Consider the following 57,671-nt stretch of genomic DNA (forward strand, 5'->3'; position numbering starts at 1 on the left):
GGCGGCGCGCGGCATCGTGTCGACCTCGGCCTCGTCCGGCCGTTGCACCAGCGTCAGGCCACCGGCCGCGCGGATGGCGGCCATGCCTTCGGCGCCGTCCATGTTGGCGCCGGTCAGCAGCACGCCCGCGACGGCGGGGCCGTAGGCGTCGGCAGCGGACTGCATGAGCACGTCGATAGACGGGCGTGAGTAGCTCACAGGCGAGTCGCCGCTGAACGAGAAGCTGCGGTCGGCCTCGATGAGCAGGTGGTAGTCGGCGCTGGCCACGTAGACGGCGCCGGGCTGCACGGACTCCTTGTCGCGCGGCTCGCGCACGGGGCGGCCCAGGTGGTGGGTCAGCACAGCCGCGAGTTGACTCTCGTGACGCGGCAGCAAGTGCAGCACGATGACCAGGGGCATCGCGTACCCCGCCGGCAGCGGCGCCAGCAGCGCCAGCAGCGCAGCCACGCCGCCGGCAGAGGCGCCGATGACGACGAGCTCGATGCGGCGAGATTTCATGTCGTGCTGCTCCTGGTTCTCAGGCCGAGCGCGGGGCCGCTCCCAAGCCGGCCCGTCACGGCGATGTGCTTGAGGCTCAATGCCGCAAGCATCGCCGTCCCTACGGGGGACCGGCCAAGGTAATCCTTGGACGAGGGGCTCATCGTTTCCTGAAAAGGCGATGGCGCAATGCGACAGGCTCGAAGGCCTCGCCGTGGATGGAAAAGTCCAGGCTCTCCTTGCTGCCCAGGCCCAGGAAGCCGCGGTGGCACAGCGACTGCGCGAACAGCCCGATGGCGCGGTCCTGCAGCTTGCGGTTGAAATAGATGAGCACGTTGCGGCAGCAGATCAGGTGGGTCTCGGAGAAGACATGGTCGGTCGCCAGGCTGTGGTCGGCGAAGGTGACACGCTTGACCAGTTCGCGGTCGAAGCGTGCCGCATCGTAGGCCGCCGTGTAGTACTGCGAGAAACCCGCCGTGCCGCCGGCCGCCTGGTAGTTGCGCGTGTACTGCTGCAGCTCGCTGAGCGGAAAGATGCCCTGGCGTGCCCGCTCCAGCGCGGCGGGGTTGATGTCGGTGGCGTAGATCGTGGTGCGATCCAGTAGCCCCTCCTCGTGCAGCATGATGGCCAGCGAGTAGACCTCCTCGCCGCTGGCACAGCCCGCCACCCAGACCTTCAGCGACGGGTAGGTGTGCAGCACCGGCACGACCTGCTGACGCAGCGCGAGGAAGAAGTCAGGCTCGCGGAACATCTCGGTGAACGGGATGGTCAGCATCTCCAGCAGCTGCGCGAAGGCCTGCGGATCGCGCAGCACCAGACCCTGCAGTGCCGAGACCGAGTCGCAGCCCAGGTTCTGCATCGCCAGCAGCACGCGGCGCTTCTGCGATGCGCCGGAGTACTCGCGGAAGTCGTGGTTGTAGCGCGTGTAGATGGCCTCCATCAGCAGGCGCACCTCCAGGTCGAACACGGTCTGGGGCATCAGCGGCCGACCTCGTATTCGGGCCGAGCGCCGGGCCGCTCCCAAGCCGGCCCGTCATGGCGATGTGCTTGCGGCTCAACGCCGCAAGCATCGCCGTCCCCTCGGGGGACCGGCCAAGGTACGCCTTGGACGAGAGGCTTCATAGAGTGGGCAACCAGACGCGCAGCAGCGAGATCAGGCGGTCGGTCTCGATGGGCTTGGCCAGGTAGTCGTTGGCGCCCGCCTTGCGACATTGCTCCTGGTCGTCGCGCATGGCCTTGGCGGTGATGGCGATGACGGGCAGCTTGTGCCAGCGCGCATCGGCGCGGATGCGGCGCGTGGCCTCCAGACCGTCCATCACCGGCATCATCACGTCCATCAGCACGAGGTCGATGTCGCCGTTGGCGGCATCCAGCTTCTCCAGCGCCTCGGCGCCGTTGCGGGCCGGCTCCACGGTCAGGCCGCGCTGCTCCAGCACGCTGGTCAGCGCGAAGATGTTGCGCATGTCGTCGTCGACCAGTAGCACCTTGCGGCCTTCGAACACCTGCTCGCGGTTGCGCGCGGTGCGCAGCATGTCGCGGCGCTCGCCGCTCATGCGCGATTCGACGCGGTGCAGGAACAGCGTGACCTCATCCAGCAGCCGCTCGGGCGAGCGGGCGCCCTTGATGATGATGGAGCGCGAGTAGCGGTTCAGCTGCGCTTCCTCGTCGCGGCTGAGGTTGCGGCCGGTGTACACGATGACCGGTGGTGGCGTGTGCTCGGCGCCGCGCGCGGCCATGCGGGCCAGCAGCTCGTTGCCGTCCATGTCGGGCAGCTTGAGGTCGATGATCATGCAGTCGAAGTGCTGCTCGTCCAGCAGGCGCAGCGCCTCCTCGCCGCGCTCCACGGCCACCACCTCGATGTCGTCGTCGCCGATCAGGTGGGCGATGCTCTCGCGCTGGCGCTGGTCGTCCTCCACCAGCAGCAGTCGGCGGACCGTGTCGGTGCCGTGGCGCTCCAGCTTATGGAAGATGCCCACCAGCTCCTCGCGCGTGGTGGGCTTGATGGCGGTGCCGACGGCGCCCATGGGCAGCGCAATGTCGCGGAAGTCCTCGCCGGCCACGATGTGCACGGGGATGTGGCGGGTGCGCGGGTCTTCCTTCAGCCGCTGCAGCACGGCCAGGCCCGAGCCGTCGGGCAGGCGCACGTCCAGCAGGATGGCCTGCGGCAGGTGCGTGGTGGCGAGGTGCAGCGCGTCCTGCGCATTGTCGGTGACGAGGCAGCGGTACTGCATCTCGTGCGCCAGGTGGTACAGGATCTCGGCGAACGTGCGGTCGTCCTCCACCACCAGCGCCAGGCGGCGCGGCGGCGCGTCCAGCGTCAGCTCGGCGCGGTCGTCATCGAAGGCAGGCGCGGCGCTGAGTCGCTCCGGCACGGGCACCGGGGCGAGCCGGGCCACCGGCGGCAGCGCGCGCACGGCGGTGTCCGGCGCCGGGAGGGGCTGCTGGGCCGGCGCCTCGGTGGGCAGCAGCAGCGTGAACTGGCTGCCCTGGCCCTCCACGCTGCTGAGCTGGATGTCGCCGCCCAGCAGGCGCGCCAGTTCGCGCGAGATCGACAGGCCCAGGCCGGTGCCGCCGTAGCGGCGATTCAGCGCGCCGTCGCCCTGGTGGAAAGCCTCGAACACGCGCTGCTGCTGCGCGGGCGGGATGCCGATGCCGGTGTCGTTGGCGATGAAGGCGAGGCCGTCGGCGCGCGGCTCGATGATCAGCGTGACCGACCCCTTCTCGGTGAACTTGACTGCGTTGGACAGCAGGTTGCGCAGCACCTGCTCCAGGCGCTGGCCGTCGGTGACGAGGCTGTCGGGCAGGCCCGGTGCGAGCTGGACGTTGAACGCCAGGCTCTTGTCCTGGGCCAGCGGCTGGAAGGTGCGGCGCATGGCGTCGGCCAGCGCCTGCAGCGAGACCGGGCGCAGCGTGATGTCCAGCTTACCGGCCTCGACCTTGGCGAGGTCCAGGATGTCGTTGATCAGCGTCAGCAGGTCCTGGCCGGCACTGTGGATGGTGCTGGCAAACTTCAGCTGTTCCGCGGTCAGGTTGCCGGGTTTGTTGTCCACCAGCAGTTTGGACAGGATCAGCGAGCTGTTCAGCGGCGTGCGCAGCTCGTGGCTCATGTTGGCCAGGAACTCGGACTTGTAGCGGCTGGCGCGCTGCAGGTCCATGGCCTTCTCGCGCAGGTCGGCCTGGGCCTGCGTCAGCGCGGCGTTGCGGCGCGTCAGCGTTTCTGACTGCTCGCCCAGCTGCACGTTGGTCTGTTCCAGCTCGGCGCGCTGCTCCTCCAGGTGCAGCTGCGACTCGCTGAGCACGCGCGACTGCTCGGCCAGCTCCTCGTTGGCGGTGCGCAGTTCCTCCTGCTGCACCTGCATCTCCTCGTTGAGCTGGCGCGTCTCTTCCAGCGAGCGCTGCAGGCGCTCGCGGTAGCGCGCCGCGGCCAGCACCACGCCCAGGGCCTCACCCAGCTGCGGCAGCAGCGTGCGCGTGCGTGCATCGGGCGGCTGTGTGAAGCCCAGCTCCAGCATGCCGTTGACGCGGCCCTCGTGCAGCGCGGGCACCAGCATCACCTCGGCGGGGTGCGTATCGCCCAGGCTGGTGGCCACCTTCAGGTAGTCATGCTCCAGCCCCGGCAGCGACATCAGCCGCGCATCGCGCCAGGCCTGCGCGACCAGGCCGTTCTCCGGGTCCAGCAGCGCTACGTTGCCATTGCCAAGCCCGTGGGCAGCGATGCGCTGCAGCCGGCCGTCCTCGCCGCGCGTGAAGGCGGCCGACACCACGGCGCCGACTCGGCCGGCCAGGAAGTCCAGCGTGCGCTGGCCGATGGTGGACTGAGCGTGTTCTCCGGCCAGCTCGGCGGCGAGATCCATCTGAGTGCCGCGCAGCCAGGCACGCTCCTCGTTCTCCAGCGCAGACTGCTGTGTGCCGGCCAGCGCCACGTCATAGGACTGCGAGAGGTTGCGGATGTCGCGGCGCCCGCCCCAGGCGATGAGGCTGTTCAACACCAGCAGGACCGTGATGTAAGCGGCCACGGCCGTCCAGGTGCCGGTGCGGCCCTCCTCGTTGCGCTCGCGCAGCAGGCGTGCCTCGGCCTCCATGAACATCCGCAGCTCACGGCGGATCTCGTCGAACAGCTGCTTGCCGCGCTGGGTACGGATGTACTCCTCCACCGGTTCGCCACGGCGCCGCATCGCGATGCCCTCGTCCGCAAAATCATCCCAGCGCTTGGCCAGCGCGCCGATGCGCCGCAGGCGGTCCACCTGCGCGGGGTTGTCCTTCACCAGATCCTGGCTGTTCTCCAGCTCGGCACTGAAGTTGGCGCGGCCGATGGCGTAGGGCGCCAGAAATGACTCCTGCCCGCTGAGCAGGAAGCCGCGCATGCCGGTTTCCTTGTCGGCCGCCATGGTCGTCAGTTCCTGCGCCTTGGAGATGACGCGCTGCGTGTGGTCCACCCAGCTCAGCAGACTCAACAGGTAGGTCAGCAGGCCGACGAAGAGGACCACGCTGAGCACGCCCATCATCAGCGGCAGCGCCAGATTGCGGGTCAGGATGCGTTGGAAGAGGGCAGCGTTGGTGGAGCCGGTGTCGTTCACGGGGGCGTCCCTGTTGTTATGAGGCCGGGCGCTGGCGGCGCGCAGGCAAGTTCATCCGTCCAGCAGCACGTGCTGTTCGGCAAAATTTACCGGTAATTCAGTTCAGCGGCGGAAAAAACCGCCGCAGCCGCTCCAGCGTCAGCGGCTTGCACAGCACATGGTCGACGCCAGCGGCGAGAGCCTGGTTGTGCTCGTCATCGCCGCTGCGGCCGGTCACGGCGATCAGCACGAGGTCGGACCCGTGCGCCGCGCGCAGGCGCTTGCTCAGCTCGCAGCCGTCGAAGTCAGGCAGGCCCAGGTCCAGCAGTGCGCAGACGGGCTGGTACTCGTTGACGGCCTGGATCGCGTCCTGCGCCGTGGTGGCCACGCGCACGCTGTAGCCGTCGAACTTCAGCAACTCGCTCAAGGTCTCGCACGTGTCCACGTCGTCGTCGACGAGCACGACACGAAAGTCCTCTGTGGTGGTTGCCATGGTTTCTCCTCTAGCCGTGCTTGCCGCCCCATGCGGTGCAAGACGTTCCCGATGCGGTTTCGACACTGCTTGTAACCGAGTCAGCAAGCACCGTGCCAACGACGGCATTCGTCCTACAGCGCGGTGCGGCGTGCGCGGATGGGCGCCGACCGCGTGGTTGCGCATATTCCTTTCAGCGGCGAGACGCCGTTTTCTGGAGGCTCCACATGAACGCGCAAATCGACCGACAACTGGCCCACCATGCCCCGCCGCTGTGGATGACGCTGGTGGCCGCCGGTGTCGTCGCGGCGCTGCTGCTGGGCGGGTTCGTCGTGATCCTGAACGATCACATCCGCCACAGTGCCGAGGTGCGCCGCACGTTCGGACAGCCGGCGCCGCATGCTGCGTCCGCGCGTCAAGCGACCGCGGCGGTTGCCGTCGCAGCCGGGCAGGTCGTGGCGGCGCCGCAACTGCGCTGAATCTTGGCGGTCTCAAGTCTGAAGTGCAACATAAGCGGAGCGGGTAAGGTCACCCGATGCCCCGCCCCAGCTACCAACAACTGCAACCCGAAGAGCGCGTGACGCTCGCCGCACTCAGCCTTCAAAACAAAAGCCTGCGCGACATCGCGCAAGTGCTCGCGCGCAGTGCCTCCACCCTCAGCCGCGAGCTTCGGCGCAACGTCGGCCCGCAGGGCTACGCCGCAGACTGTGCCAAGCCTCAGGCCGCGCAGCGCCGCATTGAGCAGCGCCCCTGGCCCAAGCTGCATCCCCTGAAGTCGCTGTGGCTCGTCGTCCAGGCGGGCCTGCGCCGCCAGTGGTCGCCCCAGCAGATCAGCGACACACTGCGCCGCATGTTCCCGGACCAGCCCGACATGCACGTCAGCCACGAGACGATCTACACGGCAATCTACGCCCAGCCTGCGGGCGAGTTGCGTCGCGAACTCGTCAAGTGCCTGCGCCAGGCCAAGAACACGCGCCGGCCTCGCAGCGCCGGCGACGACCGCCGAGGCCAGATCCCGGACATGGTCAGCATCCACGTGCGCCCGCCCGAGATGAACGAGCGCACGCTGCCTGGGCACTGGGAGGGCGACCTCATCAAGGGCGCGATGAACCGCTCGGCTGTGGGAGTGCTGGTGGAGCGCACGACGGGCTTGCTGCTGCTGGCCAAGATGCCGGATGCCTCGGCGGCGAGCGCGCTGGCGGCGTTCACTGACAAGCTCAGCCACATCGCAGAGCCGGTGCGCCGCTCGATGACCTACGACCAGGGGCGCGAGATGGTGCGCCACGCCGAGCTGACGCGCAGGACCGGCGTGAAGGTGTACTTCTGCGACCCCCACAGCCCTTGGCAGCGGGCCGCCTGCGAGAACACGAACGGGCTGATCCGCCAGTACCTGCCCAAGGGCGCGGACTTGTCGGTGCACAGCCAAGAACAGCTCGACTTCATCGCCGACGAGATCAACAACCGACCTCGCAACCGCTTGGGTTGGGACAGCCCGCTCCAGCGCTTCCGGGCTATCATGCAGGCGCTGCAAGAATCTCCTTCCTCACCACTTCACTGACCGCTACGCCTGTATTGCAGTTGGGATTTGAAACCGCCCTTCATCACAACGTCAAACAGCAAAGCCCGGTGCGGAAAGGCACCGGGCTTTGTTCATGCTGGCACGGGCCGCCGCGCAAGCGGCCCGGGTCATCCTTACTGGAAGTAGCGTGCCTTGGCGCTGGCCTGGCAGCTGTCCTTGGCGTTGCCGCTCAGCGAGTCGCAGCGCTCGTTGGCTGCCTTGTAGTCGGCCTTCAGCTTGGCTTCCATCTGGTCGTTCTGGGCTTCGGCCACCTTCTTGTTGGCCTTCAGGTCGGCCTTGGCCTTGTCGTGCGCGGCCTTGGCGTCAGCCACGCAGACATCCTTCTCGTTGCCCGACTTGGCATCGCAGGCTTCCTTGGCGATCTTGTACTTGGCCTCGTAACGCGCTTCCAGGTAGTCGTTGCGGTCCTTGGCTTTGCCGGTGTATTGGTACTCCAGGTGCGCCAGTGCCACCTTCTCGTGGCCCTTCGCGCGCTCCTGGCAAACGTCCTTGGCGTTGCCCGACATCTTGTCGCAGCTGTCGTGCTCGGCCTTGAACATCGCTTTGACCTCGTCCTTCGCAGTCGAGTAGACGGGCTGGCTCAGGTTGGCCGAGGCGGCACCAGCCAGACCGGCCAGCAGCAGGGCACACAGCAGACGGGGGGCGTTGGATCGGGTCATGGGTCTCTCCTTGGGGTTGTTTGACTGGTGGTGACGCTTGTGCGTCGTTCCGAAGGGAAGCTTAGAAGCGCAACGCCGCGCGGCTTGTCGGCGCCACGCTGCCGCCGGCGTCGGACAACGCCGCAGTGCTCAGGCCGATGCCAGCAGGCGCAATGCCGCCGTCAGCGTCTGCCGGCAGCGCCAGTAATCGGCCCACGGGTCGGTACCGCCGGTGAATGAAAGGTAGTCGCGCGCGGTCTTCACGGTCCAGTGCCCGCCGCCTTTCAGGTCGTCCAGCTGTGCCCACGTGATCGGCATGGACACGCCCATGCCCGGCCGTGCACGTGCCGAGAACGCGGCCACCGTCGTCTGGCCGTGGCCGTTGCGCAGGTAGTCGATGAAGATCTTGCAGACGCGGTTGGCCGGCCCGCTCTTGGCGACGGAGCGCTGCGGCAGCTGCTTGGCAATGTGCCTGACCACCGCGTGCGCGAAGGCCTTGCAGGCGTCCGCCTCGCGCCGCGGCGACAGCGGCACGAAGATGTGCAGCCCCTTGCCGCCGCTGGTCTTCAGCCAGCTCTGCAGGCCCAGCTCGTCTAGCAGCGCGTGCCCAGCTGCGCAGCCTGCTGCAGCTGCGGCCAGGTGACGCCGTCGCCGGGGTCGAAGACGAGGCGGTCGGCTTGTCCATGTGGCGCACGGTGGAGTTCCAAGTGTGGAACTCGACGACGTTCATCTGCGCCCACCAGCCCCTCGGGCTTGGCGATGCACAGCAGCGCCTCGTGCCCGGGCCACAGGCCCGCGTCCAGCTCGGCAACGCCGGGCATTTGCGCTTCCGAATGCTTCTGGAAGAACAGCTGCCCGGCAATGCCGCGCGGCGCGCGTACCAGCGATACCGGGCGCTGCTTCAGGTGCGGCAGCAGCCGGTTGGCCACTCTCTGGTAGTAATGCACCAGGTCGATCTTGCGCAGCCCGGTGGAGGCGTCAATGACGCGGTCGGGGTGGATGATGGCGGTGCCGGTCTTGCGCGCGGACGGCGTCGGCGTCGGCGCAGTAGGAGGTGCGGCTTGCTCGCGCGTGATGGCCCGCGCCGACTTGTCGTTGCGAACCCCGCGACATCTCGCGTGGCGGATGTGCACGTCAGGCGTCTACTCGCCGAGGCCACCTCTGGATGACGAGCGGGAGTGCGCTCTGAGACCGGCAAGACTGGCGCGTGGTGCGTCCCGCAGGCTCAGGTGTCGCGGAAAAATCGCGCTTGGCGTTGCAGCGCGTCAGTGGGCTTCATGTCGGCAGCCCGACCCCACGGGCACGCAAAGTTGCGGGCCGAGCGCAGTGCCGCTCCCAACCCGGCCCGGCTGAGGCGATGTGCTCGGGGCTCAGTGCCGCGAGCATCGCACTCCCTTCGGGGGCTCGACTGGGTGCGCCGGCGTTCAGCGCGGCGCGACCAGGCGAGGGGTCAATGGTCACATCCAGGGGAAGCCGTAGTAGTCGTACACCTTGCGGCCGTACTCGTCGGTGTACGTCGGCGTTTCGTCCTGTTCGGCATAGCGCGGCGCCTTGTCGAGCTGCGCCTTGTCGATGTTGACCACGTAGCCGTCCTTGTCGGTGTCGTACTTCAGCATGGTCCAGGGCAGCGGATAGCGGTCCGTGCCCATGCCCAGGAAGCCGCCGAACTCCAGCGCGGCATAGCGGACCTGGCCACTGCGCTTGTCGATGACGAGGTCGTCGATCGAGCCCAGCTTGTCGCCGTTCAGATTGTAGACATTGGTGCCTTCGACCTTGGAAGAGGAAATGGTGGGGTAGGACATGAAGATCTCCGTCAAGTTGAGCGGTGCACCGCATCGGGAAGAAGGCCGATGGCCGGGGGGGGGGGGCACCGGGCCTTCAATGTGCGCTGCGGGCGCCGCAGGGTGGGTCGGGGTGTGCGCTCTCTGCCTGTAGGTGCGAGCCGACGCAGTCGGGTCATTCCATTCGAAAGGCGCATTCGCCCACTGGCGCATTCGCGGGCGCGCAGATTCGATTCGGAAACGAGTCATTTGTGATTGAATCGCGTCATTCCAATTGACCCTGACCGGAGAACACGAATGGCGAAATCATTGCAAGGCCTGTTGAAGCAGATCGAGAGCTTGCAGAAACAGGCTGATGCATTGCGCGAGCGCGAGAAGAGCGAAGTCATTGCGCGCATTCGCGAGGCGATCACGCATTACGGCATCACGTCGGACGAGCTGTTCGGCGCCGGTGGCGAGCGCGTGACCCGCAAGCGCGCCGCGGCCACCGCAGGCAGCAAGACCCGCAAGGCTGCGGCGAAGAAGCCGGCGAGCGTCGCCAAGTACACCGATGGCGCGGGCCGCACGTGGTCCGGCGTGGGCAAGCGCCCCAACTGGTTCAAGGACGCCCTGGCCGCAGGCAAGCAGGCCGAGGATCTGCTGGTTTCTCGCTGAGGCGATGCCGAACCCGACCGCTGCGATGTGCAGCGATTGAGACGGCCACGGCGCATGACGTTGACGTCACTGCCCGCCGCCATCTGAAGCTCACGCGCCGAGCAGCTGGCGCAGCCTCTCGCGCTCGGTGGTGATGACTTCGGCGCTGGCGCGAGCGGCTTCACGTGCTGCGGCATGGTCGGACTCAGGCAGCATCACCAGCTGGCCTTGCTCTGTCAACGCCGCCGGCCGCGCCGCCGCTGCGTCGCCACCGCTGTGGCGCAGCACGCCCCAGACCAGGAAGCCCGGCCGCGTCGTCACCCCGCTGAGCACGTCGCCGTTGGGCTGCGTGCGCAGGATGGGGCCGGCCCAGGCGTTGTGGCTGTGCATGATCTCGGCGGTGCTGCCGTCCGCGTAACTCAACGCCACGTAGCCGTGACGCTTGGCGGCGTCGCTGAAGTTCCCGTACTGCGACGCGCCATTGGCCCCGGTGAAGAGGCCGGCGCGAGGCGCGCCGTTGGCGTGAAACAGTCCGGCGAAGCTCATGCCGCTGGCATAGGTCAGCGTGCCGCTGACCGGTACGCCGTTCTTCATCACCCCCACGAAGACCTTGCCGTCGACCCACTCGGCGCGGCTTGCTGCCGGGTTGTCAAAGTCCTCGACGATGCGTTTGCGCTTGCTGTTCTCGAATGTGCTTTCGTGCACCCCCACCGGCACGCCCGTCTTGTAGCGACCCCGGCTGAACTCCCGCGAGCCTTCGCTGCCGATGATGAGGCGTTCGGCCGGGCCGTCGAGTTCACCGGCCGCGTACCGCCCGCTGTCGACGCTGCCGCTCTTGTAGGTGTAGCGGCCGGTGCCGCTGAAGCGGTCGCCGTCAAAGCCGCCCTCGTAGGCGTCACCGTTGGCGTATTGCAGGCGGATGGGCCCGCTCGCGCGGCCGGCTGCCCATTGGGCCTGCAGCGTGCCGCCGTCGGCGTAGACCAGCGTGCCGGTGCCCTGCGGCAGGCCGTTCAGCGTCTGGCCGTCGTAGTGGTGGCCGCCGGCCACGCGCAGCGTCTCGCTGCAGCCGTCCTGGCAGCTGGCGCGTGTGCTGCCGCTGAAGGCGCGGGCCGTGGCCTTCTGCTGCTCGCGCGCCAGTCGGTCGGCGTAGTCGGCGGGGTTGGTGCCGAACGTGCGGCTCGCCCAGTAGGCATCGTGGCCGGCATCGAGGGCCGCGGAAACCAGCCCGGCGTGGTCCTGCGCGCGCCGCTGCAGGCCGCGCTGGGCGATCAGCGTCTCCATGCGCTTGAGCTTGGCCTGGAACGCCTGCTCGCGGGCCTCCATGCGCGCACCGGCCTCGCGCTGTGCCTCCATGCCGCTGCTGTCGGCCCAACTCGTGCCGCTGCCGAAGTTCATCACCGGCGCAGCCTTCGGCCGGCTGCTGGCGTCGCGGATGCGCGCGCTGTGCTCGTCGGCCTGCTGGCGGGCGCGCTGGCCGGCCATCTGCTGCAGCTTGAGCCTGTCCGGCGCGTGATAGGCGTCGCCGTACTGGGCCTGGGCGGTCGATGCGAGCAGCAGCGCGAGGAGGGCTGCGACGTGGCGTCGGGGTTGCTTGGTGTTCATCGGGGGTGTCCTCTTGGCAGATGGGTACACCCAATAACGCAGCAAACGCCGCGGCCGAGGTTCAGCCGTTACATCTGGCGGCGCCTTCAGCGCCCGTTCACCCCACCAACGATGGCGCGCAGCAGCTCGGCATCCAGCACCTCGCCGGTCGCGCGGTCGAAGATCGCGAAGCCCTCGGGCTTGTTGAACACGCCGTTGTCCCAGTACACCGGCACCAGGCCGCGCTGTTGCGCCGAGCGGGTGACGTAAGCGTTCCAGTAGACGCGGTAGCGCGCGGCGCCGGGCACCGACGGGCGCGACACGGCGCCGTACTCGCCCAGGATGACCGGCACGCCGCGGTCGACGAAACGGGCCTTCATCTTGTCGAACTGCTGGTCGGCATGGGACTCGCCGCCCCATGGCGCCGTGGCCTTGGTGTCGGTCGCGAGGCGCCCCCACTGCCACACCTTGCCCTCGTTGTTCAGCGTGAACTCGTAGGGGTCGTAGTAGTGCACCTCCATCATCAGCCGCCCGGGCGTCGGGTCCTGCGGCAGCACCGCGAAGTCCACCGTGTGGTCTATGTTGGTGTTGAAGCCCTGCACGACGAGATGGCGGCGCGGGTTGTGACCGCCGGTGGCGCGCACCGTCGTCACGAAGGTCTGGTTGAAGCTGTTCTGTGCGCGCACGTACTCGGCGGTGGGCTTGCCGTAATCACCTTCCACCATGACCTCGTTGGTGCCGGCGAACAGCAGTCCTTCGTCGTGGTCCTTGAAATGCTCGGCGATCTGCGTCCAGTACAGCGCGAGGTGGCGGTTCACCTCGTTCTGATGCTTCGCCGTGGGCTGCATCCAGCCGCCGTCCCAGTGGATGTTGATCATGACGATGAGTCCGGCCTCACGCGCCCAGCCGACCACCTCGCTCACGCGCGCCATCCACTCGGGCTTGATTCGGCCTTGGGTGTCGGTGTACTGGCGCCAGGCCACCGGAATGCGGATGCACTTGAAGCCGGCGGCCTTGACGGCCTGGATGAGCGGCTTGGTCGTGCGTGCATTGCCCCAGGCGGTCTCGCCACCGATGGCCTCCAGCGAGTTGCCGAGGTTCCAGCCGGGCGCCATCTCGCGGGCGAGGTCGGGGCTGCTGACCTCCCGCCAGGGCGCGGCCTGCGTGGCGAGCGAGGCGAGGGCCAGCAGCAGCGCGGCAATCGCCTTCATGCGCCCACCCGCTGCAGGCCCAGCAGCACGACGTCATGGCTGCGCAGCTTCAGCGTGACGGTCGCCGTGCCGCCCGCGCCCACGCGGACTTCGCGCTGCACTTCCGGCTTGTCGGCGGTCAGGCCCTGCAGCGTGGCGAGTTGGTCTGCCGCGAGGCTCTTGGGCGAGCCCATCTTCAGGTAGGCCGTGTGAGCGTCGTTGACCTCGTAGCCGGTGCGGTGCTGCGTCAGCTGGTAGCGGCCCGGCGGCAGGCCGCGAAGTTCGACGGTGGTCGTGCCCAAATCCCGGCTCGGCTGCGGCTTGCCGAAGAAGGTGCGGTTGCTGGTCTTCTGGTCGGGCAGGCGCCAGTCCCACACCAGGGCCTGCACTTGCCCGTCGTTCGCCGCAGCCCAGCTGAACTCGTCGCTGCTGGGAACCTCCTTGCCGCCCAGCCGGGCCAGCGCGGCGAGGTACTTGTAGGCGAACCAGACCGGCTTGCGTACGCCCTCGCGGGTCATCATGCCGAAGCCGCCGTGGAAAGGCGCGTCCGGCGGGCCGGGTTCCTCGAACAGGTCGCTGTAGACCCAGTAGCTCATGTGCTGGGCCAGGCCCTGCGTCTGCTTCAGCTTGGTCAGCACGTAGGGCGCGCTGATGTACGAGTCGTGCACCAGGTCGCGCGGGTTGTAGCTGCTGCTCCACTCGGTGAAGAACAGCGGCAGGCCAGGCAAGTGCGAGGCCTCGATCTCCTTGCGCACGCGCCGCACGTCGCCCACGATGGCGTCGGGCGACTTGGACAGCATGCGGTCCTGCTTACCGAACTCGTCCAGGTAGCCTTCATCGACGCCATAGGTGTGCGTCGTGATGAAATCCACCGGCGTGTTCGTGGCCTTTGCGTGGGCCAAGAACTCCGGCACCCAGGCCGCGCCGGCGGTGGCCGGGCCGCCCACGGGCAGTTGCGGGTCTATGGCCTTGATGGCCTTGGCGGTGCGCGTGTAGAGGTCGAAGTAGGCCTGCTTGTCGGCCTTCTCCCAGAACCCGTCCAGGTTGGGTTCGTTCCAGACCTCGAAGTACCAGCTGCGCACTTCCTTCTCGCCATAGCGCTGCAGCAGGTGGCGTGTGAAGGCGTCGATCAGCGCGACCCAGCCTTTCGGCTCGGGGTGCGAGGTGTTGCCGGCCCAGTAGAAGATCTTCAGGTCGGACGTCTTCAGCGCCAGCGGCGTGAAGCCCAGCTCGATGAAGGGCTTGATGCGCCGGGCCAGCATCGCGTCGTAGAGCTTGTCGATGTTGGTGAAGTCGAACACCAGCTGGCCGGCGGCGTCGCGCGTCACCGTCTTGAACACGTCGTGGAAGATGGCGTGGAAGCGCAGGTAGCGAAAGCCCAGTTCATCGACGGTGGTCTTCAGCTGCGCCAGCGAGTCCTCGCGGAACAGCGTGCCGGGGAAGTCCGCGCCGACGCAGTGGTCGAAGAAGCGGTCTATCGGCTGCCTGGCCTGTGCGACGTCCAGCACGATGCGACGGGGCTTGCCGGGATCAGCAGAGGCGGCGTTGGCGACGAGCGGCATGGCGGCGGCTGCGGCGAGCAGTTGGCGGCGGGAGGTCATGCGGGGAGTCCTTTGTAGACAAAGTTGCGGGCGCGGACCTCGCCGTTGCCGGCGCTGAACAGCGCGGGGCGCAGGCTGACGAAGCCGCCGAACACGTTGTGATGCAGGCCGGAGACCTCCATCTGCCAGGAGTGCTGGGTCCAGGTCTTGCCGCCGTCGTGGCTGTAATGCCAGGTGACGACGTGCTCGCGGTTGACGAGGCGGATGTGGACGCGCTTCGTCGCCATGGTTTGGCGCATCCAGCCGTGCTCCTGGCCGTAGCCGTAGGTCAGCATCTGCGTGGTGCTGAAGCCGATGCCGACGTGACCGCGCTCCTCGTAGAACAGCGCCAGGCCGCCGTGGCTATTGGGATCGCTTCCGCTGATCTCTAGCTCCACCGTGATCTCGTAGCTGCGGTCGCCGCAGGCGCAGGTCAGCGGCGACGAGTCCTGCAACGCCTTGCCTTTGCCCTTGATGACCAGCGACTCGCCGTCGAAGCGCAGGCGCTTGGCCTCATCCGGCCCGGGCGCATGGAAGGCCCATTGCAGTCCCAGTTTGCCCGACGAGAAATCGTCGGACAGTGCGAAGCCCGCCTTGCTCGGCTTTCCACCGCGCGGCTTGGGCAGCGGCTTGTGCAGCGTGCCGCCCTTGGCGCACAGCCAGCCGTCCTTCGTCCATTCCACCGGCTCGAGCAAGGCCTGCCGACCCAGTGTGCGGAACCCGTTCTCGTAGCCGTGATAGACCATCCACCAATCCCCGGCAGGTCCCTCGACGACGGTGGCGTGGCCGCGCGACCACCAGGGTTCGTCGGCGCTTGTCGTGCGCACGATGGGGTTGTTGGGTGCGTCCTCCCACGGCCCGTGCACGGAGCGCGAGCGGGCCACGGTGACCATGTGGCTGGTGGGCGGACCGGCCGTGCCGCCGACGGCGCTGATCAGGTAGAACCACTCGCCGCGCCGGAACAGCTTGGGCCCCTCGGGCGCGAACATCTCGACGACCCAGTCATTGGGGTACTGCCAGGGCTTCCAGGCGTTGCTCTCCAGCGAGCCGTCGGTGGCCAGGCCATCGTCCTTCAGCCGCACGCGTCGGCCGCCGTTGACGAACAGGTAGCGCTTGCCGTCTTCGCCCACCACGTGGCCGGGGTCGATGCAGCCGGGCAGCTTCAGGTCGATGGGCGCGCTCCACGGGCCGCGGATGTCGTCGGCGTGGATGACGTAGGTGCCCGTGCCGTTGTTCTGCAGCACCGGGATGTAGAGGTAGAAGCGACCCCTGTGCTTGACCAGGTCCATGGCCCAGACGGTGCCGATGGGTTGGTGCAGCGCGGCGGTGATCGGTGCCCAGTTCACCAGATCCTGCGAGTGCCAGATGACGGCGCCTGGGTAGGACTGGAAGGATGAGAAGGTCATGTAGTAGTCGGCACCGTCCTTCAGGAGGGTGGGGTCGGCGTGATCGCCCGCGACGATGGGATTGAGGTAGGTCCCATCGCCGAGGTCCGCCTGGCGCTGGCCTTCGATGCCAGCGGCAAAGCGCGGTGCGGCCGCAGCGGGAGCGGCCGCCGCCACGCTGGCGCTCGCCAGCGCCAGCTGAAGGGCGTGGCGGCGCGAGACCGTCACACCTGGCCCCGTGTCGCTTCCAGCTGGCCGCGGATGTCCAGCATGCGGGCCTCAGTCAGCGGGAAGCGCAGGATGGCGATCAGCGCCAGCACCAGGCCGATGACGGGGATGCCCGACAGCAGGATGCGGATCCAGAAGATGGCTTCGGGCGTTTGGATGGCCTGCTTGGCATCGAAGCCGGTGAACTGCAGGATCCAGCCCGACGCGCCGACGCCCAGCGCGATACCGACCTTGGTGATCCACGACTGGCAGGCCGAGAATGAGCCCTCGCGGCGCTGGCCGGTCTGGGATTCGTCGTAGTCCACCACGTCGCCGATGGTGGCGCCGTACAGCGTCCAGAAGCCCGCGCCGGTGAAGGCGACGAAGCCGCAAGCAAACAGCTGCAGGTAGGGGCGCTCGGGGTCGTACAGCCACCAGTCGCCGATGAAGGCACCGATGGCCATCGTCAGCACCGTGGCCAGCGCTGCGCGCTTGCCGTGCTTGCGCGCGATCCAGGTGAAGAACGGGATGCCCGCGAAGCCGAACGCCATGCCGGCCAGGCCCATCGCGGTGTTCCATTTCGTGGCCAGCACGATGTCCCCCTTGCAGACGTAGTAGACGGTGGCGTAGTAGCCGAGCGCGCCCACCATCGCGGTGCCGATGCCGTAAGCCAGGGCCATGAGCAGCACGTGCCGGAAGGGTTTGCAGCGCAGCGTGCGCCACAGCGTGTCGGCGAACGGGATGTGCGTCTGCGTGCGCGACACCAGCTTCTCGTAGTAGCGCTCGCGCACCAGCAGAAAGATGGCGATGGACACCGCCACCATGATGGCGCCCAGGATGGCGCAGTAGGTCTGCGCACCGCGCAGGATGTCGGGTTTGCCGGTGTCTGGGTCGTTGAAGATGGCCAGCGTGGTGAACTGCGCGGCGAAGAACATCGCCAGCTCCGGGCCCTTCTGGATGGCGTTGCGGATGGCCATCACCGTGGTGCGCTCGTGGTAGTCCGGCGTCATCTCCGAGCCCAGCGAGACCCACGGCATGTTGAAGCAGCTCATCACCGGCACGTAGATCAGCATGCTGACCAGCATGAAGATGAAGTACTGCGTGTCGGTCCAGCCCTTGCCCACGGCGAACATCAGCGGCAGGCCGATGCCGGCGAGTATGCCGCCGACGAGGATGAACGGCCGGCGCCGGCCATAGCGCGTGCGCGTGTTGTCGCTGATCCAGCCAAAGATCGCGTCGCTGGCCGCGTCGATGAAGATCTTGACCATCTGCACTGTCGAGATCAGCCCGGGGGCGACGCCCAGGAAGATGTTGAAGACGTGGAAGGCCAGCGACGGATAGAGCCAGTGCCCCCACATGTCGAGGACGGAGCCGAGGCCGAAGCCGATCTTCTGCTTCATTGGCAGGCGGTCGGCGCGTGGCACAGCCTGTGCCATGTGGAGGGTGCTGGCGTTCACAGGATTCTTCGTTCTTTGATGATGTCGGAGTAATAGCGGGCGGACAGCTTCGGCGTGCGCAGCTGCGTCTTGAAGTCGCAGTGCACGATGCCGAAGCGGCGCTGGTAGCCGTCTTCCCATTCGAAGTTGTCGATGAAGGACCACAGAAAGTAGCCCTTCAGCGGCACACCGTCGGCGATCGCGCGGTGGGCCTCGCGCAGGTAGCTGCGCACGTAGTCGCGGCGGTGCAGGTCCAGCACCTCGCCGTTGACGACGGGCTCGTCGTCGTATCCGCAGCCGTTCTCGGTGATGTGGATGGCCGGGTGGCCATAGACCTCGTGGCACAGGCGGGGGCCCCAGTACAGGGCCTGCGGTACCAGGCGCAGCCAGGTGCTGTCCGCGCGCGGGTAGTTCACCGGGTGAGGCACGGCCTCGTAGCCGCCGTTCTTGCCGGCACGCACGAAGGTGCCGCTGTAGATGTTCAGGCCCAGGAAGTCGGTGGGCAGGCTGATGAGGTCGAAGTCGCCGGGCTGCACGTCGGGCGCATCGGCACCCACGCGCTTCAGAAAGCCGTCGGTGTACCTGCCGGCATGGATGGCGCCGAGGATCTGCGCGTTGCGTTCGATGAACCAGGCCTTGGCGGCGGCGATGTCCGCTGGCTTTTCGGTCACCGGCACGGCCACGGCGCAGTTGTCGGTCAGGCCCACCTGCGCGCCCGGGCCGCCGAACTTGCGCACCGCGCGCACGCCGTGGCCGTGGCACAGCAGCGCGTGGTGGTAGGTCTGGTTGACGACCTTGTCGCTTTCCTTGCGGCCCGGCGCTTTAGTGCCCGTGCCGTAGCCCAGCAGCGTGAAGCAGAGGATCTCGTTCAGCGTGATCCAGTGCTTCACGTCCTTGGCGAAGGCCTTCACAACGGTGTCAGCGTACTGCGCGAAAGCGTCCACGGTGACGCGTGAGGTCCAGCCGCCGCGGTCTTCGAGCGCCTGCGGCAGGTCCCAGTGGAACAGCGTCACCCACGGCTCGATGCCGTGCTTCTTCATGCTGGCGAAGACGCGGCGGTAGAAGTCCAGCCCCTTGGGGTTCAGCTCGCCGTCGCCCTGGGGGTAGATGCGCGGCCAGGCGATGGACAGGCGGTAGGTCTTGATGCCCAGCGAGGCCATCAATGCGAAGTCTTCGTCGAAGCGGTGGTAGTGGTCGCAGGCCACGTCCAGCGTGTCACCGCCGTGGACCTTGCCGGGAATGCGCGCGAAACGGTACCAGACGGATTCGCCCTTGCCGTCCTCGAAGGCCGCGCCCTCGATCTGCGCCGAGGCCGCGGCGACGCCGAACACGAAGTCGGCGTGGAAGGCGCTGGCGTATGTCAGCGTTGTCGTTGCGGCCGCAGCAGGGCGCTGCGGGGTTGCGGCAATCGCCGCCGTGGGGGCCAGGGCGGCGGCGGCGAACAGCTGGCGGCGGCGCGGGGAGCGGAGCGAAGTCATCGGAGGTTCCTCGTTGGACCGCATGGCGGGCGACGGGCCTGCTGCGGCGCGAGGAATATAGGTGGCATGGTTCCGCCGGGTTTCACGTCAGTTCAGAGGATCTTGCGAGCCTTGATGACCTGCGCGTAGTAGCGCGCCGACAGCTTGGGCGTGCGCGCCAGCGTCTCGTAGTCGCAGTGCACGATGCCGAAGCGGCGCTGGTAGCCGTCTTCCCACTCGTAGTTGTCGATGAAGCTCCACAGGAAGTAGCCTTTCAGCGGCACGCCGTCGCTGATGGCGCGGTGGGCTTCGCGCAGGTGGTTGCGCAGGAAGTCGCGGCGGTGCAGGTCCAGCACCTCGCCGCCGACGACCGGTTCGTCGTTGTAGCCGCAGCCGTTTTCGGTGATGTAGAGCGCCTGGTGGCCATAGCACTCGGCCGCGAAGCGCGTGGCCCAGTAGATGCACTGCGGCGCGATGTGCAGCCAGGGGCTGTCAGCCTTGGGGTAGTTGGCAGGCAGAGCCACGGGCTCCCAGCTGCCGGTCTTGCCGGCGCGCACATAGGTGCCGGTGTAGATGTTCAGACCGAGGTGGTCGGTGGGCAGGGCGATGAGGTCGAAGTCGCCGGGCTCGACCTGGGGTGCATCGGCACCCACGCGGGCCAGGTAGTCGGCGGGGTAGTGGCCGGCGTGCATGGCGCCCAGCACGTGGGCGTTCTTCTCCAGGAACCAGGCCCTGGCGGCTTCGATGTCCTCGGGCGTCTCGGTGACGGGGATGCAGACATCGAGGTTGTCGGTCAGGCCCACCACAGCACCCACGCTGCCAAATTCGCGTACCGCGCGCACGCCATGACCGTGGCACAGCAGCGCGTGGTGGAAGGTCTGGTTGACGACGGCCGCACTCTCCTTGCGGCCCGGCGCCTTGGTGCCGTAGCCATAGGCCAGCAGCGTGAAGCAGCGGATCTCGTTCATCGTGATCCAGTGCTTCACCTCGCCGGCGAAGGCCTTGACGATGGTGTCGGCATACCGCGCGAAGGCATCCACCGTGACGCGCGAGGTCCAGCCGCCGCGGTCTTCCAGGCTCTGCGGCAGGTCCCAGTGGAACATCGTCACCCACGGCTCGATGCCGTGCTTCTTCATGCTGGCAAACAGCCGGTGATAGAAGTCCAGGCCGGCCTGGTTCAGCTCGCCGTCGCCGTTGGGGAAGATGCGCGGCCACGCGATGGACAGGCGGTAGTGCTTGTAGCCCAGCGAGGCCATCAGCGCGAAGTCCTCGTCGAAGCGGTGGTAGTGATCGCAGGCCACGTCCAGCGTGTCGCCGTCGTGCACCTTGCCGGGCGTGCGGCTGAAACGGTCCCAGATGGATTCGCCCTTGCCGTCCACGAAGGCGGCGCCCTCGATCTGGGCGGACGCGGCGGCGACGCCGAACAGGAAGTCTTCGGGGAAGGGGCTGGAGTAGGTCAGTGCGGTCATGAAGAAGCGCGGCGCCGTCAGGGCGCCAGGAGGGGAATCAGGGAGGCCTCCAGGCTGCGGGCCCAGAGGTCGTAGCCGCGCGGGCTGAGGTGCAGGAAGTCCGGCAGGATGTCCTTGGACAGCGTGCCGTCCGCATTCGTCAGCGCGGAGCCGATGTCGAGGAACACGACCTGCCTGCCGTCAGCCAGCGCGGGCAGCAGCGCATTGATCCTGGCGTTGTGGCGTCGCGTCAGGTCGTCGGGTTTTTCGCCGCGCGGGAAGAGGGCCAGCAGCAGCACGGTGGCCTGCGGCTGGCGCTTGCGGATCTCGGCGAGGTTGGCTTGGATGCCGGCGACGGTCAGCGCGGGGTCTTCGAGCCGCTCGCCCGTGTTGTTGGTGCCGATCATCATGACGATGGCCTTCGGCGCCATGCCGTCGATCTCGCCGTGCTGCAGGCGCCACAGCAGGTTCTCGGTGCGGTCGCCGCCAAAGCCCAGCGCCACAGCGTTGTACTGGGCGAAATGCGTGGCCCACGCGGTCTTGCCCTCGTTCTCCCAGCCCTGCGTGATGGAGTCGCCGAGGAAAACGAGGTCCACGCGCCGGCCGGCGTCGCGGTGGGCGCGGATCTCTGCCAGCTTGGCCTCGTGGCGCGGCAGCCACCAGTCCACGGCCCAGGACTCCTGAAGCCGCTGCGGCGTGACGGACTGCTTGCGGTAGTCGGGGCAGACGGTCGTCGCCTTGCCATGCTTGTTGATGCGCAGCTTGGCGATTTGGATCTCGCCACTGCCCGTGCCTTCCAGCGTAAATGGCACATCGACGGCCGAGAAGTCGTCGCCGTCGCGCCAGAAGCACTTCAGCGCGAAGCTCATGCGCTGGCGCCCCTTGCCTACAGCCAAGCGGCCGGCAAACAGGTAGGGGATCTTGCGCTCGCAGTCCTTGCCGCAGCCGAGCTTGAACTTCATGCCGCCTTTGGCGAGATCGATGACGTTCAGATCGAACTCGACGGTGCCGTGAGGCAGGTAGCCGCGCAGGTCCAGCGGCTTGCCGCCCTGCCAGCGGGCCTGCGCGATCCACGAGTTGCTGAACTGCAGCGTCACCGCGCCGTCGTCACCGCGCTGCGCGGCGACACGGCTGTTCGGCACGTGCGGCTGGGCCGGCTTGGGCACAGTGGCGCGGTCGCCTGTCAGCCGGGCCTCGCCCTCAAAATCGGTCACGGCGATGTGCCAGCCTGTCGCAGGCTTGCCGTCATCGAGCGTCATTGCCTGCGTTGTCAGCGGCAGCGCGGCAAGCAGTGCGAGCAGGAGACGGTTCATGTCAGTGCAGGTCCTTGGCGCTGAGCGTGCGCGACTGGCCGGGCTGGAGCTTCAGCTCGATGACGCGCTGGCCGACGCGAACGCGCCCGCCGCCCGTGCCGGCCACCGAGCGCACCGTGGCGCGCGTCAGCTGGCCGTCGGCCCATGCCATGTCCACCTCGAAGCCGCCGCGCGCGCGCAGCCCCTTGACCGCGCCGTCACGCCACGCGGCAGGCAGCGCGGGCAGCAGCGTGAGGGCGTCGTCGTGCGACTGAAGCAGCATCTCGGCGATGGCGGCGGTCGCGCCGAAGTTGCCGTCGATCTGGAACGGCGGGTGCGTGTCCAGCAGGTTGGGGTAGGTGCCGCCCTGGTGCACCTCGCCGCCCTCGCGGGCCTTGCGCGCGCCGGGCTGGGCCAGCAGGCCGCGCACCAGCTGGTGCGCGTGGTCGCCGTCCTGCAGCCGGGCCCAGAACGCGATCTTCCAGGCCATGGACCACCCGGTGCTGACGTCGCCACGGGCCAGCAGCGTCTTGCGCGCGGCGGCGGCCAGTTCGGGCGTGCGCGCGGGCGAGATCTGGCGGCCGGGGAACAGCGCGTAAAGATGCGACACGTGGCGGTGCGTGTCCTTCGGCGTGTCCAGCACCGGGTCGGTCAGCTCGTCCAGCCATTCCAGCAGCTGGCCCCAGCTGCCGATGCGCGGGCCGGCCAGTCGGTCGCGGATGGACGTGGCCTGCACCTGCGCGGCCTTGTCACCCAGCACCGTCGCGGCCTGCGCGAGGTTGTCGAAGTGGTCCCACAGGATCTGCTGGTCGTAGGCCACGCCGTCCTGGATCGGGCCGTGCTCGGGTGACCAGCCGTTGGGCGCTACCCACCGGCCATCGGGCAAGGCCTGGAGCCGGTCTTCCCAGAACTGGCCCACCTCCCGCAGCACGGGCCAGGCCACGTCACGCAGGAAGTCCTTGTCCTGCGTGAACGCGTAATGCTCCCAGAAGTGGCGCGCGTACCAGGCGTTGCCGGTCATGTTCCACAGGTATCCCTGGTAGCCGAATGGGTTGGTTTCGGTGCGCAGCGCCCAGCCGCGCACGGGCTTGCCGGTCGTGGTCAGGAAGGTCTCCTGCGGCGGCTGTACGGAGTGGTCCCAGGGCGGCGTCTCGGGCGGCAACGCGGTCAGGTCCCGCTGCGCCAGCGCGGCGCGTTCGGACACGGCCTTGCGCCATTCGGGCACCAGGCGCTGCACGAAGCGGTGGAAGGGTCGCGCGGCCTCGGCGAGGTTCGTCACCTCGGCCGGCCAGTAGTTCATCTGCAGGTTGATGTTGGAGTGGTAGTCGCTGTTCCACGGCGGCTGCAAGTGGTCGTTCCACAGGCCTTGCAGGTTGGCGGGCAGCGAGTCGCGCGAGCTGCTGACCAGCAGGTAGCGGCCGTAGTGGAAGTACAGCGCCTCCAGCTCGGGGTCGCCGCCGCGTGCCGTGTATGCGGCCAATCGGGCGTCGGTCGTCAGCGCACGGCGCGCGGCCGGGCTCTCGCCGAGGTCCAGGCTGACGCGGCCCAGCAGCGCGTCGACGTCGGCGTGGTGCTCGGCGCGCAGCTGCTGCCAGGGCTTGGCCGCCGCGGCGGCCACCTGCGCCTGCACGCGGGGCAGCGGCGCCTGACCGTCGGCAAAGCTGGTGCCGGCACCGAGGATCAGCGTCAACGAAGTGCAGCCGCTGAAGCGCAGCGTGTGGTCCTCGATGGAGACGCTGCCGCCTTCATGCAGCACGCGCAGCTGGCTGGCGTAGGCCAGGCCGTTTGGCAGGGCGCCGACCGCGCTCAGCGTGGTGTTGGCCGCGCTGAGCGCCGCACCGTGCCGGTCGGTGAGCGCAATGCGGCCGTGGTAGCGGCCCACCGCGTTGGCGTGCAGGTGCCAGACCAGCACCTGCGCGGGGTGGCTGGCGAAGGTCTCGCGCGCAAAGCGCACGCCGTCCTGTGTGTAGCGCAGGCGGTGCTCGGCGCGGGCAATGTCCAGCTCGCGGCGGTAGGCGGTGGCCGGCGCGTCGGCGCCGTCCAGCGTCAGCACCACGTCGCCGAAGGGCTGGTAGGCGCCCATCGTCTTGGTGTCACCGGTCCACAGCGTGATGTCGTTGAACTGTAGTCTGTCGCGCGCGACCAGGCCGAACAGCATCGCCCCCAGGCGCCCGTTGCCGATGGGCAGCGCCTGCTGCTCCCAGCCCTGAGGCGTGTCGGGCGCGGGCCGGTCGTAGTGCAGCACCAGCTCGCGCGCGTGCAAAGGGAGCGCGAGGCACAGGGTCAGCAGCAGCAGGGCGCGGTGCAGCATGGCGTCAGCGAGGGCGGCCCATCTTGACCTTCAGCATGACAGGCTCGGTCGGCAGGTTCAGGCCGTAGTCGACCTGGTCGCCGTTCCACACGCGATCCATGACCCAGCGGCCCTGGGCGTCGAAACGGCCCTGTTCGGCGCGCAGCATCATGCCGTTCGTGCCGGCGGCAGGCTCCATGCGCACGCGCACGCGCTGGCCGATGACGATGAATTCGTCCGCCGAGATCTGCGCGATGGCGGCGCCGCCGTCGGGCTCCTCGGTGCCGGCCGCGGGCTTGGCGAATTCACCGCCCCACGCGGACTCACCGAAGCGGCCCATGCGGTAGGTCAGCTTGACGGTCCAGCCGGGGAAGTCGAGCTGCTGCGGCTGGCGGTCGTCACCCTCGCTCGTGCCCTGCACGCGGCCTTCGAAAGACCATTGCGCCCACAGCCGCTGGATGGGCGCGAACATGCGGTAGACCCGCTCGAAGGGCTCGACCAGCTTCTTGTCCGTGGCCAGCGTGCCCAGCGGATAGTTGGTGTAGTCGAAGTAGTCGGTGCCGAACGGCGACACGCCGATGGCGCCACGGCCCAGCATGGCGTAGATGAAGCGCGCATAGGCCGGCTTGGTGCCGAATTCGGGCACCCACAGCGCGTTGTCGGGGCGCTGGAAAAGCTTCAGGTTGGCGTTGACCTGCGCCGACTCCGGCCGGTAGATGTCGGGGCCCACGATGTCGATGGCGGGGGCGGCGGCCTTGTAGATGTCGATGACATCCCAGGTCGGGCCGCCGCTGGCGAAGTTCTTGTTCCAGGGCTTGGGCGGCTGTTCCAGCGGGTCGCGAAGCGCGTTGTTCACGTACATCGGCAGGTCGTACACCGCGCGGCCGGCTGCTGCGATCTCGCCGATGTAGCGGGCCACGGCCCAGGCGTGGAAATACTCGTCGGCATAGTCGCCGTAGACCTGGCGCCAGTTGCCAGTTGGTGCTGCCTTCGGATTCTGGCGCGCCAGCACGGTGGCGGGCACGGGCTGCTCAAACGCGGCCTGCGCGGCCTTGCCGAAGTCGCGCACCAGCCCGTAGGTGCCGACCTCGTTCTCCACCTGCACCATCAGCACGGTGCGCTCCGTCGAGTCGATCTTTTTCAGGTGGCCCATCAGCGCGACGAACGCGCGCCGGTCGGCCTTCATCGTCTCGGCGCCGAAGGGGCTGAGGCTGTAGTTGGGCTTGCCTTCCTGGTCCAAGTTGGCGGGAAAGCGTTTCGGGTCCAGCTTGACCCATTCCGGCGTGTACTGCGCGCTGGTGTTCTTCCACGTGGCGAACCACAGGATGACCAGGCGCTTCTTGTGCTGGCGGGCTTCCTTGACGAGGGTGTCGACGAAGCTGAAGTCGAACTTGCCTTCGACGGGCTCCACCTGCTCCCAGGCCACCGGCATCAGCACGGTGTTGGCGTGCAGGTCGTTGGCGGCGTCCCAGACGCCCTTCAGCGCCGCAGGGTAGTTGCTGGAGTTGTGCGCCTGCGCGCCGAGGATCAGGAAGGGCTTGCCGTCCACCAGCAAGGCGTGGCGTCCGTCCTTGGCGACCAGGCGGGGCAGTTCGGCAGCGCCGGCGGTGGCGAACAGGCAGGCCAGGGTCGCCGCGAGAAAGAGCTTCTTCATCGGATGTACGGAGTTGCGACGAGGGGCCGGCGGCCCCCGCTGGGGAGACCGCCGGAATTGCCGGAGGTTAGAACGAGTAGCTGGCCTGCACCGAGTAGCGGCGGCCGGTGTAGTTGACGGCGCGGGCCATCAGGCCGATGTTCTGCTGCATCAACTGGCGGGCCAGCGCGTTGTTCAGGTTCTGCGCTTCCAGGCTGACGCTGAACTTGTCGGTGATGCGGTAGTTGACGCCGGCATCGACCTGGCCGTAGTCGTCGCTCCAGGTCGGCAGCGCAAAGGCGACGCTGGTGCCGTCAGCCAGGCGGCCGTCACCGCCCCGGGTGCCGTTGACGTTGACGCCCTGCAGGTACTTGGAACGCCAGCTGTAGGCCACGCGCGCCGAGAACGAGCCGTAGTCGTACAGCAGCGCCAGGTTGTAGGCGTTCCTGGACAGGTTGGTCAGCGGCAGGTTGCCGAAGGTGCGACCGTCGGTGTCGCAACCATTGATGTTCAGGTTCAGGTTGTCGGCGTTGGTGCTGGTGCCGGCGCAGAACGGCGTCGTGACGGGGTTGTAGGGCTTGGTCTTGCTGTCGACGTAGGTGTAGTTGGCCTGCACGCCGAAGCCCGACATCCAGCCCGGCAGCATGTCGAGATAGCGTTGGAAGGCGATCTCGAAGCCGCGGGCGTGCCCCTTTGCGCCGTTCACCGGCGAGGTGACGGTGAAGTTCAGCGGGTTGTTCGCCGCGTCGCGCAGCACGGTCGTGGCCGACTGCTTCACGATGATGTCGTCCAGCTGTTTGTTGAACAGCGCCAGCGTCAGCGAGCCGTTGCGGGCGAAGTACCACTCGGCCGTCAGGTCGAACTGCGTGGACTTGACCGGCTTCAGCAGCGGGTTGCCGTTGGCCGTGCCGCTGAAGTTGACGGCGTCGACGATGACGGAGTCAGGGACGCCCGGTGTCGTGCTGGGCACGGTGCGCTTCGTGGTCGTCAGCTCCATCGACGTGTAGGCCTGCATGTCCGCGAAGTCGGGGCGGGACACGCCCTTGGCGACGGCGGCACGGAACTGCAGCTTGTCGCTGGCCTTGAAGCGCAGGTTCAGGCTGGGCAGCACGTTGACGTAGTCCTGCTCGGCGCTCATCGGCGCGGCGAAGCTGGCGATGACGGGCACTGGCACGCCGCTCACGGGTGCGCCGGCCGGGATGCCAGGGTTGTAGGTGAACACCGTGTAGCCGGCAGCCTTCATCTCCGTGCGCACGGCGCGCAGGCCGACGTTGCCGTCGATGGGGGCGCCTGAGTCGGTGAAGTCGAAGCGCAACTGCGCGTAGGCAGCCTGCGTGCGCTCGTGCTGCTCGTTGTCGCCCGCCGGGTTGGTGCCGAAGCTGGCCGGCGCCCAGGGCGTGCGGCCGCCGCAGGGCTGCGGGAGGCACAGCACTTCGTCGTGGTATTTGTGCAGCAGCTGGTAGCTGGTCGGGTAGTCCTTGGCCAGCGACACGTCGGGCACGTAGACCGCCGGCACGCTCTGGCCGCCGAAGAAGTTGTTGAACGTGTGCAGCCGGGTCGGGGCGTTGAAACGCGGGTCGCTGAGGTAGGCGACGTCGCTGATGTCCCAGCCGCGTTGCCAGGTCTGCGTGATGGCGGACCAGTTGTAGTCCGGCACCGTCTTGGTGGTCTTCGCATCGCGGTCGGTCAGGCGCACGCCGAAGCTCAGGTCCTGCAGCACGGCGTGGTCGAAGTTGAACTTGCCGTCCGCGCGCCAGGCCTTCTGCTCGGCCTTGCTGCGGTCCAGGTGTTCCATCGTGAACGCCCAGTAGTAGTTGGCCTTGTTTTGCAGCGAGGCCAGGTCGCTGGCGTCGAACACCACGCGCGGCGTGGAGCCGGTCAGGTCCAGCGTCTCCTTGGGCATCAGCAGGCCGGTGGCGACGGTGGAGTCGAAAGCGTTGGTGTCCGACTTGACCAGCTGCAGGTCGGTGCTGAAGCTCCAGCGGTCGCTGGCCTTCCAGGCCAGGTTCCAGCCCAGGTCCTTGGTCTTGGAGTTGCGCGTCATGTAGCGCGTGTCGGCGCCGAAGTTGACGCCGCCGTCGGCCGGTGCGGTCAGCGTGCCGCTGACGAAGACGTTGTTGCTGTTGTACTTCGCGTCGCTGCCCAGGACGAGGTTCCAGGGGTTGGTCTGCGCGAACAGCGCGTTCTCGTCCCACTGCATGCGGTACTTGGACTGGAAGTAGGTCAGCGAGCTGCTGAGGTCGTCCTTCTTCCACTGCAGTGCGCCGTACAGCCCGTTGCGGTTGCGTTCGAAGTTGGAGTCGCGCCATTGCGCGCCCTTGGGCGCCCAGTGCGTGCCGTCGATCTTGTAGTACGGCTCGACCTGCCACAGGTCGGTGCGGGTGGAGCTCTTGCTGTGCGCCAGGCTCACCAGCATGCCGACGTCGCCGAGTTCGGTTTTCCAGCGGTTGGACAGCAGGCCGGAGGCCGAGGGGCTGAACTTGCCCTGCAGTTCGTTGTACTTGCCGACGGCCGTGACGTGGCCCTTGAAGCCGGGGTTGTCGAACGGCATGGCGGTGCGCAGGTTCACCAGGCCGCCGATGGAGCCCTCGATCTGGGTGGCCGACGGGTTCTTGAACACGTCCACCGCGGCCAGCAGTTCGGGCGGCACGTCCTCGAAGTTCAGCGCCCGGCCGCCGTTGGCGGAGAAGGTGTCGCGGCCGTTGACTTCGGAGCGCACGTACGACAGGCCGCGGATGTTGACGCTGGAGCCTTCCACCGAGTAATGCTCGGGGTCGTTCTTGGCCATGGTGCGGTCGATGGTCACGCCGACGACGCGTTGCAGCACCTCGGTGACGGACTGGTCGGGCAGCTTGCCGATGTCGTCGGCGACGATGGAGTCGACGATCTCGTCGGCGTTCTGCTTGATCTTCTGCGCCGACTCCAGCGCCGCGCGGCGGCCGCTGACGACGACGGTCTCGACCTTCTGCACGGGCGCGGAGGCGGCGGCGGCCGGCGGGGCCGGGGTCTGCGCCATCGCCAGGCCACTGCATAGCAGGGCGGCCTGGGCGGCGGCAAGGGAAATGGCAGTTCTCTGGTGCTGGTTCACAGTTGTCTCCTCTCGATGTGCTCGTTGGCACGTGGGGCTGGTATTGCCGGGTTACTGCTACGGGTTCGGCGGGAACGGAAGCGGGGTCAACATCGCGCGCGCCGGCCGGGGCTGGCCGCGCCTGTGGTGGTTGTCATGTCAGCGTTGCCGGTGGGCGCGTGGTCAGGCGGTGCCGCGTGAGGCGGTCAGGCGCAGAAGCGGTTGACGAGGTTCTCCAGCACTTCCTGGCGGCCGGAGACGGGGGCGACGTCGGTGTTCTTCGCGAGCACCTCGTCGGCCAGATCGGTCAGCGAGCGCTGGCCGTTCAGGATGGCCTGGCCAGCCGGCGTGTCCCAGCCGGCATACCGCGCGTCCTGCGCGGCTTGCAGGCGGCCGTCGTTGATCATCTTCTCGGCGATCAGCAGCGCCTGCGCGCACACATCCATGCCGCCGATGTGGCCGTGGAACAGGTCGGCCGCGTCGATGGACTGGCGGCGCACCTTGGCGTCAAAGTTCAGGCCGCCGGAGCCCAGGCCGCCGGCCTTGAGCACCTCGTACAGCGCGACGGCCGTCTCGGGCACGTTGTTGGGGAACTGGTCGGTGTCCCAGCCCAGCTGCGGGTCGCCGCGGTTCATGTCCAGGCTGCCCAGGATGCCCAGAGCACCGGCGGTCGCGATCTCGTGCTCGAAGCTGTGCCCCGACAGCGTCGCGTGGTTGGCCTCGATGTTGACCTTGACCTCCTTCTCCAGGCCGTAGCGCACGAGGAAGCCGTAGACGGTGGCGGTGTCGAAGTCGTACTGGTGCTTGGACGGCTCGCGCGGCTTGGGCTCGATGAGGACGGCACCCTTGAAGCCGATCTTGTGCTTGTGCTCGACGACCATGTTGAGGAAGCGGCCCAGCTGGTCCAGTTCCTGACCCAGGCGGGTGTTCAGCAGCGTCTCGTAGCCTTCGCGGCCGCCCCACAGCACATAGTTCTCGCCGCCCAGCTTGAGCGTGGCCTCCAGCGCGTCGCGCACCTGCAGCGCCGCCATCTTGAAGATCTCGGGGTCGGGGTTGCTGGCCGCGCCCGACATGAAGCGACGGTGGCTGAATAGGTTGGCGGTGCCCCACAGCAACTTGAGGCCCGTGGCCTGCTGCTTCTCGCCGAGCACGTCAACGATGCGCTTGAAGTTGTCCTGGCTCTCACGCGGCGTCGAGCCCTCTGGGGCGACATCGCGGTCATGGAAGCAGTAGTAGGGCACGCCCAGCTTGGCGAAGAACTCGAATGCGGCGTCGGCCTTCAGCTGGGCCAGCTCCATCGGGCTGCCGCCCTGGAACCACGGTCGCTCGAAGGTGGCGCCGCCGAACGGGTCCAGGCCGGTCCAGACGAAGTTGTGCCAGTAGCAGACGGCGAAGCGCAGGTGCTCTTCCATGCGCCGGCCCAACACGATGCGGTCCTTGTCGTAGTGCTTGAAGGCCAGGTCGTTGGGGCTGTCGGCGCCCTCGAAGCGGATGGGCTGGATGTGTTCGAAATAGCTCATGTCAGGGTCAGGTCATGCGCCGCGCAGGCGGCGGTACAGGTCACGAAAGCGCGCCAGGCGTGGGGCCAGGCGGGCATGGCGATCAGGGTGGGGCGCGAAGTGCGCTGAGATGTCAGGGCGGGTGCAGACGGTGTCGACCGTGCCGCCGGTGGAGAGCCAGCCCAGCCGTGCAGCGCCCAACGCGCCGCCGGCTTCGCTGCCGGCATGCACGACCAGCTCCACGTCCAGCACATCGGCGATCAGCTGCGCCCAGTAGGGGCTGCGCGAGCCGCCGCCAACCAGGGACAGCTGCTGCACTTCGGTACCCGCGGCACGCAGCGCGTCCAGCCCGTCGGCGAGGCCGAAGGCCACGCCCTCGAGCACGGCGTAGGTGCAGTCGGCGCGCGTCGTGGCAGCCTTCAGGCCATGGAACACGCCGGGCGCGAACGGGTCGTTGTGCGGCGTGCGTTCGCCGGTGAGGTAGGGCAGGAAGAGGGGTGCGTTGACTGCGCTGTCATCCGGCGTCAGCTCGGCCAGCAGCGCTGCCTCGTCGCGGCCCACCAACGTGCAGAACCAACGCAGGCAGCTGGCCGCGGACAGCATCACGCTCATCTGGTGCCAGCGTGACGGGAGCGCGTGGCAGAAGGCGTGCACGGCCGAAGCAGGGTTGGGCGCAAAGCGATCGTTGACGACGAAGAGCACGCCGGACGTGCCCAGCGAGATGAAGCCGTCGCCCGGGGCCGTGGCCCCGATGCCGATGGCGCTGGCGGCGTTGTCGCCGGCACCGCCGGCCACGATGACGTCGGCGCCCAGGCCCCAAGTGGCGGCCAGCTCGGGCTTGAGCACGCCGCTGGGCTGGCTGGCTTCCACCAGACGAGGCATGTGGGCTCGCGTGAGGCCGGTGGCGGCCAGCAGTTCGTCGGACCAGTCGCGGCGCGCCACGTCCAGCCACAGCGTGCCGGCGGCGTCGGACGGGTCGGAGACCTTGTCGCCGGTCAGCTGCAGGCGCAGCCAGTCCTTGGGCAGCAGCACGCTGGCCGTGCGCGCGAAGATGTCAGGCTCGTGCTTCCGCACCCACAGCAGCTTGGGCGCGGTGAACCCAGGCATGGCCAGGTTGCCGGCGATGTCTTGCAGGGCGGGCGCTGCGGCCGTCAGCTCGGCGCACTCGGCATGGCTGCGGCCGTCGTTCCACAGGATGGCGGGGCGCAGCACGGCGTCGGACGCATCCAGCAGCACCGCGCCGTGCATCTGGCCGGACAGGCCGATGCCGCGCACGGCAGCGAACTCGGCCGGGTGTGCGCTGCGCAGCCGTGACGCCGCCTCGCCGGTGGCGCGCCACCAGTCGGTGGGGTTCTGCTCGGACCATTGCGGTTGGGGACTCTGCAGCGTCAGCGTGCTGCCGGCGGTGCCGACGATGCCCCCCGTGTCGTCGAGCAGCAGCAGCTTGACTTCGGAGGTGCCGAGATCGATACCCAGGAACATCAGACGGTCTCCTCGGCTTCTGCGATCGCCACGCCGCTGTCGCTGAGCGGCAGCGCCGGGCGGGTGAGCCGGTAGCGGGCCAGCGCCGCAGCGCCCACCGCGACGGCATTGGCGCCGAAGCGGGAGATGCGCACGGGCGGCGGCGGCATGTTGGCGGCGCCGGCGTAGTCCAGCAGCGTGTCCAGCGCGGGCTGCAGGAAGGGCTCGCCCAGTTCCACCACCGAGCCGCCCAGCACGATGCCGGCGGGGTCGTAGGCGGTGGCCAGGTTCTGCAGCAGCACGCCCAGGTAGCGGCCCGCGGAGTGGACGGCCTTCAGCGTCAGCGGGTCTTCGTCGACCAGGTGCGCGCGCACCTCGGCCAGCGAGCGCAGCGCGGTCGGGTCTTCGCTGTCGCCCAGCATGGCGCGGGTCGCGATCAGCGCCTCGGCGCAGCCGCGGCGGCCACACGAGCAGCGCGGGCCGTTCAGCTGCAGCACCATGTGGCCCACCTCGCCGGCAAAGCCGCGGCTGCCGGTCAGCAGCCGGTCACCAACGACGACGCCGGCGCCCAGGCCCTGGTTGATGGACACATACAGCAGCGGGTCGGAGGCCGGCGTGGGATTGAACTCCAGCTCGCCGAGGGCTGCGACATCGGCTTCGTTCTGGATGAACAGTGGCACGCCGTCCAGCAGCGTGTCCCGCAGCTTGTCGCCCAGCAGCGCGCCAAATGGCACGTCGCGCCAGCCCAGGTTGGGGGCGAAGTGCAGCACGCCGCGCGCCTCGTTGACGCCGCCCGGCAGGCCCACGCCGATGCCCAGCACCTGCTGGCTCGCGTCCAGCTGCCGGCGCAGTTTCAGCAGCGCGGCGGCCAGGCTGTGGATGCAGGCCTTGGCGGTGCGGCTGGCGCCATAGTTGGCGGTAGCGCTGGCGCGCAGGTCACCCGTCAGAGACGTGGCGACCACGCGCACGGATTCGATGCCGACCTCGGCGCCCAGCAGCAGCAGGCGGTCGGGGTCGATGAACAGCGGCGTGGGGCGGCGGCCGAGATCGCCGGTGGCCACCACGGCGCTTTCGACCAGCCAGCCCTCGGCCACCAGCTCGCGCACCAGCAGGCTCACGGTGGACTTGGTCAGGCCGACCGCGCCCGCCAGATCGGCGCGCGACAGCCCCGGCTGGACGCACAGACGCCTGACCAGTGCCATGCGATTGGTGACCTTGAGCAGCTGTTGGCTGCCGGCGGCTTCAGCCTGCAAGCGATGTCTCCTTGGTGCCTGCTCGGGCAGGCTTTGGCGGCATATTAGTTCGGCCGTCGCACGAAGTAAATTGGGTGTAAGCCCCTAGCGCGTTTGGCACCCGCGCAACGAAGATCGCGCCGCGCGCTGGCCCTTACGGGGTCAGGCCCTTGTGGCGCACCGCGTGTCAGCCCTTCGGCCCGGCCCCGGTCGGGGCGCGCTGAAACAGAAGACAGACATTAGTGGCCGGCGGCGACGCCGGTCGATCGGAGACAAAGGAAGCCACCCGATGAAGTTCACTGACGGACAGTGGATGCTTCAGCCAGGCGTCGCCGCGCATTACGCGGCTGAGGTCTATGCCGTTGAAGCCCACGCAGACCGGCTGGTCGTGCTCGCCACGACCCGCCCCATCAAGCACCGTGGCGACACGCTGCAAGGCCCCACGCTGACCGTGACGCTGACGTCGCCCAGCAGTGGCGTCGTGCGCGTCAGCGTGGAGCACTACAGCGCGTCGCAGCCGCCGCGCCTGCACGTGCCCATGCCCGGCGCCGACCACCCGACCGTGCAGGTCACCCAGTCCGACACCCACGCCACGCTGACCACCGGCCCGCTGTCCGTCGAGGTGAAGAAGGGCGAGGGCTGGAGCCTGGTGTTCCGCGAAGGCGGCCGCGTGTTGACCAAGAGCGACTGGCGCAGTCTGGGCTACGTGCAGTGGGGCACGAAGGGCAACCACGTCCACGAGCAGCTGACGCTGGCCGTCGGCGAGAACGTCTATGGCCTGGGCGAGCGCTTCACGCCGTGGGTCAAGAACGGCCAGATCGTCGAGAACAGCAACCGCGACGGCGGCACGGCTTGCGAGCAGGCCTACAAGAGCGTTCCGTTCTACATGACCAGCAAGGGCTACGGCGTGCTGGTCAACGAGGCCGGCCCGGTGTCCTTCGAGGTCGGCTCGGAGAAGGTGGCGCGCGTGCAGTTCAGCCGCGAGGGCGAGAGCCTGGACTACTGCGTCATTGCCGGCCCCACGCCCAAGGAAGTTACGCGCCGGTTGACAGCGCTGACAGGCCGCTCGCCGCTGCCGCCGGCCTGGAGCTTCGGCCTGTGGCTGACGACCTCGTTCACGACGCAGTACGACGAGGCCACGGCCACCCATTTCATTGACGAGATGGCGCGGCGCGAGCTGCCGCTGTCGGTCTTCCACTTCGACTGCTTCTGGATGCGCGAGTTCCAGTGGTGCGACTTCGAGTGGGACCCGCGCGGCTTCCCCGAACCCGAGGCGATGCTGAAGCGCCTGCATGCCAAGGGCCTGAAGATCAGCTTGTGGATTAACCCCTACGTGGCGCAGCGCTCACCGCTGTTCGCCGAAGGCGTGAAGCACGGCTACTTCATCAAGAGGACCAACGGGCTCACGTTCCAGACCGACCAGTGGCAGCCCGGCATGGCCATCGTGGACTTCACGAACCCGGCCGCCAAGGCCTGGTACCAGGGCCACCTGCGCCGGCTGCTGGCTATGGGCGCGGATTGCTTCAAGACCGACTTCGGCGAGCGCATCCCGAGCGAGGGCGTGGCGTACTTCGACGGCTCCGACCCCGTCGAGATGCACAACCTCTACGCGCTGCACTACAACCAGGCCGTGTTCGAGCTGCTGGAAGAAGTGCAGGGCAAGGACGCCATCGTGTTCGCACGCTCCACGTATGCGTCGGGTCAGCGCTTCCCGGTGCACTGGGGCGGCGACTGCTGGAGCAACTTCGAGTCCATGGCCGAGAGCCTGCGCGGCGGCCTGTCGCTGACCAGCTGCGGCTTCGCATTCTGGAGCCACGACATCGGCGGCTTCGAGGGCAACCCGCCTCCGGCCGTGTACAAGCGCTGGATCCAGTTCGGTCTGATGTCCTCGCACAGCCGGCTGCACGGCAGTAGCTTCTACCGCGTGCCGTGGCTGGTAGACGAGGAGAGCTGCGATGTGCTGCGCGTGTTCACGCGGCTCAAGCACCAGCTCATGCCCTACCTCTACGCCACCGCCCACGAGGCGACCGAGACCGGCGTGCCGCTGATGCGCTCGATGATGATGGAGTACCCGCAGGACCCGGCCTGCGCACCGCTGGACCGCCAGTACCAGCTGGGCGAGTCGCTGCTGGTGGCGCCGGTGTTCACGGAGGACGGCGAGGTGGACTTCTACCTGCCTGGATCTGAGGGTTCGGGAACCTGGACCCACCTGCTGAGTGGCGAGAAGAAGCCCGGCGGCCGCTGGCACCGCGAGCGGCACGACTTCCTGTCGATGCCGCTGTACGCCGCGCCGGGCAGCGTTATCGCCTGGGGCGTGGAAACCGAGAAGCCGGACTACGACTACACGCGCGGCACCGTGCTGCGCGTGTTCGAGCTGGCTGACGGCGCCAGCGCGGCCTTCACGGTAGTGGGCCTGGACGGCAACGTCGCGGCCCGCGGCACGGTCAGACGCAACGGCTCGCAGTACGCGGCTCAGGTCACCGAGGGCGCCCTGCGCGACTGGGGCCTGGAGGTCGATGGCCGTCGCAGCGCCGTGCTGGGAGAAGGTCGCGAGCTGCGCTGGAGCGCATGAGCGACGGCACCGGTCCGCGGTCGCGCGGATCGGTAGCCACCGACCGGGCATCGACCCCGATGCCACCGCGTGACAACGTTGCCAGAAATGCTGCCGCCATGAAACTCACCCTCCTGTCGCGACTTGTGCTTTCCGCGCTGTCCTTGGCCGCGCTGCCCGCCGTGGCGCAGGCACCCGGCGCCGTCGTCAACCAGCTCGGCTATCTGCCAGGCGCCGCCAAGTGGGCGGCGTTGCCCGCCACGGCGGGCGACGAGTTCCGCGTCGTGCGCGCCGGCACCAACACCGTCGTGCTGCGTGGCCGCGCGAGCGCCGCACGCGCCTGGGCGCCGGCCGGCCAGGCCGTGCGGCTGGCCGACTTCTCGGCGCTGACTGCGCCGGGCGACTACGAGCTGCGTGTCGACGGCCAGGCGTCGCCGGTGCGCATCCGCGTCGCGCCCGATGTCTACGCTGCACTCACGGCCGCCACCCTGAAGGCCTTCTACTTCAACCGGGCCAGCACCGCGTTGGAAGCGAGTCACGCCGGCGCCTGGGCGCGCCCCGCGGGCCACCCCGACACCGACGTGCGGGTGCATGCATCCGCCGCCAGCGACAAGCGCCCCGAAGGCACGCGGCTGTCCGCCCCCAAGGGCTGGTACGACGCCGGCGACTACAACAAGTACATCGTCAACTCCGGCATCACCGTCTACACGCTGCTGGCTGCCTACGAGCAGTTCCCGGCGCTGTTCAAGGCGCAGCACCTCAACATCCCCGAGAGTGGCAACGAGCTGCCCGACGTGCTGGACGAGGTGCTGTGGAACCTCGAATGGATGCTGGCCATGCAGGACCCCGCCGACGGCGGCGTTTATCACAAGCTCACCAATAAGGGCTTCGACGGCAACCAGATGCCGCATGAGGCGCGCGGCGAGCGCTACGTCGTCGCCAAGGGCACGGCGGCCACGCTGGACTTCGCCGCCGTGATGGCGCATGCCAGTCGTGTGTTCAAGCCGTTCGAGGCGCAGCGGCCGGGGTTGTCCGCGCGCATGCGTGGCGCCGCCATCGCCGCGTGGCGCTGGGCGCAGGCGAACCCGCAGCTCGCCTACAAGAACCCGCCCGACGTGCGCACCGGCGAGTACGGCGACACGCAGCTGGACGACGAGTTCGCCTGGGCCGCCACCGAGCTCTACCTGAGCACCGGCGAGGCCGCCTACCGCGATGCGCTGGCGCTGGACCGGCAGACGGTACGCGTGCCCGGCTGGGGCGACGTGGGTGGTCTGGCGTGGATGAGCCTGGCGCAGAACCGCGACAAGCTCTCCGCCGCCGATGCCGAGCTGGTGACGAAGCGCGTGCGCGCCTTCGGTGACGAGCTGGCAGCCACCTGGCAGGCCTCGGCCTACCGGCTGACGATGGAGTCCCCCGGCGACTACGTGTGGGGCAGCAACGCCCACGCGCTGAACCAGGCGCTGATGCTGATCCAGGCCTACCGCATCGGCGGCACGCGCGTGCAGCTGGACGCCGCGCAGTCCGTGCTGGACTACGTGCTGGGCCGCAACCCGCTGGGCATGAGCTACGTGACCGGCTTCGGCCAGCGCTCGCCCATGCATCCGCACCACCGCCCCTCGGAGGCCGACGGCGTTGCAGACCCGGTGCCCGGTTTCATCGTGGGTGGCCCCAACCCCGGCCGGCAGGACCAGAAGAACTGCCCGCCCTATCCGTCCGCGTTGCCGGCGCTCGCGTACATCGATCATGGCTGCAGCTATGCGGCCAACGAGGTCGCCATCAACTGGAATGCGCCGCTCGTCTACGTGTCCGCCGCGCTACAGGCGCTGACGCCGGCCGTTCGCTGAGCGGCGCGGGAATAACAACAACGGAGACTGCATGTCCTCGACGACTCGCCATCCGCTGGTCTGGGTGCCCTCGCTCTACCTCGCGATGGGCCTGCCCAACGTGATGGTGGGCGTGGTCGCTGCCATCATCTACAAGAACCTGGGCGTGCCCAACGAGGACATCGCGCTGTACACCTCGCAGATGTACCTGCCCTGGGTGCTGAAGCCGCTGTGGGCGCCGCTGCTGGAGACCTACCGCAGCAAACGTTTCTGGGTCATCAGCATGGAGTTCACGATGGCCGCGGGGCTGGCGCTCGTCGCGCTGTGTCTGCCCACCGAGGGCTTCTTCAAGCTGTCGCTGGCGTTCTTCTGGCTCGTGGGCTTCGCGTCCGCCACGCAGGACACCTGCGCCGACGGCGTGTTCATGACCACCGTCAGCAAGACCGACCAGGCGCGCTATGCCGGCTTGCAGGGCATGTGCTGGAACCTGGGTGCGGTGCTCGGGTCGGGCCTGTTCGTGTCGCTGACCGGCTACCTGCACAACCACCACGGCATGAGCTGGGTGCAGTGCTGGATGGTGGTGGTGTCGCTGGCCGCGGCGGCGATGGCCATCTTCGGCGTCTACCACCTGCGCGTGCTGCCGCCGGGCTCGCCGTCGCACCTGCACGGCCAGGGCTTCGCGGGCGGCATGAAGTCCACCACCGAGGCGTGGGTCACGTTTTTCCAAAAGCCGCAGATCTGGATGATGCTGGCCGTCATCTTCTTTTACCGTTTCGGCGAGGGCTTCATCGAGAAGTTCGGCCCGCTGTTCCTGCTGGATGCGCGCGCGGCCGGCGGCCTGGGCCTGGATAACGAGGCGCTGGGCCACATCAACGGCACGGTCGGCACGCTGACCTTCATTGCCGGCGCCTTCCTGGGGGGCTTTCTGGTGGCGCGCCGCACGTTGCCGCGCAGCTTCTTCACGCTGGCGCTGATCCTGAACGTGCCGCACCTGACCTATTTCTACCTGGCCGAGACGATGCCGACCGACACGGTCACCATCGCCGTCATCGTGGCCATAGAGAAGTTCGGCTTCGGCATGGGCTCGGTCGGCCACATGCTGTACATGATGCAGCAGATCGCCCCCGGCCCCTTCCGCATGGCGCATTACGCGATGGCCACTGGCGTCATGGCGCTGACCAAGTGGGGCACCGGCAGCGTCAGCGGCCTGCTGTGGAACTACGTGAGCCACGACTACCTGCACTTCTTTGGCTGGGTGCTGGTGTTCTCGGTGCCGCCGGTCATCCTGGCCTGGCTGGCGCCGTTCCCGCACGACAGCAAGGACGAGCCCGCGGAAGCCGTGCACGGACACTGACGACGACAGAAAAACCACAGGAGACAAACACGATGAAGACCACGCTTTGGCGCCTCGGCGCCGTGCTGCTGATGCCGCTGTTGGCCGCGCTGCCCGCGCAGGCGCAGCAACCGCACGAGACGCTGAAGCTCGACGCCCCCAAGCCCCAACTGCTCCCCACGCCGCCCATGGGCTGGAACTCGTGGAACAAGTTCAAGTGCGACGTCAGCGAGAAGCTGATCCGCGAGCAGGCCGACGCCATGGTCGCCAGCGGCATGCGCGACGCGGGCTACAAGTACATCGTGATCGACGACTGCTGGCAGAAGAGCCGCGACGCTGACGGCAACATCCAGGCCGACCCGGAGCGCTTCCCCAGCGGCATGAAGGCGCTGGCCGACTACGTACACAGCAAGGGCCTGAAGTTCGGCCTGTACTCCGACGCCGGCGCGCTGACCTGCGGCGGCCGCCCCGGCAGCGCCGGCCACGAGTTCCAGGACGCGCGCCAGTACGCCAAGTGGGGCGTTGACTGGCTGAAGTACGACTGGTGCTACACCGGCCCGCGCAACGCCGAGGCAGCCTACACCATCATGGCCAAGGCGTTGCGCGAGTCGGGCCGCGACATCGTGCTGTCCATCTGCGAGTGGGGCACGCACCAGCCGCAGCGCTGGGGTCCCGACGTGGGCCACCTGTGGCGCACCACCGGCGACATCTTCGACGCCTGGGAGGGCAAGAAGGACTGGTCCATCGGCATGACCAACATCCTGGACCTCAACGTCGACAACTGGCGCTACGCCGGCCCCAACCGCTGGCCCGACCCCGACATGCTGGAAGTCGGCAACGGCGGCATGACAGTCACCGAGTACGAGAGTCACTTCTCGCTGTGGGCCATGCTGGCCGCCCCGCTGGTGGCTGGCAACGACATGGCCAAGATGGACGCCGACACGCGTCGCATCCTGACCAACAAGGACGTCATCGCCGTGGACCAGGACCCGCTCGGCCAGGCCGCGCGCCGCGTGCGCAAGGATGGCGACCTTGAAGTCTGGACGCGTCCGCTGCAGGGTGGCGACGTCGCCGTCGTGCTGTTCAACCGTGGCGCCAAGGCCGTCGACATGGCGGCCGACTGGGCGCTGCTGAACCTGCCCGCCGACGCGCGCGTGCAGACGCGCAACCTGTGGAGCGGCGAGGTCAGGAAGGGCGTCACGGGCCGCGTGGCCGGCAGCGTCCCCTCGCACGGCGTGCTGATGTGGCGCATCACGCCGGAGCTGGCGCGTTGAAGGCGCTCGTCGTGGCGGCGTTGTGCATGGCCGGGGTTGCGCAGGCTGCCTGCGGCCCCGATGCGCTGGGCACCTCGCGCACGCTGACGCTCAAGCGCGAGGCCGCCGCCTGGGGCGCGGCCCAGCATGCCGCGCTGCCCGGGCTGGTGCCCGGCGAGGTCGTACTGACCTTCGACGATGGCCCACGGCCCGAGTCCACGCCTCTCGTGCTGAAGGCGCTGGCGGACCAATGCGTGAAGGCCAGCTTCTTCATAAACGGCGAGCCATTGCGCCAGCACGCCGCGCTGGCCCGCCAGGTGCGCGACGCCGGCCACACGGTCGGCATGCACGGCTTCCGGCACGACAACTTCAGCCAGCAGCCCGCTGCGGCGCAGCTGGCCGACCTGGAAGCGATGCAGGCCGCCTACCGCGACGTACTGGGCCAGGAACCGGCGGCCTACCGCTTTCCGTATCTCGCCGAGTCGCCGGTCTTGCTCGCTGCGCTGCAAGCGCGCAGCCTGACCGTCATGTCCGTCGACGCTGGCGCCGAGGACTGGCTACCGAGCCAGACACCGCAAATGCTGGCCGACAAGCTGCTGGGCCAATTGGCCCAGCGCGGTGGCGGCATCGTGCTGCTGCACGATGCGCAGGATCAGACAGCGCATGCGATGCCCTTCCTGCTGCAGGCGCTGAAGGCCAAGGGCTACCGAGTGGTGCATCTGCGCTGGGAGTAAGGTGCGCCTGGTAGGGACTGCATTGACAGTACGGTGAGCTGACCGAGGCTGCCGCCGTTGACGGGTTCTTGCGCAGAGGCTTTGTCACGGCCGAGCAACCACCAGCCGCAGGTCGTTGGTCTTTCCGAGCTTCTGCACGCAGGCGGGTTCAGCGGAAATCCCTGCTCTCCGTCGGCAACCTCCCCAGCAGCCGGTTGAGGTTCTCGAACCCCCGCGCCAGCAGGTGCCGCACGTCGCCATCGCCGCGCTGCCACACGCCTTCCACCGCCAGCAGCCGCGCGCCCAGGATGACGTCACGGTGCTTGGTGTAGATGTCGGGCCAGACGATGACGGCGACGTTGCCGGTCTCGTCTTCCAGCGTGATGAAGAGCGTGCCCTTGGCTGTCTGCGGCTTCTGGCGGCCGGTGACGATGCCGCAGGCGCGCGCCTTGCTGCCGGTGCGGTGATTCTTCAGTTGCGCGGCGTTGAGCCAGCCGTCGCGGGTCAGGCGCGGGCGCAGCAGCGCGAGCGGGTGGCGGCGCAGCGTCAGGCCGGTGGCCGCGTAGTCCCAGAGCACTTCCTCGCTCTCGGCGGCCTCGGGCAGCGGGAGGTCGTCTTCGGGCAGCAGGCTGCCTTGCAGCAGCTGTGGCACCGCGTGCAGCGCCGATGCCTGCCAGACCTGCTGGCGGCGGTGGCCGGCCAGGCTGGTGAGGGCATCGGCCGCGGCGAGGTGCTGCATGTCGGCCTGTGTGAGCCGGGCGCGGTGTGCCAGGTCTTGCGGGTGGCTGAAGGTGGCTTGCTGACGCGCGGCTTCGATGCGCCTGGCGGCGGCTTCGCCCAGCCCGCTGACCAGGCGCAGGCCGAGTCGCACGGCGGGTTGCTGCCGACCGGGGAGAAGTTCCAGCGTGCTGTCGTGGTCGCTGTGGTTCACGTCGATGGCGCGCACGTCCACGTCGTGCCGCCGCGCGTCTTGCACGAGCTGGCTCGGCGAGTAGAAGCCCAGCGGCTGGCTGTTCAGCAGCGCGCACAGAAAGGCCGCGGGCTCGTGGTGCTTGAACCAGCAGCTGACGTAGGTCAGCAGCGCGAAGCTGGCGGCGTGGGACTCCGGGAAGCCGTAGCTGGAGAAGCCCTTGATCTGGGCAAAGATCTGCTGGGCGAAGTCGTCGGTGTAGCCGCGCTCGCGCATCCCTTTTACGACCTTGTCGTAGTACTTCTCCAGCACGCCGGGGCGCTTCCAGGCGGCCATGGCGCGGCGCAACTGGTCGGCCTCGCCGGCGCTGAAGCCGGCGGCAATCATGGCGACCTGCATGACCTGCTCCTGGAAAATCGGCACTCCGCGGGTGCGCCAGAGGGCTTCCTTCAACGCCTCGCTGGGGTAGGGCACCTGGTTTTCCGTCAGTGCGCGGTTCTTCAGGTACGGATGCACCATGCCGCCCTCGATCGGGCCGGGTCGCACGATGGCAACTTCGATGACGAGGTCGTAATAGCACCGGGGCCGCAGCCGCGGCAGCATGGACATCTGCGCGCGGCTTTCGATCTGGAAAACGCCCACCGTGTCGGCCGCGCAGATCATGTCGTAGGTGGCCTCGCACTGCTGCGGGATGGTGGCCAGGTCGTAGCGCTTGCCGCGTAGCCCGTTGACCAGCTCGAAGCAGCGGCGCAGCGCGCTGAGCATGCCCAGCGCCAGCACGTCGACCTTCATCATCTTCAGCTCGTCGATGTCGTCCTTGTCCCATTCGATGACGCTGCGGTTGGGCATGGTGGCGTTCTCGATGGGCACGAGGCGCTCCAGCGGCCCCTCGGTCAGCACGAAGCCGCCGACATGCTGGGAGAGGTGGCGCGGCAGGCCGTTGAGCTGGCGGGCCAGCGTGATGAGCTGCAGCAGCCGCCGGTCGTCCTCGCTCAAGCCCAGCGGGCCCAGCCGCTGCAGCAGCGCCGCGCGGTGCTCGTCGGGAAAGACGTCGAACACCCAGCCGCTGTGGTCCTTGCGCATGATCTCCAGCTGCTCGTCGCTGAAGCCCAGCGCCTTGCCGACGTCGCGGATGGCGCTGCGCGGCCGGTAGCAGATGACGACGGCGGTGAGCGCAGCCCGGCTGCGGCCGTACTTGCGGTAGAGGTACTGGATGACGTCTTCGCGGCGGTCGTGCTCGAAGTCGACGTCGATATCCGGCGGCTCGTTGCGTTCCTTGCTGATGAAGCGCTCGAACAGCAGCGTGCTTTCGGCCGGGTCCACCGACGTGATGTGCAGGCAGTAGCAGACGACGCTGTTGGCCGCGGAGCCGCGCCCCTGGCACAGGATCTTCATGCGGCGAGCCTCGGCCACGACGTCGGCCACGGTCAGGAAGTAGTGCTCGTACTGCAGGTCTTCGATCAGCGTGAGTTCGTGTTCGATGCGCTGCTGGAACCCTGGCGGCACCCCGGCTGGCCAGCGGTCGCGCGCGCCGGCCTGGGTCAGCTCGCGCAGGTGCTGCATGGCGCTCCGCCCGGGCGGTACGACCTCGCTCGGGTACTGGTAGCTGATGTCGGTCAGCTCGAAGGTGCAACAAGACGCCACGCGCAGCGTCTCGGCCATCAGTGCTTTCGGCAGCAGCTGGGCAATGCGCTGGCGCGTGCGCAGATGGCGTTCGTAATTGGGCTGCAAATCGAACCCGCACTCGGCCACGGTGCGGCCCAGGCGGGTAGCGGTCATCACGTCCTGCAGGGCCTTGCGGGAGCGCACATGGAAGTGCACGTCGCCCGCGGCGACCAGGGGTAGGGCGGTGTCTTCAGACAGCTGCTGAAGCCGTTGCAGCCACAGCGCGTCGCTGGCCTCGCGCAGCAGCTCCACGGCGATCCAGGCGCGGCCGGTGAAATGCTGCAGCAGCCACTGTGCCGGCGCCAGCAACTCGGCGTCGCTGGCTTCTCGCGGCAGCACGAGCAGCACCAGGCAGTCGGACAGCCGTTCGGGGGCAATCTGGTGCCAGTGCAGCGTGTACTCGCCCTTGACCGGGCTGGCCCGCCGCAGCTGGGTGATGAACTGGCTGAGGTTGCCGTAGCCATTGAGGTTCTGCGCCAGCAGCACGAGCTTGAAGCGCGGCCGGCCGGTGTTGTCGCGCACGAGGAATTCGCTGCCGATCAGCAGCTTGAGCAGCGGCGGCTGGGGAATGGCGAGGTCTGCCAGGCCGACGTTGCGGGCGGCTTCAAGCAGCTCGTGGTGCGCTGTCTCGCGCATCTCGCGCAGCTGCTTGTGCGCGCGCACGACGCCGGCCAGCGAGCATTCGTCTGTGATGGCCAGCGCCTGGTAGCCGAGCTTGACCGCACGCTCGACCAGCTCGGACGGCTCGGACGCGCCGCGCTGGAAGCTGAAGGCGGTCAAGCAGTGCAATTCGGCATAGCCCGGCATCTCGACGCTGCGGGGCGACGCGGGGCTGGCGGGGCGCGGCTGAGGCGGGCTGTCGCGGCGCAGATCGGCGTCCGACGAAAAGCCTTGCGCGCGCATGTCGGCCAGCCGCTCGTCGCGATCGGAGAGAGGAGGGCTCATGGGTACACCCTTCGGCCTGCGGCCTCTCTCGCCAACCGGGAGCGAGCTTGCTTGGGGCGGCACTGCGCAGCGCTCATGCAAACACCCCATGCAGGAACCAACCCGCCGTGTCGGTCGGCAGGCGGTCACGGTAGATCCACAAAAGCCCCCGCAAGCCGCTGCGAAAGACGAAGTAGTCGCGCGCCTGTGCGCGGTGGTCCCACCAGCCGGTCTCGATGCGGTGGGGGCCGCTGATGCGGGTCAGCGGCCCGCAGTAGAGGGGCTGCTCCCGCGCATCGCAACGCAGCGGCTGGGGCGGCTCGACCAGCCACGTCGGCTGTGGCCCAGATGGGGGGCGCACGGGCGCTGCAGCCGGCGCCGGCCATGCGGACCAGCTTTGCATGCGGTCCAGCCGGTGGTCTTCGTGAAGCTGGCCCTCGCGCACTTGGCCGGCGCCCAGCCGCACCGACAGCCGCTCCAGCAGCGCGTGGGTCGTCGTGCTTTCCTGCGCATCGGTGCAGCCGGGCAGCAGGCCGGCGCTCAGCTCCTGCAGCGGCAGCACGGTGTCGGCGCTGAGGCGGATCTCGCCGGCCGGCGCGGCCAGCTCGGTGCGGGCCAGGTGCTCGCCCAGCAGCCGCGTCAGCCGCAGCAGGTCGCGCGTGGTGTCGGCGGTGGCCACGGTCAGTTCGCCGCCGTCGGCCACGTCGCGGGCGCGCATCGCGTAATGCTGCCAGGCCAGGCGCAGCGCGCGCACGCCGGCATGGCGCACCGCCAGGAAGGCGCAGAGCTGGCGCAGCAGCTCTTCAGCGAAGTGCAGCAGCACGGGGGCGTGCTCGACGCGCCAGGGCAGCTCCAGCCGCGCGTCGAAGCGCTCCGGCAAGGTCAGCCAGTCGTGCGCCTCAGGCAGGTCGCCGTAGGCCTGGTCCAACGCCGTCAGCAGCGCAGGGCCGAAGCGCTTGGCCAGCGCCGCGCGCGGCAGCCGGCGCAGCTCGCCGAGCCGCCGGCAGCCCAGGCGGGCCAGCATTGCGTGATGGGCCTGGGCGGCGCTGAGGACCGTGAACGGCAGCGCGTCGAGACGCTCGCTCAGACGGCCGGTATGCGGCGTGCCGGGGCAGCGCGCCACGGCCAGCGCGGCCCGTGCAGTCGGTGCCCAGGCCATGGCGCCCAGGGTCAGGCCGATCCGCGCGGCGTCGGCCTGCAGCTTGTGGCGCAGCGCCCGCGCACCGCCGAACAGCCGCAGGCTGCTCGACACCTCGGCCACGACCGCCTCCTCCAGCCGGGCCACGCGCGGCGTGAAGCTCAGCGCGAGCCAGCCCAGAGCGTCAGCGTCGCCGGCGGGCGCGTCAGGCGTGCTGCACAGGGCGAGCCAGCGCATCGGCGCGCTCCGACGGGGGGCTGACCGGCGCTGGCGAGGGCGAAGGCGCCGGTGCCGGTGCCGGCAGGGGCTTGCGTTTGGCCGCGGTCAACAACGGCTCCACTGCGCCGGGCACGGCCGGCAGCACCAGCGCACCCTCGTGCGCTGGTCCCCGGCGCTTGATCAGGTGGACATTCAGCCCCCAGCCGTCGCCCGGCTTCACAGCCAGCCGCAGCGGCGCGGCCGACGACTGCTGGAGCGCGCGCTCCGGCCGCACCAGAAAGGCCGGCGCATCCGAGCCCAGCGCATTGACCTGCAACCGCCGGATCTGCTCAGGCCGAGCCTGGGACAGCCAGGCCAGCACGGCCACGCGCGACTTGATGGCCTGCTCGGCGGCCCAGAGCGCTTCGGCGGGCGTTGCGGTGCTCACCCAGACCAGCGCCGACGGTGGCAGCCCCAGCGCCTGCAGGCCTGGCAGATGCGGCGTGTGCGGCGGGTTGATGAGCAGCAGCGAGCGCAGTACCGGCCCCGCGGCGCGCGCCCGCCAGGCCGGTGGCGCGGCCGCGGCACCCGGCAATGCCTGCCCTGCCCACCAGCCGCGCAGAGCGGGCGCCAACAGCCGCCACTCCAGAACGCCGGGCTGCGGCGTCAGCAGCTCGGTGACGGCGCGCAGCGGCCAGCCGCCGCCGGGCAGTTCGGCGTCCAGCGCCGCGAAGCCGCTGGGCAGGGTCGGGTCGGCGCTGGCGCCCAGGCTGTCGCCGCGCCACAGCCGCCCCCGCAGGCGGGCGTCAATTAGCGGCGGCTGGCCATGCCCGCCCACCCCCGGCGGGCGGCTGGGAGGCGGGGCAACGGCGGGGATGAGGGAGGGGGGCAGCATGGCCGGAGGAAGGAGTCGGAACTTGAATGAGATCACAATACTGTATTTATATCCAGTATTGTTGACCGCGAACACCCCGCTTGACGGCGGTGGCGGGCCCCGCCCGCTGCCCCGATGATTCGCCCGACCTTCAGGAGACTGCTTGATGCCCATGAACGACTATCTGGTGCTGTCCCGCGGCCAGTGGGACGAGGACGCCAGCCCGCCGGCGGTGCAGGCCGCCATCGACGCCTTCTACGTCTGGTACGAACAAGGCCTGGCAGACGGCTGGCTCAAGCCCGGCAGCCGGCTGGCGCACCGCAGTTGCGTCGTGGCGCGCGGGCTGGTCACCGACGGCCCCTTCACTGAGACCAAGGAGCTGGTGGGCGGCTACTGGTTCATCGTGGCCGAGTCGCTGGCGCAGGCCGCCGCGATCGCGGCCGAGAACCCCTGCCTGCAGTTCGGCCTCAGCGTGGAAATCCGGCCGCTGGAGGCAAGCCGCGCCGACGTGGCGGTGCCGACAAATGAGACGCCGTCCAGTTGGCGCCAGGACATGCCGATCCGGCGACACTCGCCGGATGCATCCTGCGACCCCTGACCTCAGCTTCGGCGACCTGACGCCGGAGTTCATGCTCGACGCCCTCGACGCCGCCGGCCTGCGCGCCGATGGCCGCATGCTGCAGCTCAATTCCTTCGAGAACCGCGTGTTGATGCTGCATTTGGAGGAGGGCGGCGCGGCCGTCGCCAAGTTCTACCGGCCCGGCCGCTGGAGCGACGCGCAGATCCTGGAGGAGCACGCCTTCGCCGCCGAACTGGCCGCGGCCGAGGTGCCCGTCGCCGCGCCCTGGACGCTGGCCGGCGGCTCCACGCTGTTCCATCACCAGGGTCAACGTCTGGCCGTCACGCCGCGCCAGGGCGGGCGCGGGCCGGAGCTGGAAGACCCCGAGGTGCTGCGCTGGATCGGCCGGCTGCTGGCCCGGCTGCACGGCGTGGGCCGCCAGCGCCCGTTCGCCGAGCGCCTGTCCTGGGCCAGCGCGGCACCGGCGCAGGTCGCGCGCGACTGGCTGATGGCTCACGACGCCATCCCGCCCGAGATCGCGCCCACCTGGGACGACGCCGCGCAGCGCTGCATCGCGTCCATCCAGTCCGCCTTCGACAGCCTGCCCGATTTGCAGCTGACCCGCCTGCACGGCGACTGCCACCCCGGCAACATCCTGTGGACACCGGACCGCGGGCCGCATTTCGTGGACCTGGACGACGCCGTCATGGGCCCGGTCGTGCAGGACCTGTGGATGCTGCTGCCCGGTGAACCCGACGCGGCCCGCCAGTTGCTCAACGCCGTGCTGGACGGTTACGAGCAGATCGCCGAGTTCGACGACCGTGAGCTGCGCCTCATCGAGCCGCTGCGCACGCTGCGCATGATCCACCACAGCGCCTGGCTGGCCCGGCGCTGGGGCGACCCGGCCTTCCCGGCTGCCTTCCCGTGGTTCGGCACGCCCAACTATTGGATGGACCAGGTCGCCAAGCTGCGCGAGCAGCTGGAGGCGATGAAGCCCAAGGATGCGCCACCGACGCTGGCGTGCGACGAGGACGTGGTGAACTTCGACGGCGACGGCTTTTCCTGAGCAGGCCCGCTGAGGGCAGGTGTGCGGGGAACGGGTGGTGGCCGGGTCTGAGCGATCTACGCCAACACCACCTCGATGCCTCGCCCCCTCAGCTGATCCACGATCGCCTGGTCCGCCCCGCGGTCAGTGATCAGCACATCCAGTTGCTCAACCGGCGCGATGACCGACAGGTTGCGCTTCATCAGCTTGGACGCGTCCGCCACCGCCACCACCTGGCGGCTGATCTTCATCATCTGCGCGTTGAGCTGGGCTTCCAGAAGGTGGGGCGTCATCAGGCCGATGTCAGGGTCCAGGCTGTCGACGCCCAGGAACAGGCGGTCGGCGTACAGGCCTTGCAGCGCGGCCACGGCCTGCGGGCCGGACAGCGAGTAAGAATTCGGCCGCAACTGGCCGCCGGGCATGATCAGGTTGACGTGTGGCACCGTGGCCAGCAGGCCGGCGATGTTCAGCGCGTTGGTGATGACGTTCAGTGAAGTCAGCTTCAAGCCGCGGATCTGCTTGGCGATCTCTTCGGTCGTGGAGCCCGAGTCGAGCAGGATGGTCTCGCCGTCGCGGATCATCTTGGCGGCCTCGGCGGCAATGCGCGCCTTCTGCTCGTGGCGCAGCTTCTGTTTCACGCCGATGGGCACTTCCTCGCTGTCGCGCTGGGCCAGTGCGCCGCCGTGGGTGCGCAGCACGGCGCCGGTGGAGGCCAGCGCATTGAGGTCGCTGCGGATGGTGACGACCGAGGTCCCGAAGCGGTCGGCGAGTTCATCGACCGTGACGCGGCCCTGCGTCTGCACCAGCTCGCGGATCAGCCGGCGCCGCTCGTCGATGAGGAGCGGGCTTTCGGTTTTCGCGGGGGAGGTGGCAGAGGCGGGCATGCGGGTTCGAAAGGGCGGAAGGCCGACTTTCGAATGATATCGACGGACCTACGAAAGCAGGCTGAGCGCCTGTGCCGACAACGGCTGGCCGGCCAGCCGTGCGGCGTACAGCGCGGCGCCCAGCTCGGGGCCGAAGTGGGGGCGCTTCAGCTGCGCGCCGGGCAGATGGCGGGCGAGCGCGGCCCGCAGCGGGCCCAGCACCAGGTCGCCGGCTGCGAACACGCCGCCGGAGTAGGACACGTCCACCGCTGCACCTGCCGGCACGGCCAGGTTGCGTGCGGTGCCCGCTGCCAGCAGTGCCAGCTCGTCGCCCGCGCGCACGAGCAGCTGGCGGGCCTGCACGTCGCCCGCGTTGGCGGCGGTGGTGACCAGGCGGGCGGCCTGCGCCAGCTCGCTGCGTTGCGCGCCGCCGTTGATCGCGGCGCAGAGGTCCAGGTCTTGCGTCAAGCCGAAATGTTCCCGCACCAGGGCCAGCAGTGGGCCCGGTTCGGCGCGGCCGTCGGCCATGCGCGAGAACAGCGCCAGCGCCTCGCGTGCGAGCCAGTGGGCCGAGCCCTCATCGCCGAAGATCTCGCCCCAGCCGCCGCAGCGCGCGCCGCGGCCCTGCCATTCGCCATACGCGATGGAGCCGGTGCCTGCGACCAGGCTGATGCCGTCGGCCCCCGCAAGTGATCCGGCCCAGCTGCAGACCATGTCGTTGCCGACGGTGCTGCGCGGCACGATATCGGTCAGCAGCGCATCGAAGCGGCTCAGCAGCGCGCTGTCCTCGCCGTGCGCGGGCAGGCCGGCGAAGGTGTGCGCCAAGTCGGCCGCGCGCACGCCGGCCTGCTGCAGGGTCGTCTGCACGCCGCCTCGCAGCAGCGTGCGCAGCGCATCGAAGCCGATCTCGAGGTAGTAGCTTGTCGTGGCTTCGTGGCGGGCCGCCACCCGGCCGCCGGCGTCAATGAGGACGAAGGCGGTCTTGGTGCCGCCGCCGTCGATGCCGAGGAACATGGAACTCATCGTTGGGTGAGAGGGTGGATGGTGACACCTTGCACGACACGGTTCACGGTACCCGACATGCTGGGCGTGTCCGGCGTGATGCCGCGTTGCAACGAGGCGAGCAGCGCCATGCATTGCGCGAACACCAGCGCCACGGGCGCCAGCGCCAGGTCGGGAGCGCTGGCGGGCAGGGCCAGCGGCACGTCGTCGGCATGGCGGGCCTCGGCGCCGTCGAAGGTGCCCAGCGCCAGCACGCGGGCGCGGCCCTCGCGGCGCAGCTCGTGCAGCAGGTCCAGGTCGTACTGGCGCGTGTACGGGTCGTTGGACAAGAAGACGGCCACCAGCGTTCGGTCATTCAGGAAGGTCTTGGGCCCGTGGCGAAATCCCAGCGGCGAGTCGGCCAGCGCGACGAGCTGGCCGTCCGTCAGCTCCAGCAGCTTCAGCGCAGACTCGCGGGCCAGGCCTTGCAGTGCACTGCTGCCGAGGTAGACGACGCGCTCGAAGGGTTGCTCGGTCAGCGCGTGGAGGCGGTCGCACTCGGCCGTCATGAGCGCCGTGGCGGCTTCAGCCAGCGCTGTCACCGGCTGCGTGGCCAGGCCGAACGCCCAGGCAGCGGCCAGCAGCATGCCGGTGAAGCTGGACGTCATCGCGAACGCGCGGTCGTGTGTCTCGTCGGGGAGCAGCAGCACGTGGCTGCCGGGGCGGCCGGCGAGGCGGCGGTTCAGCGCGCCCTCGGCTGCGCAGGTCACGACGAGGTGGTGGCTGCGCTTGATGAACCGGTCAGCCAGCTCCACCGCGGCCAGGCTTTCGGGGCTGTTGCCGCTGCGGGCGAAGGAGACGAGCAGCGTCGGCACCTCGGACTGCAGGTATTGCTCGGGACTGGACACGATGTCGGTCGTGGCCAAGGCTTCGACGCGGATGCCCGCGCGCTGGCCCAGCAGCTTCAGCAGCGCCGGTGCAAGGCATTGGCCGATGAAAGCGGAGCTGCCGGCGCCGGTCAGCACGATGCGCAGGTCGGGCAGCGCCAGCAGCGGGTTCAGGAAGGCGTCCAGCCCGGGCCGCTCGGCCTGCAGCTGCTGGTGGATGGCCTGCCAGATGTCGGGCTGATGGGCGATCTCGCGGGCGGTGTGGGCGCCGCCGCGGTGCGCGAGGTCGGCGGTGTCGAGGTGCAGAAAAGTCATATTGGGATCAATCAGGCTGCGCAGGCGTAGAGATACGGGCGGAGCGCTTGGACGGTGCCATCGCGCAGCAGCGCGTCGGTCTGTGTGGTGATGCGGCCTTCGCGCACGGCCTCGTACTGGCGTGGCAGGTACTGGCTCAGCAGCGTCAGCGGCGGCGGCGAGGCGTCCAGGCGCGCGAGCATGGTCTGGCAGGCCTGGCGCACGGCGGGGTGCGCCCAGTAGTAGCGGATGCGGTCGCTCAAAGAGTAGGCGAGGTCGACGTCCAGTCGCGCCGGGTCCTGGTAGTACCCGCGCCAGTGCTCGGGCTCGCCGCGCATGACGCCCAGCACCGTGTCCACCAAGCCTTCGCCTTTGCCGACCCATTCGCGCTCAACGGCGGCCAGCGCCCACAGCGTCTCGCGCAGCGCGAAGGTCACGCCGGGGCCGACCTTCAGAATGGCGAAGTGGTCGCGGGCCAGCTGGGCCAGGCGCTCGGGCGTCTGGTAGTCCGTGGAGTGCGCCTCGAACACGAGGCCGGGCTGGCGCTCGATGAAGGCACTCAGCGCGCGCGCCTTCTCGGGGCGGTAGTCGATGACCTTGTGGTGGTCGAACTCCACGCCGGGCTGCACGACCATCGCGATGACGCGCTCCCAGGCCAGCTCCAGCCCGGCGCGGGCGAAGGCGTGGCGGTGCAGTTCCAGCGTGGATGCGGCGGCCTCGGGCGACGTGACGGCGAGGTCGGTCAGGTCTTCGTGCGCGCCGCCGGGCACGGGCACTTCAGTGCCGATGACATAGACGGGCGGCTCGCCGCGGTCGGGGGCCTCGCGCCAGGCCAGTTCGGCAGCGAGGCACAGGCGCACGGCGCGGGCGGCGATCTCGGGCTCGGGCAGCGGCACCGGGTCGTCGGCGCAGCTCATGGAGCAGTCGAGGTGGATCTTGCGGAAGCCCGCGGCCACGTACTGCGCCACCATGACCTCGGCCTTGGCCATGGCCGCGGCGGCGGGCTGCTTGCGCCAGGCGTTGGGGCCGAGGTGGTCGCCGCCCAGAATCAGCAGTTCGGGCACCAGGCCTTCGGCGGCGGCCATGCCCTGCACGTAGCGGCGAAAGTCCAGCGGTGTCATGCCGGTGTAGCCGCCGTCCTGGTTGACCTGATTGGAGGTGGCCTCGATGAGGGCCGGCCGGCCCTGCGCGGCGCACTCGCGCAGCGTGGCGGCGATGACGACGGGGTGGGCCGAGCAGACGGACGGGATGCCGATGGCAGCGGCGCCGCCCCGGTCTTGCTTGTGGCGGCGCACGAGGTCGAGCATGAGCTTCATGCGTCGTCTCCTTGAACGGGTTGGGGTGAGGAAGAGGAAGAAGAGGGGCGTTCGGGTTGCAGCGCCAGCAGCAGCGCGGCCAGCAGCGCGAGCGAGACGCCCAGCAGCTTGGTGCCGGCGGGCACGGCGCCGCTGAGGGCCATGGACAACACGGCCGTCAGCAGCGGTGCGCCGGCGTTGACGAGCGGCGACACGACCAGTGCCTTGCCGTAGCGGAAGGCGTAGACCAGCATCAGCGCGCCTACGGCGTTCAGGACCTGGATGACGGCCGCAAGGCCCGGTCCGTTCCAGCCCCAGTGGATGGATTGCGAGAAATCCGTCAGCCATAGCGCGGCGGGCACGCACGCCAGGCCGCCGACCATCATGTAGAAGAAGATGCTCTCGGCGCTGGTGCTCACGTTGGCCAGCTTGATGAAGTAGGCCTGCAAGCCCCAGGCGGCCATCACGACGAGCGCCAGCACGAACCACAGACCCAGCCCTTCACCGCCTTGGCCCAGCTGCAGGTCGAACAGCGGCAGCGCGCACAGCGCCAGCACGATGCCGGCCACACCCAGCTTGCCGGTGCGCTCGCCCAGCAGGCCGAAGGACAGCGCGATGGTGATGGCCGGCGACAGCGACACGATCGGGAAGATCAGGTAGGCCGGGCCCAGCTGCACCGCGCGGAACAACAGCATCTGGCCGCCGGCGCCCAGCAGGCCGACGGTCAGGCCCAGCACGACGGAGCGGCGGTCGCGATCAATGCGCCAGCCGTTGCGGGCCAGCACCACGACGGCGGGCGGAATCATCGTCAGCGCCCACACGACGTAGATCAGCGTGTCGGGGAATCCATGCTGCGAGGGCAGGCCGGTAAAGGCGCCCCACACGCCCCACAGCAGGGTCGTGATCAGCGTGTAGGTGAGCCAGTTGCGTTGCATGCGAGGTCTTTTCGTGCGGTCGGTAGGCGTTGTCGTTGACTTTCGAGCGAAAGCATAAACGAACAAAAACGAAAACACAACGTCTAAGAAGGTTTCGTATGCCGAGTGCTGCGTCTCAGCGGAAAATGTCTATATAGATCTCGGCATTTGCTCTATGTCAGCGAGGCGGAAGGCTTTCGTGGCATGATTCATCGAAAGCAATCGGCATCCGTGAAAACCATATACGAAATCAAACGAAAGAATTCGTAGACTTGCGGCAAGCTGGTCCGGGGCGCTTTTCCGGGGCTGGCAACCGTACCGGGGGAGAGTTGCCCCGGCATCTACGCAGATAGCTTCGTGCTGCCCTGACGGCGGCCCCGACACAGAAAAAGGAACCGTTCGATGAGTCCTCGCCTGCAACCCTCTTTCGCCCTGCACCCCCTGACGCTGGCCGGCCTGCTGGCCGTGGCGGCCTTCGGCGGTGCAGGGCCCGCCCTGGCCCAGGAGGCTGCCAAAGCCGAGTCCGAGACGCTGGACCGCGTGGAGGTCACCGGCACCCGCGCCAGCCTGCAAAAGTCGCTGTCGCTGAAGCGCAATGCCGCCGGCGTGCAAGACAGCATCAGCGCGACCGAGCTGGGCCGCTTCCCCGACAACAACGTGGCCGACTCGCTGAGCCACATCACCGGCGTGTCCATCTCCCGCACGGCGGGCGGCGAAGGCCAGAAGGTCAGCATCCGCGGCCTTGGCCCGGAGTACACGATCACCACCTTCAACGACCGCCTGCTGGGTACCGACAGCGCCGGGCGCTACTTCGCCTACGACGTGCTGCCCGCCGACGTCATCAGCGGCGCGGACGTCATCAAGTCCAGCCAGGCATCGGTGATGGAAGGCGCCATCGGCGGCCTCGTGAACCTGCGCTCCGCCAGCCCGTTCGACCAGAAGGGCCAGCGCGGCCTGCTGCGCCTGGAGGGCGACCGCAACCAGATGAGCAGCCTGGACGGCCAGAAGCTGTCGGGCACCTACAGCAACACCTTCGGCAACCACTGGGGTGTGCTGCTGGGCGTGGTCTACGCGAAGCGCGACGTGCGCACCGACACGGCCGGCAATGACGGCGGCTGGTCACGCAACCCGATCCCCAGCGACCCCAGCCAGTTCTGGGAGTGGGGCAACACCTGGGGTGGCGCCATCGACCCCAACGGTAACGGCCAGTTGGACCGTGATGAGGAAGGCCTGATCGGCCCGGGCCAGTTCCGCTTCGGCTCCATCATGGAGAAGAAGGAGCGCCTGGCGTTGTCGGGCAAGGTGGAGTGGCGGCCCAGCAGCGACCTGAAGGTTGTCGTGGACGGCTTCAAGACGCGGCTGGACTCGCCGCAGGTGGGCTACCAGCTGTCGTTCTACCCGCTGTACGCGCCGGGGCGCTGGTCCAACATGCAGATCACCAACGGCGTCGTGACCGACCTGACGCTGAGCAGTACCGACCCCGAGATGCGGCTCAACCCCGAGATCCTCAACAAGACGGAATACCGCGTGGTGGACACCGCGATGTATGGCGCCAACGCTGAATGGAAGCTCGCCCCCGACCTGAAGCTGACCGGCGACATCTACCAGTCCACGTCCAGGCGTCATTCGGGCGGCAACGACAGCTACGTTGTGCTGCGCATGAACCAGCCCAATGTCACGCGCATCCAGATGACCGGCTCGGCCGTGCCCGACGTGAAGACCACCTTCGCCGACGGCCGCGACCTGCAGACCGGCCTGGCGCAGGGCCTGTTCAAGGCCAGCGACTTCAACACCCACTACTACAGCCGCGCCGGCGACAACATCGACGACAAGATCAGCGGTGCCAAGGTGGACGCCGAGTGGTCGCTTGACCGCTTCCACATCGACAAGCTGAAGTTCGGCCTCAACCAGACCAATCGCAAGAAGTCGCGTGACCTGATCAACAACGCGTTGAATGGCGGCGCTGACCACTACTCGGGCCAGTACGCGATCAACGTCGGCGCCCTGGGCGGCAACGTGCTCAACCAGTCGTTCAGCCCCAAGGGCTTCCTGGACGACGTCAGCGGCAACTTCCCGCGCAGCTTCCTGGGCTTCGACGTCAACAACTATGCCGAGGCGCTGAAGGCCTGGGACGGCAAGCCGCGCCCCGGTGGGGGCGTCTACAGCTCCGCGTTCTCGGCGCCCGCCTGGAACCCGCTGGAAAGCTACCGTGTCACTGAGAAGACGACCACCGCCTTCGTGCAGGCCGACCTGTCCGGCGAGCGCTGGAACGCGGACCTCGGCGTGCGCTTCGTGAAGACCAAGACCACGGCCCAGGCCTGGGACGCGAAGATCACCGACATCATCGAGAACGGCGCGTTCAACTACACGGCCGTGTATGCCGCGCCGTCGGTCGTGCAGCAGGACGCCAGCTACAACTTCGCGCTGCCGTCGGTCAACTTCACCTACCTGCTGAGCGACAGCCTGCAGCTGCGCCTGGGTGCCGCCAAGACGATGGCCCGCCCGGCGGTAGACAAGCTGGCGCCGACCAGCACGACGGCCAGCATCTCCTGGGGCGACTTCACGCAGATCTTCGGCGGCAATGCCGAGCTGAAGCCGTACAGCGCCCGCCAGTACGACGCCTCACTGGAGTGGTACTACGCCAAGGACTCGGCGCTGACCTTCGCCGTGTACCAGAAGAACATCAAGAACCAGATCACCAACCTGTGGCTGTCGGGCCAGGACATCGGCGCACCAGGCGGCCGGCTGTTCAATGTGCAGCGCCCCATCAACGGCGATAAGGCCACCGCGCGCGGCTTCGAGATCGGCTTCCAGCATCTGTTCGACAACGGCTTCGGCGTGCGGGCGCAGTACACCCGCAACAAGTCGCGCAGCTGGGTGGCCGGCACCGAACGGGCGCTGGAAGGCATTGCGCCGGCCACCGCATCGCTGGGCCTGCTGTACGAGAAAGGGCCCTGGAGCATGAGCACCACGGCCGACTACACCGACTCCTTCGTCACGGCCACGAACGTCATCGGCGCCGGCTTCAACGAGACCGCCAACGCCGTGACCTGGCTGACCGCACAGGTGGCCTACGAGGTCAACCAGTGGCTGCGCATCAGCATCGAAGGCAACAACCTCACCGATGCGGTGCAGGCGCCCAAGCTGGGCAATGGCAACGTCAGCCTGCCCAACGGCTACTACCGCTATGGCCGCGCCGTGACCGTCGGCGCTTCGATCAAGTTCTGATGAGAAACCTTGTCTCCTCCGTTGCCGCCCTGCTAGCCGGGGCGGCCTTTTTCTCCGCACACGCCGCGGCCGAGTCCAGCTACACGATGGCCGACTACGCGCGCGTCGAGAAGATCGACGTTCACCTGCATCTGCACAACGCTGCCCCGGCCTTCATGCAGGCTGCGCAGCGCCAGAAATTCAAGGTGCTGACGATCAATGTCGACTACCCCGACTTCCCGCCGCTAGCGGACCAGCAGCGCGTCGCGATTGACCTGCGCCGGCAGTTCCCCAAGGACGTGGCCTGGGTCGCCAGCTTCTCGGTGGAAGGCTCCGGCCAACCCGCCTGGCTGCCCGCCACGCGCCAGCACATCGCCGCGGCGATGCAGGCCGGTGCCGTCGGCGTGAAGGTGTGGAAGAACATCGGCATGAGCCTAAAGGGGAAGAACGGCAAGCTCGTCATGATCGACGACGCCCGCTTCGCGCCGCTGTTCGACGACTTCGCCAAGCAAGGCATCCCGTTGCTGGGCCACCAGGGCGAGCCGCACAACTGCTGGCTGCCGCTGGAGAAGATGACGGTCAACAATGACCGCGAGTACTTCAAGGCGCACCCGCAGTACCACATGCACCTGCATCCCGAAATGCCCAGCTGGGAAGCGCAGATGGCCGCGCGCGACCGCATGGTGGCGTCGCATCCGACGCTGAAGTTCATCGGCGTGCACCTCGCGTCGCTGGAGCGCGATGTCGACGAACTGGCCGCGTTCCTTGACAAGTTCCCGACCGCCGTCGTGGACGTGGCCGCGCGCATCGGCCAGCTGCAGTACCAGAGCCAGATGGACCGCGACCGCGTTCGCCGCTTCTTCATCAAGTACCAGGACCGCATCCTGTACGGCAGCGACATGGCCCAGGGGCCCGACCAGGATGGCGCCGCGCTGGGCAAGGAAGCCGAGAGCGTTTGGCGCATGCACTGGCGCTACTTCAACACCGCGGAGAGCTTCAAGGTGAGCGACCTCGACAAGCCGGTGCAAGGCCTCGCGCTGCCCAAGACCGTGGTGGACAAGCTCTACCGCACGAATGCCGAACGTGCCTTCCCGGGCGCGTGGGGAGCGAAGCGATGACGCCCCGCCGTGCATTCCTGCAGTGGCTGGGCGCGGCACCGCTGGCCACTCAACTGCCACTCGCCTACGCCGCCGAAGGAAAGGGCCATGTGCGCGTGCAGGACGGCGCGGTGTCGCTGCAGTTCGACCAACAGATGCGCTGCCGCATCGTCAGTCTGCTCGGCAAGCAGCCCGTCGCGCTGACCGGCTTCGACGCGAGCGAACACCTCGTCGTGGGCGGTAACCCGCTGGC

Annotated in this window: 41 protein-coding genes and 1 pseudogene (2 of these 42 running past the window's edge); 13 read left to right on the forward strand and 29 right to left on the reverse strand. The window is 68.5% G+C overall.

The window, feature by feature from the left end; genetic code table 11:
• The 4 genes from ACG02S_RS04205 to ACG02S_RS04220 form a co-directional block, all read right to left on the reverse strand.
• Window positions 1-498: the 5' portion of a chemotaxis protein CheB gene (locus ACG02S_RS04205; protein WP_394469174.1), read on the reverse strand. It extends 99 nt beyond the left edge of the window; only the first 498 of its 597 coding nucleotides appear in the window; it begins with the start codon at window positions 496-498; the stop codon falls past the left edge of the window.
• Between the two features lie 139 nt (window positions 499-637).
• Complete coding sequence (locus tag ACG02S_RS04210) at window positions 638-1,456, reverse strand: CheR family methyltransferase (protein ID WP_394469175.1); 819 nt, start codon at window positions 1,454-1,456, stop codon at window positions 638-640.
• 139 nt (window positions 1,457-1,595) lie between these two features.
• Window positions 1,596-5,054 carry a response regulator gene (locus ACG02S_RS04215; RefSeq protein WP_394469176.1) on the reverse strand — a complete coding sequence of 1,153 codons (3,459 nt, stop codon included), beginning with the start codon at window positions 5,052-5,054 and terminating at the stop codon, window positions 1,596-1,598.
• A 97-nt stretch (window positions 5,055-5,151) separates the two neighbouring features.
• Window positions 5,152-5,526, reverse strand: coding sequence for a response regulator (locus ACG02S_RS04220; RefSeq protein WP_394469177.1), 375 nt, complete (start codon window positions 5,524-5,526; stop codon window positions 5,152-5,154).
• Window positions 5,527-5,732: 206 nt separating this feature from the next.
• On the opposite strand from ACG02S_RS04220, the gene ACG02S_RS04225 reads away from it, so the two are divergent.
• Together ACG02S_RS04225 and ACG02S_RS04230 are read left to right on the forward strand one after the other, a co-directional pair.
• Window positions 5,733-5,984: a hypothetical protein gene (locus ACG02S_RS04225; RefSeq protein WP_394469178.1), complete on the forward strand. Its 252-nt coding sequence runs from the start codon at window positions 5,733-5,735 to the stop codon at window positions 5,982-5,984.
• A 56-nt stretch (window positions 5,985-6,040) separates the two neighbouring features.
• Window positions 6,041-7,063, forward strand: coding sequence for an IS30 family transposase (locus ACG02S_RS04230; protein WP_394469179.1), 1,023 nt, complete (start codon window positions 6,041-6,043; stop codon window positions 7,061-7,063).
• A 134-nt stretch (window positions 7,064-7,197) separates the two neighbouring features.
• Here the strand turns inward: ACG02S_RS04230 and ACG02S_RS04235 are convergent, their stop codons facing one another.
• The 3 genes and pseudogenes from ACG02S_RS04235 to ACG02S_RS04245 all read right to left on the reverse strand — a co-directional run bounded on the left by ACG02S_RS04235 (window position 7,198) and on the right by ACG02S_RS04245 (window position 9,524).
• Entirely contained in the window at window positions 7,198-7,743 is a 546-nt protein-coding gene (locus ACG02S_RS04235) for a hypothetical protein (protein WP_394469180.1), read from the reverse strand.
• 129 nt (window positions 7,744-7,872) lie between these two features.
• Window positions 7,873-8,855, reverse strand: a pseudogene (gene ligD, locus ACG02S_RS04240) (non-homologous end-joining DNA ligase).
• 324 nt (window positions 8,856-9,179) lie between these two features.
• The gene (locus ACG02S_RS04245; RefSeq protein ID WP_394469181.1) at window positions 9,180-9,524 is read right to left on the reverse strand and encodes a PRC-barrel domain-containing protein; all 345 of its coding nucleotides are present in this window, start codon (window positions 9,522-9,524) and stop codon (window positions 9,180-9,182) included.
• 276 nt (window positions 9,525-9,800) lie between these two features.
• On the opposite strand from ACG02S_RS04245, the gene ACG02S_RS04250 reads away from it, so the two are divergent.
• Window positions 9,801-10,157, forward strand: coding sequence for an H-NS histone family protein (locus ACG02S_RS04250; protein WP_394469182.1), 357 nt, complete (start codon window positions 9,801-9,803; stop codon window positions 10,155-10,157).
• Window positions 10,158-10,247: 90 nt separating this feature from the next.
• Here ACG02S_RS04250 and ACG02S_RS04255 read toward each other — a convergent pair whose 3' ends face one another.
• The 14 genes from ACG02S_RS04255 to ACG02S_RS04320 all read right to left on the reverse strand — a co-directional run bounded on the left by ACG02S_RS04255 (window position 10,248) and on the right by ACG02S_RS04320 (window position 32,915).
• Window positions 10,248-11,738, reverse strand: coding sequence for an MORN repeat-containing protein (locus tag ACG02S_RS04255; protein ID WP_394469183.1), 1,491 nt, complete (start codon window positions 11,736-11,738; stop codon window positions 10,248-10,250).
• 86 nt (window positions 11,739-11,824) lie between these two features.
• Entirely contained in the window at window positions 11,825-12,928 is a 1,104-nt protein-coding gene (locus tag ACG02S_RS04260) for a glycoside hydrolase family 5 protein (RefSeq protein WP_394469184.1), read from the reverse strand.
• Complete coding sequence (locus ACG02S_RS04265; protein WP_394469185.1) at window positions 12,925-14,508, reverse strand: GH39 family glycosyl hydrolase; 1,584 nt, start codon at window positions 14,506-14,508, stop codon at window positions 12,925-12,927. Before ACG02S_RS04265 ends, ACG02S_RS04260 begins: the two co-directional genes overlap by 4 nt.
• On the reverse strand, window positions 14,505-16,100 hold the full coding sequence (locus ACG02S_RS04270; RefSeq protein ID WP_394469186.1) for a family 43 glycosylhydrolase: 1,596 nt from the start codon (window positions 16,098-16,100) through the stop codon (window positions 14,505-14,507). Before ACG02S_RS04270 ends, ACG02S_RS04265 begins: the two co-directional genes overlap by 4 nt.
• On the reverse strand, window positions 16,097-17,536 hold the full coding sequence (locus ACG02S_RS04275; protein WP_394469187.1) for an MFS transporter: 1,440 nt from the start codon (window positions 17,534-17,536) through the stop codon (window positions 16,097-16,099). Before ACG02S_RS04275 ends, ACG02S_RS04270 begins: the two co-directional genes overlap by 4 nt.
• Complete coding sequence (locus ACG02S_RS04280; protein WP_394469188.1) at window positions 17,533-18,993, reverse strand: GH1 family beta-glucosidase; 1,461 nt, start codon at window positions 18,991-18,993, stop codon at window positions 17,533-17,535. Before ACG02S_RS04280 ends, ACG02S_RS04275 begins: the two co-directional genes overlap by 4 nt.
• A gap of 92 nt (window positions 18,994-19,085) precedes the next feature.
• On the reverse strand, window positions 19,086-20,441 hold the full coding sequence (locus ACG02S_RS04285; RefSeq protein WP_394469189.1) for a GH1 family beta-glucosidase: 1,356 nt from the start codon (window positions 20,439-20,441) through the stop codon (window positions 19,086-19,088).
• A 17-nt stretch (window positions 20,442-20,458) separates the two neighbouring features.
• Window positions 20,459-21,733, reverse strand: coding sequence for a GDSL-type esterase/lipase family protein (locus ACG02S_RS04290; RefSeq protein ID WP_394469190.1), 1,275 nt, complete (start codon window positions 21,731-21,733; stop codon window positions 20,459-20,461).
• A gap of 1 nt (window position 21,734) precedes the next feature.
• Window positions 21,735-24,023 (reverse strand): glycoside hydrolase family 95 protein, encoded by a 2,289-nt coding sequence (locus ACG02S_RS04295; protein WP_394469191.1) that lies wholly within the window; start codon window positions 24,021-24,023, stop codon window positions 21,735-21,737.
• A gap of 4 nt (window positions 24,024-24,027) precedes the next feature.
• The gene (locus ACG02S_RS04300) at window positions 24,028-25,656 is read right to left on the reverse strand and encodes a DUF5597 domain-containing protein (protein ID WP_394469192.1); all 1,629 of its coding nucleotides are present in this window, start codon (window positions 25,654-25,656) and stop codon (window positions 24,028-24,030) included.
• A gap of 67 nt (window positions 25,657-25,723) precedes the next feature.
• Window positions 25,724-28,723, reverse strand: coding sequence for a TonB-dependent receptor (locus ACG02S_RS04305; RefSeq protein ID WP_394469193.1), 3,000 nt, complete (start codon window positions 28,721-28,723; stop codon window positions 25,724-25,726).
• Between the two features lie 185 nt (window positions 28,724-28,908).
• The gene (gene xylA, locus ACG02S_RS04310; protein WP_394469194.1) at window positions 28,909-30,222 is read right to left on the reverse strand and encodes a xylose isomerase; all 1,314 of its coding nucleotides are present in this window, start codon (window positions 30,220-30,222) and stop codon (window positions 28,909-28,911) included.
• Window positions 30,223-30,234: 12 nt separating this feature from the next.
• The gene (gene xylB, locus ACG02S_RS04315) at window positions 30,235-31,683 is read right to left on the reverse strand and encodes a xylulokinase (protein WP_394469195.1); all 1,449 of its coding nucleotides are present in this window, start codon (window positions 31,681-31,683) and stop codon (window positions 30,235-30,237) included.
• Window positions 31,683-32,915, reverse strand: a complete 1,233-nt coding sequence (locus ACG02S_RS04320; protein WP_394469196.1) for an ROK family transcriptional regulator — start codon at window positions 32,913-32,915, stop codon at window positions 31,683-31,685. The genes xylB and ACG02S_RS04320 overlap by 1 nt, the downstream gene beginning before the upstream one ends.
• Before the next feature lie 268 nt (window positions 32,916-33,183).
• Here ACG02S_RS04320 and yicI point away from each other — a divergent pair, with 268 nt between their 5' ends.
• The 5 genes from yicI to ACG02S_RS04345 all read left to right on the forward strand — a co-directional run bounded on the left by yicI (window position 33,184) and on the right by ACG02S_RS04345 (window position 40,588).
• Complete coding sequence (gene yicI, locus ACG02S_RS04325; protein ID WP_394469197.1) at window positions 33,184-35,466, forward strand: alpha-xylosidase; 2,283 nt, start codon at window positions 33,184-33,186, stop codon at window positions 35,464-35,466.
• A gap of 98 nt (window positions 35,467-35,564) precedes the next feature.
• A complete protein-coding gene (locus tag ACG02S_RS04330) occupies window positions 35,565-37,289 on the forward strand; it encodes a glycoside hydrolase family 9 protein (protein ID WP_394469198.1) in 1,725 nt (574 codons plus the stop codon).
• A gap of 31 nt (window positions 37,290-37,320) precedes the next feature.
• Window positions 37,321-38,622 carry an MFS transporter gene (locus tag ACG02S_RS04335; RefSeq protein WP_394469199.1) on the forward strand — a complete coding sequence of 434 codons (1,302 nt, stop codon included), beginning with the start codon at window positions 37,321-37,323 and terminating at the stop codon, window positions 38,620-38,622.
• 32 nt (window positions 38,623-38,654) lie between these two features.
• On the forward strand, window positions 38,655-39,875 hold the full coding sequence (locus ACG02S_RS04340; RefSeq protein WP_394469200.1) for a glycoside hydrolase family 27 protein: 1,221 nt from the start codon (window positions 38,655-38,657) through the stop codon (window positions 39,873-39,875).
• Window positions 39,872-40,588, forward strand: coding sequence for a polysaccharide deacetylase family protein (locus ACG02S_RS04345; RefSeq protein ID WP_394469201.1), 717 nt, complete (start codon window positions 39,872-39,874; stop codon window positions 40,586-40,588). Before ACG02S_RS04340 ends, ACG02S_RS04345 begins: the two co-directional genes overlap by 4 nt.
• Before the next feature lie 148 nt (window positions 40,589-40,736).
• Here the strand turns inward: ACG02S_RS04345 and ACG02S_RS04350 are convergent, their stop codons facing one another.
• The 3 genes from ACG02S_RS04350 to ACG02S_RS04360 form a co-directional block, all read right to left on the reverse strand.
• Window positions 40,737-43,949: an error-prone DNA polymerase gene (locus tag ACG02S_RS04350; RefSeq protein ID WP_394469302.1), complete on the reverse strand. Its 3,213-nt coding sequence runs from the start codon at window positions 43,947-43,949 to the stop codon at window positions 40,737-40,739.
• A 211-nt stretch (window positions 43,950-44,160) separates the two neighbouring features.
• Window positions 44,161-45,441, reverse strand: coding sequence for a Y-family DNA polymerase (locus ACG02S_RS04355; protein WP_394469202.1), 1,281 nt, complete (start codon window positions 45,439-45,441; stop codon window positions 44,161-44,163).
• Window positions 45,410-46,297 (reverse strand): recombinase RecA, encoded by an 888-nt coding sequence (locus ACG02S_RS04360; RefSeq protein ID WP_394469203.1) that lies wholly within the window; start codon window positions 46,295-46,297, stop codon window positions 45,410-45,412. Before ACG02S_RS04360 ends, ACG02S_RS04355 begins: the two co-directional genes overlap by 32 nt.
• 145 nt (window positions 46,298-46,442) lie before the next feature.
• On the opposite strand from ACG02S_RS04360, the gene ACG02S_RS04365 reads away from it, so the two are divergent.
• Window positions 46,443-46,874, forward strand: coding sequence for a YciI family protein (locus tag ACG02S_RS04365; protein ID WP_394469204.1), 432 nt, complete (start codon window positions 46,443-46,445; stop codon window positions 46,872-46,874).
• On the forward strand, window positions 46,855-47,901 hold the full coding sequence (locus tag ACG02S_RS04370) for a serine/threonine protein kinase (RefSeq protein WP_394469205.1): 1,047 nt from the start codon (window positions 46,855-46,857) through the stop codon (window positions 47,899-47,901). The genes ACG02S_RS04365 and ACG02S_RS04370 overlap by 20 nt, the downstream gene beginning before the upstream one ends.
• Window positions 47,902-47,957: 56 nt before the next feature.
• Here ACG02S_RS04370 and ACG02S_RS04375 read toward each other — a convergent pair whose 3' ends face one another.
• Genes ACG02S_RS04375 through ACG02S_RS04395 form a run of 5 tightly spaced genes read right to left on the reverse strand, consistent with a single transcriptional unit; the run spans window position 47,958 to window position 53,135 of the window.
• On the reverse strand, window positions 47,958-48,764 hold the full coding sequence (locus tag ACG02S_RS04375; protein ID WP_394469206.1) for a DeoR/GlpR family DNA-binding transcription regulator: 807 nt from the start codon (window positions 48,762-48,764) through the stop codon (window positions 47,958-47,960).
• Window positions 48,765-48,812: 48 nt separating this feature from the next.
• A complete protein-coding gene (locus ACG02S_RS04380) occupies window positions 48,813-49,766 on the reverse strand; it encodes an N-acetylglucosamine kinase (protein WP_394469207.1) in 954 nt (317 codons plus the stop codon).
• Entirely contained in the window at window positions 49,763-50,926 is a 1,164-nt protein-coding gene (locus ACG02S_RS04385; RefSeq protein ID WP_394469208.1) for an SIS domain-containing protein, read from the reverse strand. The genes ACG02S_RS04380 and ACG02S_RS04385 overlap by 4 nt, the downstream gene beginning before the upstream one ends.
• 11 nt (window positions 50,927-50,937) lie before the next feature.
• Window positions 50,938-52,221 carry a D-tagatose-bisphosphate aldolase, class II, non-catalytic subunit gene (locus tag ACG02S_RS04390; RefSeq protein ID WP_394469209.1) on the reverse strand — a complete coding sequence of 428 codons (1,284 nt, stop codon included), beginning with the start codon at window positions 52,219-52,221 and terminating at the stop codon, window positions 50,938-50,940.
• On the reverse strand, window positions 52,218-53,135 hold the full coding sequence (locus ACG02S_RS04395) for an EamA family transporter (protein ID WP_394469210.1): 918 nt from the start codon (window positions 53,133-53,135) through the stop codon (window positions 52,218-52,220). The genes ACG02S_RS04390 and ACG02S_RS04395 overlap by 4 nt, the downstream gene beginning before the upstream one ends.
• Window positions 53,136-53,516: 381 nt before the next feature.
• Between ACG02S_RS04395 and ACG02S_RS04400 the strand changes: the two genes are divergently transcribed.
• The 3 genes in view from ACG02S_RS04400 to ACG02S_RS04410 are tightly spaced (each overlapping or abutting the next) and all read left to right on the forward strand, a layout consistent with a single transcriptional unit that may run on beyond the window.
• Window positions 53,517-56,342 (forward strand): TonB-dependent receptor, encoded by a 2,826-nt coding sequence (locus ACG02S_RS04400; RefSeq protein ID WP_394469211.1) that lies wholly within the window; start codon window positions 53,517-53,519, stop codon window positions 56,340-56,342.
• Window positions 56,342-57,439, forward strand: coding sequence for an amidohydrolase family protein (locus ACG02S_RS04405; protein WP_394469212.1), 1,098 nt, complete (start codon window positions 56,342-56,344; stop codon window positions 57,437-57,439). The genes ACG02S_RS04400 and ACG02S_RS04405 overlap by 1 nt, the downstream gene beginning before the upstream one ends.
• Window positions 57,436-57,671 carry the start of an alpha-galactosidase gene (locus ACG02S_RS04410; protein ID WP_394469213.1) on the forward strand. The gene runs 2,440 nt beyond the window's last position, so the window shows 236 of its 2,676 coding nt (coding positions 1-236); it begins with the start codon at window positions 57,436-57,438; its stop codon lies off the right edge, out of view. The genes ACG02S_RS04405 and ACG02S_RS04410 overlap by 4 nt, the downstream gene beginning before the upstream one ends.

The sequence above is a fragment of the Pelomonas dachongensis genome (genome assembly GCF_043555865.1).
GTDB lineage: Bacteria > Pseudomonadota > Gammaproteobacteria > Burkholderiales > Burkholderiaceae_C > Pelomonas > Pelomonas dachongensis.

Coding starts and splice junctions, on each gene's coding strand:
- ACG02S_RS04210 (WP_394469175.1), bottom strand. CDS start 1,456: ATGCCCCAGACCGTGTTCGACCTGGAGGTGCGCCTGCTGATGGAGGCC.
- ACG02S_RS04220 (WP_394469177.1), bottom strand. CDS start 5,526: ATGGCAACCACCACAGAGGACTTTCGTGTCGTGCTCGTCGACGACGAC.
- ACG02S_RS04225 (WP_394469178.1), top strand. CDS start 5,733: ATGAACGCGCAAATCGACCGACAACTGGCCCACCATGCCCCGCCGCTG.
- ACG02S_RS04230 (WP_394469179.1), top strand. CDS start 6,041: ATGCCCCGCCCCAGCTACCAACAACTGCAACCCGAAGAGCGCGTGACG.
- ACG02S_RS04235 (WP_394469180.1), bottom strand. CDS start 7,743: ATGACCCGATCCAACGCCCCCCGTCTGCTGTGTGCCCTGCTGCTGGCC.
- ACG02S_RS04245 (WP_394469181.1), bottom strand. CDS start 9,524: ATGTCCTACCCCACCATTTCCTCTTCCAAGGTCGAAGGCACCAATGTC.
- ACG02S_RS04250 (WP_394469182.1), top strand. CDS start 9,801: ATGGCGAAATCATTGCAAGGCCTGTTGAAGCAGATCGAGAGCTTGCAG.
- ACG02S_RS04255 (WP_394469183.1), bottom strand. CDS start 11,738: ATGAACACCAAGCAACCCCGACGCCACGTCGCAGCCCTCCTCGCGCTG.
- ACG02S_RS04260 (WP_394469184.1), bottom strand. CDS start 12,928: ATGAAGGCGATTGCCGCGCTGCTGCTGGCCCTCGCCTCGCTCGCCACG.
- ACG02S_RS04265 (WP_394469185.1), bottom strand. CDS start 14,508: ATGACCTCCCGCCGCCAACTGCTCGCCGCAGCCGCCGCCATGCCGCTC.
- ACG02S_RS04280 (WP_394469188.1), bottom strand. CDS start 18,993: ATGACTTCGCTCCGCTCCCCGCGCCGCCGCCAGCTGTTCGCCGCCGCC.
- ACG02S_RS04285 (WP_394469189.1), bottom strand. CDS start 20,441: ATGACCGCACTGACCTACTCCAGCCCCTTCCCCGAAGACTTCCTGTTC.
- ACG02S_RS04290 (WP_394469190.1), bottom strand. CDS start 21,733: ATGAACCGTCTCCTGCTCGCACTGCTTGCCGCGCTGCCGCTGACAACG.
- ACG02S_RS04295 (WP_394469191.1), bottom strand. CDS start 24,023: ATGCTGCACCGCGCCCTGCTGCTGCTGACCCTGTGCCTCGCGCTCCCT.
- ACG02S_RS04300 (WP_394469192.1), bottom strand. CDS start 25,656: ATGAAGAAGCTCTTTCTCGCGGCGACCCTGGCCTGCCTGTTCGCCACC.
- xylA (WP_394469194.1), bottom strand. CDS start 30,222: ATGAGCTATTTCGAACACATCCAGCCCATCCGCTTCGAGGGCGCCGAC.
- xylB (WP_394469195.1), bottom strand. CDS start 31,683: ATGTTCCTGGGTATCGATCTCGGCACCTCCGAAGTCAAGCTGCTGCTG.
- yicI (WP_394469197.1), top strand. CDS start 33,184: ATGAAGTTCACTGACGGACAGTGGATGCTTCAGCCAGGCGTCGCCGCG.
- ACG02S_RS04330 (WP_394469198.1), top strand. CDS start 35,565: ATGAAACTCACCCTCCTGTCGCGACTTGTGCTTTCCGCGCTGTCCTTG.
- ACG02S_RS04335 (WP_394469199.1), top strand. CDS start 37,321: ATGTCCTCGACGACTCGCCATCCGCTGGTCTGGGTGCCCTCGCTCTAC.
- ACG02S_RS04340 (WP_394469200.1), top strand. CDS start 38,655: ATGAAGACCACGCTTTGGCGCCTCGGCGCCGTGCTGCTGATGCCGCTG.
- ACG02S_RS04350 (WP_394469302.1), bottom strand. CDS start 43,949: ATGCCGGGCTATGCCGAATTGCACTGCTTGACCGCCTTCAGCTTCCAG.
- ACG02S_RS04355 (WP_394469202.1), bottom strand. CDS start 45,441: ATGCGCTGGCTCGCCCTGTGCAGCACGCCTGACGCGCCCGCCGGCGAC.
- ACG02S_RS04360 (WP_394469203.1), bottom strand. CDS start 46,297: ATGCTGCCCCCCTCCCTCATCCCCGCCGTTGCCCCGCCTCCCAGCCGC.
- ACG02S_RS04365 (WP_394469204.1), top strand. CDS start 46,443: ATGCCCATGAACGACTATCTGGTGCTGTCCCGCGGCCAGTGGGACGAG.
- ACG02S_RS04370 (WP_394469205.1), top strand. CDS start 46,855: ATGCATCCTGCGACCCCTGACCTCAGCTTCGGCGACCTGACGCCGGAG.
- ACG02S_RS04375 (WP_394469206.1), bottom strand. CDS start 48,764: ATGCCCGCCTCTGCCACCTCCCCCGCGAAAACCGAAAGCCCGCTCCTC.
- ACG02S_RS04380 (WP_394469207.1), bottom strand. CDS start 49,766: ATGAGTTCCATGTTCCTCGGCATCGACGGCGGCGGCACCAAGACCGCC.
- ACG02S_RS04385 (WP_394469208.1), bottom strand. CDS start 50,926: ATGACTTTTCTGCACCTCGACACCGCCGACCTCGCGCACCGCGGCGGC.
- ACG02S_RS04390 (WP_394469209.1), bottom strand. CDS start 52,221: ATGAAGCTCATGCTCGACCTCGTGCGCCGCCACAAGCAAGACCGGGGC.
- ACG02S_RS04395 (WP_394469210.1), bottom strand. CDS start 53,135: ATGCAACGCAACTGGCTCACCTACACGCTGATCACGACCCTGCTGTGG.
- ACG02S_RS04400 (WP_394469211.1), top strand. CDS start 53,517: ATGAGTCCTCGCCTGCAACCCTCTTTCGCCCTGCACCCCCTGACGCTG.
- ACG02S_RS04405 (WP_394469212.1), top strand. CDS start 56,342: ATGAGAAACCTTGTCTCCTCCGTTGCCGCCCTGCTAGCCGGGGCGGCC.